This window comes from Kribbella yunnanensis (assembly GCF_039529655.1).
GTDB classification, from domain to species: Bacteria; Actinomycetota; Actinomycetes; order Propionibacteriales; family Kribbellaceae; genus Kribbella; species Kribbella yunnanensis.
Genome location: NZ_BAAANF010000028.1, coordinates 1 through 57,671, shown reverse-complemented (window position 1 = coordinate 57,671; position 57,671 = coordinate 1). Strand labels below are relative to the sequence as shown.

Here is a 57,671-nt window from a genome sequence, read left to right as displayed (position 1 = left end):
CCGGCGCGATCCGGCGGGCGAGCTCGACCACCGCCGCCATCCCGGGCGCCGCGATCCCCTGCCCGCGGTACTCCGGATCCACCCAGACCCCCTGGATCTGGCAGACGCCAGTGCCCACCGACCCGACCTCGGCCTTGAACACCACCCGGCCGTCCTCGATCCGCGCGAATGCCCGCCCGGCGCGGATCAGCTCGGCCACCCGGGACCGGTAGAAGGTCCCGTCCGGTCCGGTCTGCGGCGGTACGCCGACTTCTTCGGTGTACATGGCGACACAGGCCGGGTACAGGATCGGCAGCTCGACCGGCTCGACCGCACGGACAAGCGGGTCAGCGGAGACCGTCGGCGGACCGTCGATGACCATGAACGGCTGGTCGCCGCGCACCTCGCGGGCCGGACCCCAGTGCGGTTCGAGCGCGGTCCACAGCTGGTCGACCGCGCGCGCCGGTCCGAGGATCTGGAAGCAGTTGCGGCCACGACGCAGCGCGTACGCCGCGAATGCGCGCAACGCGGCGTCGTCGGCGCCGACCGGAACCATGTTCCCGCCGGCGTGACACAGCGCCTCGAGCACGCCCTTGTCGACGTACCCCCAGACCTCCGCACCGCGCCGCGGGTCCAGTCCGGACGCCTGCACGAGACTGTCGACGAACACGTTGACGACCGGGTCACGGGCGATCACCGCGCGCGCCGCCGCGAGGTCACGAGGACCGAGAACCCGTACGCCCACGCGCAGAACCTAGCGGATGACCCGGCGCCCCGTGACACTCAAGGGCACTTAAGGGGCGTGTCCGGCCGCCGCTGCGTCGTGCTCGGCCGCGATCCGGCGCAGCGGTGAGGTCCACGCCACGATCACGCCGATGCAGCTCGCCAGGCCGACCAGCACCATGCCCGTCCGGATGCCGAGCTCGTTGCCGAGCAGACCGCCGACCATCGCACCCAGCGTCCAGCCGACACCCCAGGACAGCATCCGGCCGGCTGTGTTCACCCGGCCGAGCAGGTGCTCCGGTGTGACCTGCTGGCGGTAGGAGACCGCGTTGACGATCACCAGCACGTACGACGAACCCCAGAGCAGCAACGCTAATGCGGCCACCACCCAGCCAGGCGACAGTGGCGTGAGCACTCCGATCACCGCGGACGCCGGGAGTGCGTAGAGCGTGATTGCGGCCGGCGCCCGTCGTTTCAGCAGCCGTGGCAGCGCGAGTGCGGCGATCAGCCCACCGATCCCCCAGGTCCCCCACACCAGTCCGAACCGGAGTCCAGACGTACCGACGTGCAGCACGCGGTCGCACCAGACGACGATCAGCGCCATGAAGCCGCCGCCCGCGAAGGACTGCAGACTGCCGACGATCGTCATCGTCCGGACACCAGGGTGGCGGACCAGATAGACGATGCCTTCAGCGATATCGCCCAGTACGACGCGCGGCCGCAACGGCGGCTGCCCTTCCCTCGACTCCGACAGCGCTCGGATGATCCCGCGCACAGCCAGTGCGGACGCCACGAAGCTCAGAGCGTCCAGAGCGAGCAGTCCGGCCGGATTGACGACCGCCAGCGCCAGTCCGGTCAGTGGTGGCACGAACAGCTCGATCAGACTGGACGCGGACCACACTGCGGAGTTCGCCTGGGCCACTCGGCCCCGGCCGACCAGCACTGGCAGCGCACCGAAGTTGGCACCGTCGAAGAAGGTATAGACCGCCTGTACGACGAACGCGACCACCAGCACCTGCGCAACAGTCAGTACGCCGAGCAGTTGCGCCAACGGCACCGAGCCGATCAGTACGGCGTTCACCAGGTCGGCCGACACCATCACGCGGCGCCGGTTCCAGCGGTCGGCCAGTGCACCGGCGAACAGCCCGGTCAGCAGGTACGGCGCTGCCTCGAGCGCCGTCACCGCAGCTGTCAGAACTGTCGACCCGCTCAGCCGATAGACCAGCACCGGCAACGCAATCGCCGTCACCATCGACCCGGTCGTCGACAACGCCCGTGCGGCGAAGTACCGCCGGAAGTCCGAATCGTCCCGCAACCGCGGCGGCGGTGTCACAGCGCGAGTCTCATCCACTTCAGTTCGTCCCCGAGGTCCCGAGTCGGCGTTCTGAGCGGCTCCCCGAACCCGTACGCCTCATAGAAGCCGATCGCCTTCGTGTTGTCGACCAGTACATCGAGCAGGAGTTCCGACGTACCCGCCGGCAGTGCGGCCACGGCAGCGTCGAGCAACGCCTTACCCACTCCCCTCCCCTGCTGGTCCGGGAGCACGTACAGCTTCCACATCACCCAGAAGCCCTCCTCCTGCCCCAGACCAACCATGCCGACCGGTACGTCGTTTTCGAGCGCCACCAAGGTGATTCCGGTCCGGATACCACGCTCGACTACCTCAGGCGACCACCACTGCGCCAGCCCGTCGGTGATGAACTCCGGGGAGGCCAGGCCGGCGTACGCGACCGGCCAGGTCGTCAGCCCGATCTGCCGCACCGCATCGACGTCCTCAGGCACAGCCCGCCGTACGGCGATCACCCGTGCACCACCACTGTCTGATCGTCCGGATCGGTGATCTCGAGTACGTCGCCGACCTGGGTGACCTGGTGACCGGCCTCGGCCAACCGCCGCCGTACGAGGTCCAGGTCCTCGCTCGTGGTGAGCTCCAACCGGATGCCGTCGCCGAACCGCGCCAGCGCATCGAGACCGACCACCGCCAGGAACCCGCGCCAGGCTGTCTCCTCCTGGGCGTCCAGTTGCGGTGTGACCAGCCAGCGCTCGTCGGGACGCGTCTCGTTCAGCCTGTAGCCGTAGAGATCGTCACTGCGCTCGTCGATGTGGATGTGCACACCGTCCGGACCGGCCACCCGCAGCACCCGCCCATAGGCCTCGTCCCAGATCACTGCGTCCGTGTACCCGGCCTGCTCGAACTGCTCCTTCAGCCGATCGACATCCGCTGCCTCGAACGACAGTGAGGTCTGTCCGGGCTGACCACCGGTCGAGCTGGTCGCCGCACTGTGCAGCGCGACCATCCCGCGCCCGGCCAGCATGTCCACCCAGTCGCTGCTCCGCGCGGTCTCGATCCGCGCCTGCAACCCGAGCGTCTCCAGGAACGCCCGCATCTCCTGCACCCGATCCGTGAACCGCAACGGCCGAACCACCACGTCACTCATCCGCGTGCCTCCCCATGCTTGTCGAGGTACTCCGCCAGCGCCTGCTCGACGAGCGCCGACAGGCTTGCGCCGTCGTCGATCGCCTTGTGTTTGACCCGCCGCACCAGACCCGGCGGCAGGTACACGTTGAACTGCACCTTCTTGTCGCTGTCACCACTCATGGCTATATTGCTAGCATCCTAGAGAGCTACTGGTCAACGGGTGACGACGCGGAGGTAGGTGGTGTCGCGGGTGTGCAGGGTGATCGGCAGGACGACATTGCGAGGTGCAGCGGAGGTGGTGGCGAGGAGGTCTACCGCAATGCGGCCGAGGTCGTGGACCGGGAGGGAGGCGGCAGCGACAGTGAGCGGGAGGACGCTGGCCGGGCCGGCGTCGTCCATGCCGGCGAGCTCGATGTCGCCGGGGACCTCGTAGCCGAGGTCGGCGAGTTCGCGGGCGGCGGTGGTGACGATGAAACCGTCGGAGCAGAGCAGAACCGTCGGAGGCTCGGGCTGACTGAGCAGTGCGCTCAGGCGGGCCTTACGTGCCTCAGGTGCGAGGAACTGGTGGGTGCTGAGCGCAGTCAGGTCCGGCCGGGCTTGCAGACCGTGTGCGCGGAGCGCTTGCTGGTGGCCGCTGAGGCGGTCGCGCACACTCGTGCAGTCGACCTCTCCCCACAGCGTCGCCATCCGCTGGTGCCCAAGACCGATCAGGTACGACGTCAACTCGTACCCGACCGCGAATTGGTCAGCCAGCACCGCGTCGGTCGGCACATCGGGTTGGTACCGGTCGATCAGCACAACCGGCAGCGCCAGGTCCCGCAGTACCTGGGACGACCCCTCAACCGGGTACAGCGCGATCCCGGTCACGCCACTGGCCACCGCTCGCCGCAGTGCGCGCTCTTGCAGTTCCAGCGAGCCCTTGCTGTCGTAGAGCACCAGCTCGAACCCCAGCTCATCACACCGCGACTCGACGCCGGTGATGATGCCCTCCTTCACCGGCCCCTGCCCGTGAATCACCAGCGCGACCGCACGCCGCCGTACCGGCTCCGGCGCTCGCTCACGCACACGCTCCGCCACGAAGGTGCCGCGCCCCTGCTGCCGGACCAGCACCCCGTCGGCGACCAGATCGTTCAGTGCGCGGATCGCGGTCGTCGTACTGACGCCGTACCGCTCGCAGACCTCGCGCTGGGTGATGAACGGCCGGTCCGGGGTGTGACCGCCCTGGGCGATCAGGGCGAGGAGCTCCCGCTTGACCTGCTCATACCTCGGGAGCATTTGCACCACCCTCGAATCGGTTGCCGCGTTAATGCATTAAATCCTACGGTCGGATCATGCGACTGCTCGCGACCGCCCTCACCGCCGCCCTGCTGGCCACCGGACTCCACGGCACGGCCACCGCTGCCCCGGCAGCAATCACCGCCACGAACCTGACCGCCGACTTCTCGGTCGACAAGGGATCCGGGTACGCCGAGGTGTTCGGCTCCGGGATCAATGTTCCGGCCCTGACCGACACCGCCAAGATCGATACCCTGCACCAGACTGGCACCCGGTTCATCCGCGGTGACGCCTACCTGCAGCAGATCCTGCCGCGCAACACCTCGATCGACGCCTACCTGGCCAGTCTCGGGACCGCGGGCAGCGTGTCCGACCCGAACACCTGGGACTGGAGCAAGTACGCCTGGGTCGACGAGCACCACAAGCGCGGGACCAAGACGATCCTGATCCTCAGCTACTCGATCGACTGGCTCGGCTACAACGGCAGCGACTTCAGCCCGCCTCGCGGCGACCGGGGGTTCCAGGTCTACGAGGACGTGATCAAGAAGATCTACCAGCGGTTCCGCGGCAAGGTCGACCTGATCGAGGTCTGGAACGAACCCGACCTGCCGGGATTCCTCCAGCTGGGCGGATCACCGTGGGGAGACAGCCAGAACGACCGGATGGCGGCGTACAGCCAGATCTACCAGCACGCGTACGCCGCCGTGCGCAGCGTCGACACCGAGATCCCGATCGGCGGACCGACTTCCTCCAACCCGGGCCAAGGGCTGGCGTGGGTCGACAAACTGCTGGCCGATCCGGCACTCAAGAGCAAGTTCGACTTCCTCAGCTACCACGAGTACAACCCCTACACCGACAACCGCGGTGAGGCCGTCGACTCCTTCCGGCAGCACGCGGCCGCGCAGGGCCGGCCGAACATCCCGGTCTACGTGACCGAGTGGAACTACTCCGCCGCGTACGAGCGCGTCCCGATGAACGCGAGCGACGCGCGGAACCTCAGCTACTCGGCGCTGCGAATGACCAACCTCTACAACCAGCGCGCGAACGGCGCGAACGTCTTCGCCGACAACGACGAGGCGATCGAACCGAACTTCTTCGGTGTCCACAGCAACGGCATGCTCCCCGCCCGAGCCCGCGCGTACCAGTTGCTGTCCCGCGACCTCGGCCTCGGCGACGGCGTCAGCAAACTCCGCCAGGTGTCCGCTCCCCCGAACAACTCCACCGGCTTCGGCGCAGCCACCACTGCAAGCGGCGACAACGTCAGCTGGGTCGTCAACGACACCGCTCAACCACTCACGGTCGACCTGCAACTGAAGGGGCTACCTAACGGTTCAACCGTCGCCAACCTCTTCGAGGCCAGTCCGAACCAGAACCCGGTGACGCCGAAGTCCGCCGTCAACCTCACCATCACCGGCGGCGCGACGAGCGTGGCGCTGACAGTTCCGCCGTACTCGGTCAGTGGTGTCCGGCTCGGAACCAATGCCCTGGGCAACAATCTCGCTCGGTCCGCGGCAGCCACCGCGTCGAGCGTCAGCAAGGCCGATCCCGGACTGGTCGCGGCCAACGTCCTCGACGGAACGGTCGGCGTACACGGCATCGGCGAATGGGCGTCGGACCAGGAGCTGAGCCCGAACCTCACGCTCACCTGGCCTTCGGCGCAGACGATCGGCCGAGTCGTCCTTTTCGACCGCGCGAACCCAACCGATCTGGTGAGGTCCGGCAGACTCGTCTTCAGCGACGGCAGCGTCGTACCGATCCCGGAGCTGCCGAACAGCGGCCTGGCCAAGGACATCACGTTCGCACCCCGCAGTACGACGTCCGTCCGGCTCGAACTCACCGGCGCCGGCCTGAACGTCGGCCTGTCCGAGATCCAGGTGTACGACGGCGCTGACGTCGCCCGCGAAGGCACGATCACGGCCAGCAGCGGGTCGCCGTACAACGCGATCGACAGCCGCCCATCGTCCGAGTGGACCTCGACCGAGACCGACCCGTGGGTCCGGATCGACTGGGTCAACACCCACCAGCTCGACCGCATCGTGCTCAACGACCGCGCCGACCTGGCCAGCAACATCACCGGCGGCACCCTGACGTTCAGCGACGGAACCAGCCTCGCCGTCACCGGCATCCCGGCCGACGGTTCGGCCAAGGTCGTGAGTTTCCCGGCCAAGTCCGTGACGTGGGCCAAGTTCACCGCGACTGGCGTCGGCACCAACGTCGGCCTGTCCCAGCTCCGCACGCTCTCGGCCCCGAACCTCGCCTCCAGCGCCGCCGCGACCGCATCATCGACGTACCGCAACGATCCCGCGTACGCCGCCTCGGCCGCGACCGACGGCGTGGTCAACCAATGGTTCGCCGGCGAATGGGGATCGAACGGCGAGGTCAACCCGAAGCTCACGCTGACGTGGTCAGTGCCGCAACGCCTCAGCCAGGTGATCCTGTTCGACCGCAGCAACCTCGAGGACCAAACCCGCGGCGGCACCCTCACCTTCAGCGACGGCAGCAAGATCTCCCTCTCCGGCCTCGACAACGCCGGCACCGGCCTGGTCGTCAACTTCCCCGCCCGCACCACCACCTCCGTCCTCTTCGAAACCGTCGGCGGCCAAGGCCTCAACAACGGACTGGCCGAGATCCAAGCCTTCGCCGCCAACGACACCCGCCGCCTCGAATCCGTCGACGAACCCGGCAAGTTCTGGCGGCACCGCAACGGCCTCGCCCGCATCGACCTCCCCGGCCAGCCCGAGGCCGACTTCGACTTCCGCATCGTCGCCGGCCTCGCCGACCGCGACGCCATCAGCTTCCAGTCCGTCAACTACCCCGGCGACTACCTCCGGCACGCCGACGGCCTCCTCCGCCTGAATGCCTACAGCAACCAACCTCTCTACCGAGCCGACGCCACCTTCCACCCCAACGGCCGCACCTTCGCCTCCCACAACTACCCGACGCACTCCATCCACCACACCCCCGACGACCAACTGCAGATCGCCCCGGGAACCACACCTGCCGCGGAGTTCACCATTCGCTGACCCGAGTTTCGATCCTGCTCGAATGGTCCAGAGGTGCCTTCGAACAGGGTCGAACAGGTTGTCGAAGCTGCTGGTCAATCGTTGGAATACCAGGGCCCACGTCCGTCAGTTATGAAGAGAGCACCCATGCCCAGTGCCCTTTCGCCCCGGCGCCAGTCCTGGCGCCGGTCCGGCCGGATAGCGATCACCACCACGGTCGCCTCCGCCCTGATCGCCACCCTCTGGGGTCCTGCCGCCAACGCGGCACCCCTCAAGGACGACCCTGCTTGGAAGCCCAAGAAGGAGAAGTCCGTCCCCACCAAACCCTTCAAGGCCATCCCCAAGGCCGCCGACCCGGCCGAGGCCGCAGCGGCCAAGCCGGTGCAGAACAAGGTGACCTGGCCCAAGGCCGGTACCGCCGAGGTCGCCGTACCGGCTGCGCCGTCGGCGTGGAGCGCGGCCCTGGCCGGCGGGCGTCAGGCAGGCACCAAGACCCAGGCCGGCACGCTGCCGATCTGGATCGGCTCGGCCCCGGCGTCGACCGCCAAGGCCGCCGCTGCCGACGTGACCCCGGCCAAGGTGAAGGTCGATCTCACTCGCCGCGGCACCGACGGTCTGCAGCTCAAGCTCAACCGCACCGACGGTGTCGCCAAGAGCGGCAAGGTCTCCCTGCAGCTGCGCTACGAGGACTTCCGGGACGCCTTCGGTGGCGACTGGGCCCAGCGCCTGCGGGTGATCGACCAGCGAACCGGTCGCCCGATCGCCGTACAGAACAACGGAAACGGCAACCTCACTGCTGAGGTCCCGGTTGGCGCGGAGGCCTCGACCTTCACAGTCGCAGCCGCTGCTGCCGGCGGCACCGGCAACTTCGGCGCCTCGCAGCTGGCCCCGACCGCCACCTGGCAGGTCGGCGGCTCCTCCGGCGACTTCGCCTGGCAGTACCCGATGAACGTCCCACCGAGCAACGGCGGCCCCACCCCCAAGCTGAGCCTGGACTACAGCTCCGGCGGCGTCGACGGCCGCACCTCAGCCACCAACAACCAGCCCTCGTGGGGTGGCCAGGGATTCGAGTTGCAGCCCGGCGGTTCGATCGAGCAGCGCTTCGCCTCCTGTGCGTCCAAGACCGAAAGCACCGGGAACAACGGCACGAAGGCCACCGGTGACATGTGCTGGGCGGGCGAGAACGCCACCTTTACGCTCAACGGTAAAGGCGGCGAGCTCGTCCGGGACGACGTCACGAAGACCTGGCACCCGCGTGCCGATGACGGCTCGGTGATCGAGAAGCTGAACGGCGCCGACAACGGCGACGACGGCCGCACCGACGCCGAGAAGGGCGAGTACTGGCGGCTCACCACCAAGGACGGCACCAAGTACTACTTCGGTCTCAACAAGTTGCCTGGTGCAACCACCCAGCGGACGAACTCCGGTTTCACCATGCCGGTCTTCGGCAACCACTCGGGCGAGCAGTGCTTCACGGCCGGCAACTTCGCGGCGTCCTGGTGCCAGCAGGTCTACAAGTGGAACCTGGACTACGTCGTGGACCGCCAGGGCAACACGATGAGCCTGTTCTACGACACCGAGACCAACTACTACGGCCGCAACCAGACCGAGACCGCGCCGACGGCGTACACCCGTGGCGGCAACATCCGCAGCATTGAATACGGCCAGCGCGACGGTGCGACGTTCAGCACCCCGGCCGTCGGGAAGGTTGAGTTCACCACCACCGAGCGCTGCCGCGACGGCAGCGGCTGCTCCGCGCCCGACGACTACCCCGACACGCCACTGGACCAGCGCTGCATCGGCGTGAACGGCGCGCCCCCGACCAAGTGCGACAAGACCAACCCCTCCTTCTTCACCACGAAGAAGCTCTCCAAGGTCAGCACCTACGTTTACCGCGGCTCCGGCTTCGACCTGGTCAGCAGCTGGAACCTGCGCCACACATTCCCGGAAAACGGTGACAACACCAAGCCCGGCCTCTGGCTGGAAGCCATCACATACGCCGGTCACGTCGGCAACACCGGCGGAATCGCCATCCCCGAAGTGAACCTCGACGGCATCCAGCTCGCCAACCGCGTCGACGAAGTCGGCGACAACCTGCCGAAGATGAACTGGTGGCGCGTCAACCGCGTCTCCTACGGCACCGGCGGCGAACTCGCCATCGACTACCACCCGACCGACTGCAAGCCCGGCGACGTACCACCGGCCGACACCAACGGACGCCGCTGCCACCCGATGAAATGGACGCCCCCGGGCTCCACCACCGAGCGCCAGGACTGGTTCCACAAGTACGTCGTCAAGGCGGTCACGGAGACCGACCGAGTGTCCGGCAACGAGCCGATGGTCACCACCGTCGAGTACCCCGGTGCGCCAGCTTGGCGGCACGACGACGAGGACGGCCTGGTCGAGATCGGCCAGAAGACCTGGTCGCAATGGCGCGGCTACGACCGCACCATCGTCCGCAAAGGCAACGTCGGCGGCCCGCAAACCGTCACCGAGAACCGCTTCTTCCGCGGCATGGACGGCGACAAACTCGCCGCCGGCGGCGTCAAGGACGTCAAGGTCGAAGACTCCACCGGCGCCAAGGTCGAGGACCAGCCACCGCTGTCCGGGCAGCCGTTGGAGACCCGGACGTTCAACGGCACCGAAGAGATCCAGCGCACGATCAACGACCAGTGGATCTCCGCGCCGACCTCCACCCGGGTGAAGTCGTGGGCGACCGTCAGCGCCTTCCAGGTCCAGCAGGGCGGCAACCGCCAGACCGAGCAGCTGACCGGCGGCGGCGAGCGCAAGAGTCAGGCGTTCAACACCTACGACGCCGACGGCGTACTGGTCAGCAAGACCGATCTGAAAGACCTGAGCACGACCGCCGACGACACCTGCACCAGCTACGAATACACGACCAACCCGGCCGCCGGCATCAGCGAGATCCCGAAGCGGGAGCTGCAGGTCGGTGTCGCCTGTGGCAAGCCTTACACCAAAGAGCAGGTGATCAACGACAACCGCACCTACTACGACGGTGCCACCTCGCTGACCGCCGCTCCGATCCGCGGCAACGCCACCAAGACCGAGCGCCTCTCCGGCTTCGCGGCCGACGGCACTCCGCAGTACCAGGTCACCGGCACCACCAAGTACGACGACCTGGGCCGCGCGGTCGAGATGACCAACCCCAAGAACGAGACCAGCACCGTCACCTACACCCCGGCCGGTCCGGGCCCGGTGACCAAGGTCGAGTCCACCAAGCCGAACGGCCAGCAGAGCGTCGTCGAGCTCGAGCCGGCCTGGGGCCAGCAAGTGGCCACGACCGATGAGGCGGGCAAGCGGACCGAGGCGATCTACGACCCGCTGGGCCGCACCACCAAGGTCTGGTACCCCGGCCGCACCGGCGCCGTGACGGCGAAGTTCGCCGCCGCAGGAGCCAACGAGGCCGGCCTGGCCGCCGCAGCCGACAACGCCGCGGTCGCGGATGTCTCGTACACCTACGGGATCCACGCCAACGACCCGCTGACCGTCACCACGACCACGCTGCAGGCCGATGGCAGCACCGAGGCCGCGATCCAGATCTACGACGGCCTGATGCGGCCGCGCCAGTCCAAGTCCTCCGGAAAGTCCGGCGGCTCGATCGTCAACGACGTCAAGTACGACAGCCGCGGCCTCGAGGTGAAGCAGAACGGGCCGTTCTACACCGACACCCCGGTCAGCGAGACGATCCTGACACCGGTGGAAGAGGAACTGCCCACCCAGAAGGTCACGCTGTACGACCTGGCCGGCCGGCCCACCACCGAGCAGGTCAAGTCCTTCAACCAGGTCCTCTGGGAGACCAAGCACACCTACTCCGGCGACAGCGAGACCGTCGACCCGCCCACCGGTGAAACCCCGATCACCCGGATCACCGACGTCCAGGGCCGGCTGGTCGAACTGCGCCAGTACACCGGCGACTCGGCCGGCGGCAGCTACGACAAGACGACCTACACCTACGACGCGCGCGGCCAGCTCGGAGTCATCACCGACCCGGCCGGAAACAAGTGGGGTTACGAGTACGACGCGCTGGGCCGGAAGGTCAAGGAGACCGACCCGGACAAGGGCGCCACGACCTACACCTACGACCAGCTGGACCGGGTGGCCACCAAGACGGACTCCCGCGGCCAGACCCAGGCGTACGAGTACGACTCAACCGGCCGGACGACCGCCGTCCGTGACGGCTCGGCCACCGGTCCGAAGCGGGCCGAGTTCGTGTACGACACCCTGCTGGCCGGCATGCCGACCTCATCCACCCGCTACGACAAGGACGGCAACGCCTACATCAATCGCGTCCTCGGCTACGACGCTCGTGGCCGGGCCACCGGCAACGAGTACGTGATCCCCGCCAACGAAGGCAAGCTGGCCGGCACCTACAAGTTCGAGAGCACCTATCGCGAGGACGGCCAGTTGGCCACCGAGACGGTGCCGGGCGTCGGTGGGCTGCCGGGCGAGACGCTCACCTACGGCTACAACGCGCAGGACCAGCAGACCACACTGGGTTCCGGCACGACCTCGTACGTGCGTGGTACGACGTACACCTCGTTCGGTGAGGCCGAGTCGATCACGATGGGCTCGACCAACGGCAAATGGGTCTCGATCGGTTACAGCTACGAGGACGGCACCCGCCGGCTCTCGAAGGTGACCACCGAGCGGGAGATGTCGCCGAGCCTGGTGTCCGAGGTCGAGTACCTCTACGACGACTCGGGGAACATCAAGCAGGTCAACGATCGGCCGTCCTCGCTCACTGGCGAGCAGACCGATACGCAGTGCTTCAGCTACGACTACCTGCGCCGGATGACCGGCGCCTGGACTCCGAAGCCGGGCGAGGACAACACGTCGGGCGACTGCGGTGCCGCACCGACGGCCGCGAACCTCGGCGGACCCGCGCCGTACTGGCACAGCTGGACCTTCGACAAGGTCGGCAACCGTAAGACCGAGACCAAGACCTCGGCCGGTGGATCCACCACGGCGACCTACAACTACCCGGCGGCCGGCACAGCCCAGCCGCATGCGGTACAGAGTGTCGTCACGACCGGTACCGGCATGCCGGCCGGGGGCCGCACGGACAACTACACCTACAACCAGAACGGCGACCGGCTCACCCGCTCCAGCGGTGGCACCACGGAGAACTACACGTGGAACACCGAGGGCGACCTGGAGAAGGTCACCAAGAACGGCCAGGAGACGTCGTACCTGTACGACGCCAACGGCACGCGGCTGATCCGCCGGGACAACACCGGTACGACGCTTTACCTCGGCGACACCGAACTCCTGCTCAAGCCGGGAGCGGCATCTGCCGAAGGCACCCGGTACTACGACCTGGGCAGCAAGACCGTCGCTGTCCGCGTGCAGGACAAGGTCAGCTGGCTCGGCGCCGACCACCACGGGACGTCGACCACGGCGATCGCCGACAACGCCACCCAGACGATCCAGCGCCGCCGCGAAGACCCGTACGGCAACCAGCGCGGCACCGCACCGGCGAGCTGGCCGGGGCAGCGCGGTTTCGTCGGCGGCACCAACGACGCGTCCACCGGTCTGGTGCACCTGGGCGCCCGGGAGTACGACCCGACGATCGGAAAGTTCATCTCGATCGATCCGCAGCTGAACGGCGAGGATCCGCAGACGCTGAACGGGTACATCTACAGCAACAACAACCCGATCACCTTCTCCGACCCCGACGGTCTGTCCTGGTTCAGCAGCATCGTCGAGAGCATCAAGACGGTCGCGACCACCGTCACCAACCGGGTGGTGGAGACGGTCAAGGAGACCATCAACGTCACCTCGACCGTGGTCAACTGGGTCAAGGACGCCGCGACCCAGACCTTCGAAGCCGTCAAGTACGCCGTCACCCATCCGGTCGAAGTCCTCAAGAAGGTCGAGAAGACCATCAAGACCGTGGTCAAGACCGCGGTCAAGGTGGCGGTCAAGGTCGCGAAGAAGGTCAACGAGATCCGCAAGGATCCGGTCGGCTCCTTGAAGAAGGCGGCCGCCGCCGTGGTCAAGACGGCCAAGGCCGTTGCCCACACGGTCAAGGCCGTGGCGGTGAAGGCGGCGAAGTGGGTCTACGAGAACCGCGCTATGATCCTGCAGGTCGTCGCCGAGATCGCGATCACGGTGGCCATCGGCGCGGTCACCGGTGGCGTCGGGGCCCTCGCCTTCCGCGGTGCGATGACCGCGGTCCGGCTGGCGTCGAGCGTCAAGCGGATCGAGAGCGTGGCCAAGAACATCGAGATGGCCACCAACAAGTTCCACTCGGCCCGCTCGCTGATCCGCGCGTCCAAGGAACCGGGGCCGATGCACAACTTCCCGGAGTCCTTCGACGACGTGATCTTCGCCAAGGGCACGCGTACGGTGAAGCCCGACTTCTACAACAAGCCGAAAGCAGGACTGAGCAATGACTCGATCATGTACAAGCTCCCCGGCACGGTGAACGGCAAGGCCGGCCACTACGAGATCGCCACCCGGCCGACCGTCAGCGGGCGCTCCGAACTGATCTGGCATCGCTTCTTCAACCCGACGAGGAGCAAGTGATCGGGCCGGGGCGGGTCTTCCCCGCCGCCTACGAGGCCGCGGTGACGGACTATCCGGCGGCCGGCGTCGTCGATCACGAGTTCGTCGACGGGCGGGACGGCCGCAGCGTGGTCGTCGTCATCGAGCCCTCGGAAGGCACCTCCTGGACCGGCGCGTTCGGCGGCGGCGAGCCGCTGACGCGACGGGCGGTCTCGGGCCTGTACCCGACACCGAGCCCCGTGCGGCTGTGCGTCGTCGACCGCGGAACGGCCTTCCTGGTCGACGTTCTGGTCCCCGAACGGTCCGAGCGGGTGCCCACGGACGATCCGGTGATGAGTGTGGAGACCGCCGTCGGCGAGCGCCTGCTCCTGCTGGTCGGCCGCTGGACGATCACGGCGATCGGCCCGGACGGCGTCGCCTGGACCTCACCCCGGATCGCGATGGACGGACTGCGCGTCGACGAGATCGAGGGCGGTCTGCTCCGGGGCGTGGCGGACCCGGGCGACGAGGAGCCGCGCGACTTCGCGGTCGACCTCCGGACCGCGGCAGTCACCGGCGGCGCCGGAGTCGAGTAGTCCCGGCCACGACGGAGGAGACGGGAGCCGTCTCCTCCGTCATCCGCGGATCGGGCCTCGTTTCGAGCTGACTCGAAACGATGTCCGGTCCGCTGTCAGCGTGTGAAGGTGAGCTGGGCCCGACGCGGTTGCCTCGGCTCGCCTGTTTCCGTGAGGTCTTCACAGTGAGGTGATCGCAAGATGCGATGGGGAGCACTGACGGCGGGACTCGCCGCTGCTGGGTTGTTGTTGCCGTCGGCAGTGATTCCGGCCGATGAGGCCGTAGCGGCGCAGGACGGGCCGCTGACCCAGGACGTTGCACCGAAGGCGGAGGACCTGTCGCCGTCCGGCAAGGCGGCGAAAGCGGCTCGGGAGACCGGGCGCCGGGTCGAGGTACCGCAGTTGCGGTCCGAGACCGGGGAGCTGTACATGAACCCGGACGGGACCAAGACGATGGTCCAGCACGCGTTGCCGGTGCGGGTGCGGCAGGCGGACAAGTGGGTCGCCCCGGATGCGACGCTGGTCAAGGGCGCCGACGGGAGCATCCGGCCGAAGGCGGCGATGACGCCGATCGTGTTGTCGGGTGGGGGCTCGAAACACCTGCTGACGATCGGGAAGCGCGGCCGGCAGATCAAGCTCGGCTGGCCGGGCGTCTTGCCGGAACCGCGGCTGGCGGGCGACACCGCGACGTACGCCGAGGTGCTGCCCGGCGTGGATCTGCGGATCGTTGCCGGGGTCGCCGACTTCCAGCACCTGCTGGTGGTGAAGAACCGCGCGGCGGCCGCGAACCCGGCCTTGAAGACTCTGCGTTACCCGATGAGCTCGGACGGCCTCAAGCTGTCGGTCCGCAAGGACGGTACGACGATCGGCCGGGGCCCGAAGGGTGAGACCGTGTACACCGCTCCCCCGCCGACCATGTGGGACGCCACCGGGAAGCGGGTCGCCGTCGGGATCAAGCTGGCCGGGTCGGCGATCGTGCTGACGCCGGACCAGAAGCTGCTCGCCGACCCGAAGACCAGGTTTCCGGTGCTGATCGACCCGGACCTCAACGGCAAGCCGGTCAACTGGCTGCACGTCAGCACGCTGATGTCGGGCAGTGACCAGGGCTGGACCTACGACCGCGACGACGAAGGCGCCAAGATGGGCCGGATCTACGGCTATCCCACTGAACAGAAGTACCGGTCGATGTTCCTGCTGAACACGACCGACCAAGGCAAGACGATCGCCGGCAGCCAGATCATCAGCGCGACGTTCGGCATCACCATCAACAAGTCGCCGGACGGGACCAAGCGACCGGTGCACCTGTGGTGGCTGAACGATCTGCACACCACCGATGTCGTGAACTGGGGCAATCAGGAGGGCTACTGGCGCGAGCATGTCGCCAGCGGCGAGGGTGAGGCCTATCCCTGGTCCGAGGACAACCTGATCGAGATGGGCGGCGAACGGACCCGGCAGATCCTCCAGGAGGTCGCGGACGCCCGCCGGCCAACCGTCTCCTTCGGCCTGCGAGCCGCGGATGAGCGGGACCAGAACCAGTGGAAGAAGTTCCACCCCTGGAGCGCGTACATCTCGGTCACCTACAACACCGCGCCGCGGATGCCGAAGGACTTCAACTTCGTCCGTCCCCGGCCCTGCGGCACCCAGGCGAACCCGACGGCGATCTCGAGCATCCCGCCGCAGTTCGCCGCGATCGCGAACGACCCCGACGCCGGCGACAACGTGACCACCAAGCTGCAGATCTTCGACGCGGCCGGCACCGAGGCGTACTCCTCCGACGTCGGCCCGACGGTCAGCGGCGCCGCGTTCTCGTGGCCGGAGATCCCGGCCGGCAAGCTCGCGGCCAACACGCCGTACAAGTACGTCGCGACCACCCGGGACGGACGTGCCAGTGGGCCGACGACGCCGGACTGCTGGCTGATCATCGACACGGTCCGCCCGGCCTCGGCGGTCATCCAGTCCACCGACTTCCCGAACGGTGAGCTCGGTCTTCCGACGCGCACCGCCGGCAAGGTCACGTTCAAGCGCGGCAACGCCGCCGACACCGATGTGGCGGAGTTCCTGTTCGGCTACGCGCAGGACAAGATGACGATGCGCGTGAAGGCCGGCAGCGACGGCACCGCCACGATTCCGGCCACGCTCTTCAAGGATCCGATCACCCAGACGGCCAAGGCGACCTTGTTCGTCAAGGCCGTCGACCGGGCCAACAACCTCAGCGAGCGCTTCACGCAGTACAGCCTGCGGGCCCGCACCGATGCCGAGCCGCCGGAGAGCCATGTCCGCAACGACGTCAACGGTGACGGCCGCGCCGACATCACCTCGGTGGTCGACCAGGGCTTCGGCCGCACCTCGGTCTGGAACTTCGTCTCGAAGGCCGACGACACCTTCCACTCCGGCTACATCGGCTGGGACGCCCGCGAGGGCAGTGGTTTCAACCTCTACCGCACCCGGCCGGTGCAGGGCGATCTGGACGGCAACGGGAAGACCGACCTCGCGCTGTTCCGCGAGGGCGCCGGGCGGCAGATCTACCTGTACAAGCTGACCTCCGACGGTAACCGGTACGACGCACCGCCGGCCCTGTGGAACAGCGGGCCGAACGGCTGGCCGCTGAGCACGGCCCGGATGATCGGCGGTGACGTCGACGCCGACGGCAAGGACGACATCGTCGTCCAGAACGCCGGCAGCGACAACTGGAGCGCGCTCGTGTTCCGGGGCGCCGACAACTTCGCGACCCCGACGACCTGGGCCACCTCCGTGGCCGGCAACCCCTGGTCGGCCAGCGCCCCGCTGCTGGCGGACATCGACGGTGACAACAAGCTGGACCTGGTCAGCGTGCGGAATCTGAACGGGTGCCGCACGACGGTCGACATGTACAAGTCGACCGGCACCAGCTTCGCCGCTGCCCAGACCATCTACGACTCCGGCGCCGGCAACCTCTGCTGGGAGAAGGGCCGCCCGGCGGTCGCCGACACCAACGGGGACGGCAAGGACGACCTTGTCCTGCTCTACGAGTACGGGAAGGTCGGCACGCAGACCGATACCGGTCTGACGGTACTGCGTTCGAGCGGAACCGCCCTCACCGCGAGCAGCTGGTGGCGCAAGACCGTCGACCTCGACCTTGCGAAGGCGACCTTGACCACCGGCGACTACAACAAGGACCAGCTGGACGACGTCGCCATCATGTACTCCGGTGGTACGGCCCCGGTCGACCGGCAGGTGTTCAGCTTCCGGTCCAGCGGTACGGCGTTCGCCGACCAGGTGATGGGATGGCAGGGCGAGGTCGGCGCGGTGGCCGGACCGAAGTTCGACATCGAGCGCCGTACCTATGAACTGGTGAACCGCAACAGCGGTAAGTGCCTGAACGTGTCGGGCGCAAGCGTCGAGAACGAGGCCAAGTACGTCCAGTACAAGTGCCTGCCGGTCGATCTCAACGCCCGGTTCCAGATCGCGCAGATCGCCGGCACCGATCAGTACGCACTGAAGCCGATGCACACCGCGGTGGGCGAGGGCCCGCTGAAATGTGCGGACCTCGGCGGCTGGAGCATGGAGGACGGCGGCGAGCTGATCCAGTGGCCGTGTGGCAACGGGAACGGCGAAGCGACCGCGAACCAGCAATTCAAGCTCACCTACGTCGACGGCGCCAGCTACGACACAGTGATCCAGCTGAAGGTTGCGCACAGCGGCAAGTGCCTGTCGATCATCGACGCTTCACCGGCCGACCTCGCGCCGGTGAAGCAGGAGACCTGCGGCCAGGGATCGAACCAGCAGTGGATCCTGCGCCCGTCGTACAACGCCACCCCGCTGGGCGAGAATCTCACCGCCAAGTACCGGACCTCGGCGGCCACCAATGCCGCGGGGGTGCTCGACGTCGAGAACTGCCAGACCGAGGACGGTGCCAACGTCCGGATCTGGGACGACGTCGCAGGGAGCGCGTGCGAGTCGTGGAAGCTCGAGAGTCTCGGTGACGACCTGTACAAGATCGTCGACGGGAACACGGCGAAGGTGCTCGACCTCGAGGGCTGCTCGAAGCTGCCGGCCGCCAACGTGACGCTCTGGACGAGCAACGAGTCGGAGTGTCAGTTGTGGCGGATCGAGCCGACTCCGGGCGGTACCTACAGCGTCATCCAGGCCGGCACCGGGCTGTCGATGGATGTTGCCGGATGCAACCGTACGACGCACGCCGAGGTCATCACGTGGTTCTACCACGGCGGGCCGTGCCAGCGCTGGACCTTCCAGAAGCGCTAGTCGAAAGTTTGGGTTAGTCGCTGTGGCGGGTGCGGTAGTTGCCGACCTTGTGGCGATTACCGCACCGCTGCATCGAGCACCAGCGGCGGTTGCCGGGACGTGAGGTGTCATAGAACATCAGGGCACAGTTGCTGCCCTGGCACATCCGTAGGCGGGAGACGCGGTCACTCCCGATGATCTCGATCAGGTCCTGGGCGGCTGCGCCCAGGACCTGTCGCGTTGTGATGGGGGTCTGCCAGCGGATGGCGCCATGCTCGTCCAGCTCGGGGCGCGGCGTGTCCCCTACCGTGGCGTTGAGGTAGTCGCGGTCCGCCGCTGTCAGACCTCGGGCGGTGATTCCGGGGACTTGCTTCGCGTCGGGGATCAGACCCGGTACGACGTGCCACAGCATCGTGCGGAATTCCTTCAGGCGGGTGAGATCTGCTTTGGTGATCCGCACGTCTTCCGCCGTGAAGGGCAGGTCGGCAGTCAGGTACGACTCGGCCAGCCAGGCCGCGGCGTCCTCGGGTGTGTGCAGTTGCTCGTAGCGGTCCCACGGTGCTGGGCCGCCGCTGAGGATCAGCTCGATGGCGAAACTGCCCGGGTCGAAGGTGTGGCTGACACCGTCCGAGCCGGTCAGACGTCTTGCCCCTGGCTTCATGTAACCACTATAGTCGGTGTCGCACACCGGTATAACCAGTTACAGCTTTGAGGAGACGTCATGACCGTCACCGAAACCCTGCTCGAGCTCGAAGACCAGCTGTGGCGCGCGAACCGCGAAGGCGACGGATCCTTCTACGCGCACTGGCTCCGCGACGACGCGCTCGCGGTCAGCAAGTACGGCATCATCGACAAGGCCGCCGCCGTACCGGGGATCCAGGCGAACCACAATCCGTACCTGAAGACCCCGCGCACCGACGAGAAGGTGATCGTCGTCGACGACACCACGGCGATCGTCACCTACCGCGTCGAGGTGACCGTGCTGGTCGACGGCGCCGAAATGGTGTTCCCGTCGTACGCGAGCAGTGTGTGGAACAACGGATCCGGCGAGTGGCGGGTCGTGTTCCACCAGCAGACGGCTCTTTAGACCCTCGCGAGTAGGGCGTCGTCGAGTTCCTTGAGGAGTTTGGCCTTGGGGCGGGCGCCGACGACTGCCCAGATCGGCCGGCCGTGGTGGAAGAGCATCATGGTCGGCAATGCCATTACGCGGTAGTTCGCGGAGATCACCGGGTTCTCGTCGGCGTTGATCTTCACCACCGTCAGCTGATCGTTGCGCTCGGCACCGACCTGCGTGAGGATCGGCAGCAACTGGTGGCAGGGTCCGCACCACTGCGCCCAGAATTCCACCAGTACTGGCTTGTCCGCCCGCAGTACCAGCTCGTCGAAGGTGGTCTCGTCGACCTCTTGCAGATCACTCATCGTTGGTTCGTCCTCCAGCTCTCGGCATCGGTCAGGAGACCGGTCAGCTTGCCTCGCAACTCGGTGAGCTCGGCAATCCGCCGATCCACCTCGGCGATCCGGATCCGGTACGCCGTCAGCGACGCCGGGCACACGTCGGCCCGGTCGTTGCCGGCGCGCAGGCACTCGATGAACGGGTACGTCTGCTCCGCAGTCAGCCCAAGACTCAGCAACGCCTTCACCTCGCGCACGATCACCACGTCCTCGGCGTCGTACGCGCGGTACCCGTTGGACTCCCGGCGCGGCTTCAGCAGTCCCTGTGACTCGTAGTACCGCACCGCCTTCACCGTCACGCCGGCCGCTGCCGCCAGATCCCCGATCCGCATCCCGCCTCCTCGTGCTCCCACGCTAAACCTTGCCCCCAGGGTCAAGGTCAAGTCTGCCGTACCCGGAGCACCGTCACTGTCTTCGACCTGCGTCGAACGGGTTGCCGGTTGCGATGTGAATCGTTGGAATGGCAGCGCCCACTCATCTCGCCGAGAGGACGCACGCATGCGCCTCCCCCGCCCGAGCTCGAAGCGCGCCCGGCACACGACCCGGATCGCGCTCTCGACGACCACTGCCCTCGCGCTGCTCGCGACCGTCTGGGGGCCTGCTGCCCAAGCGGCCCCGGTACGCGACGACCCGGCGTGGAAGCCCACCAAGCAGAAGCCCGTCCCCACCAAGCCGTTCACACCGATCCCGAAGCCGGCAGACCCAGCCGAAGCCGCGGCTGCGAAGGCGCGCCCGGCGAAGGTGAGTTGGCCGACCGACGGTGCGGCCGACCTGGCTCTTCCGGCACCGAAGTCCGGCACGCAGGCCCAGCTGGCCGGCAGCCTGGCCGCCGGTCCCAAGGTACGGGCCGGCACGCTGCCGATCTGGGTCGGTACGCCGGCCGCCCAGTCGGCGGCCGCGGCCACCGCGGTCGCCGCGAGTACGCCGAGCAAGGTACACGTCGGCCTCAGCCGCCGCGGCACCGACAGCCTGGACCTGAAGGTGAACCGCGCCGACGGTATCGCCAAGAGCGGCAAGGTCTCCCTGCAGCTGCGCTACGAGGACTTCCGGGACGCCTTCGGTGGCGACTGGGCCCAGCGGCTGCGAGTGATCGACCAGCGAACCGGTCGCCCGATCGCCGTACAGAACAACGGGAACGGCAACCTGACTGCTGACGTCCCGGTCGGCACCAAGGCTTCCACGTTCACCGTCCAGGCCGCCGCCGCCGGCGGCACCGGCAACTTCGGCGCCTCGCAACTCGCCCCGACCGCCACCTGGCAGGTCGGCGGCTCCTCCGGCGACTTCGCCTGGCAGTACCCGATGAACGTCCCACCGAGCAACGGCGGCCCCACCCCCAAGCTGAGCCTGGACTACAGCTCCGGCGGCGTCGACGGCCGCACCTCAGCCACCAACAACCAGCCCTCCTGGGGCGGGCAAGGCTTCGACCTACAGCCCGGCGGATCCATCGAGCAGCGCTTCGCGTCCTGCGCCTCGAAAACCGAGCAGTCCGGCAACAACGGCACCAAGATCACCGGCGACATGTGCTGGGCGGGCGAGAACGCCACGTTCACGCTGAACGGCAAGGGCGGTGAACTGGTCCGGGACGACACCACCAAGACCTGGCACCCGCGCGCCGACGACGGCTCGGTGATCGAGAAGCTCAACGGCGCCGACAACGGCGACGACGGCCGCACCGACGCCGAGAAAGGCGAGTACTGGCGGCTCACCACCAAGGACGGCACCAAGTACTACTTCGGTCTCAACAAGTTGCCCGGCGCAACCACCCAGCGCACCAACTCCGGCTGGACCGTCCCGGTCTACGGCAACCACTCCGGCGAACAGTGCTTCACGGCCGGCAACTTCGCCGCATCGTCGTGCCAGCAGATCTACAAGTGGAACCTCGACTACGTCGTCGACAGGCAAGGCAACACGATGAGCCTGTTCTACGACACCGAGACCAACTACTACGGCAAGAACCAGACCGCCACCGACGTGGCGCCGTACATCCGTGGCGGCAACATCCGCACGATCGAGTACGGCCAGCGCGACGGTGCCACCTTCAGCACCCCTGCGGTCGGCAAGGTCGAGTTCACCACCACCGAACGCTGCCGCGACGGCAGCAGCTGCTCCGCGCCCGACGACTACCCCGACACGCCACTCGACCAGCGCTGCATGGGACCGAACAACACCAAGCCGGACAAGTGCGAGAACAAGCACAACGCCAGCTTCTTCACCACCAAGAAGCTGAGCAAGGTCAGCACCTATGTCTACCGCGGCTCCGGCTTCGACCTGGTCAGCAGCTGGAACCTGCGTCACAGCTTCCCGGAGAACGGTGACAACACCAAGCCGGGTCTGTGGCTGGAAGCCATCACGTACGCCGGTCACGTCGGCAACGCCGGCGGCATCGCGATCCCCGAGGTGAACCTCGACGGCATCCAGCTCGCCAACCGGGTCGACGAGGTCGGCGACAACCTGCCGAAGATGAACTGGTGGCGCGTCAACCGCGTCTCCTACGGCACCGGCGGCGAACTCGCCATCGACTACTACGGAACCGACTGCAAGCCGGGTGACGTACCACCGGCCGACACCAACGGCCGTCGCTGCCACCCGATGAAGTGGACGCCTCCGGGCTCGACCACCGAGCGCCAGGACTGGTTCCACAAGTACGTCGTCAAGTCCGTGATCGAAACGGATCGCATCTCGGGCAACGAGCCGACCGTCACCACCGTGGAGTACCCGGGCGCACCCGCGTGGCGGCACGACGACGAGGACGGCCTGGTCGAGATCGGCCAGAAGACCTGGTCCCAGTGGCGCGGCTACGACCGCACCATCGTCCGCAAAGGCAACACCGGCGGCCCCCAAACCGTCACCGAGAACCGCTTCTTCCGCGGCATGGACGGCGACAAACTCGCCGCCGGCGGCGTGAAAGACGTCAAGGTCGAAGACTCCACCGGCGCCAAGGTCGAGGACCAAGCGCCGCTGTCGGGTCAGCCGCTCGAGACGCGCACCTTCAACGGCACCCAAGAGGTCCAGCGCACCATCAACGACCAGTGGGTCTCCGGCGCAACCTCGACCCGGGTCCGCTCGTGGGCCACGGTCAGCGCCTTCCAGGTCGAGCAGGGTGGTAACCGGCAGACCGAGCAGCTGGCCGGTGGCGGTGAGCGCAAGAGTCAGGCGTTCAACACTTACGACGCTGACGGCGTACTGAAGAGCAAGACAGATCTCAACGACCTGAGTACGACCGCCGACGACAGTTGCACGAGTTTCGAGTACACCTCGAACCCGGGCGCGGGGATCAGCGAAGTTCCCAAGCGGGAGCTCACCGTCGCAGTTGCCTGTGGCAAGCCGTACACCAAAGAGCAGGTGATCGAGGACAACCGGACCTACTACGACGACGCGTCGTCACTGGACGCTGCACCGACCAAGGCCAACGTGACGAAGTCCGAGCGGCTCTCGGGTTTCGCGGCCGACGGCACTCCGCAGTACCAGGTCGCCGGTCTGACGAAGTACGACGCCCTCGGTCGCGCGACCGAGATGACGAACCCGAAGGGTGAGACCAGCAAGGTCACCTACACCCCGGCCGGTCCGGGCCCGGTGACGAGTGTCGAGTCGACCAAGCCCAATGGCCAGACAACCGTCGTCGAACTCGAGCCGGCCTGGGGCCAGCAAGTGGCTACCACGGACGAGGCCGGGAAGCGGACCGAGGCGATCTACGACCCGCTCGGCCGCACCACCAAGGTCTGGTACCCCGGCCGCACCGGCGCCGTGACGGCGAAGGCCGCCAAGGCCGGCAGCAACGTCGCCGGACTGTCCGCGGCTGCGGACAACGCCGCCGTACCGGACGTCTCCTACAGCTACGGCATCTTCGACAACTCACCGCTGACAGTGACCACCACCACGCTGCAGACCGACGGCAGCACCGACGCGGAGGTCCAGATCTACGACGGTCTGATGCGTCCGCGCCAGAGCAAGGAGTCGCTGCGCACCGGCGGGACCGTCGTCAGCGACGTCAAGTACGACAGCCGCGGCCTGGAGGTCAAGGAGAACGGGCCGTACTACCAGGACACCCCGGTGACGGAGAAGCTGGTCACCCCGGTCGAGGAGGAGCTACCCACTCAGAAGCTCACTCTGTACGACTTGGCCGGACGACCGACCACCGAGCAGGTCAAATCTTTCAACCGGGTGCTCTGGGAGACCAAGCACACCTACTCCGGCGACAGCGAGACCGTCGACCCGCCCAGCGGCGAGACCCCGATCACCCGGATCACCGACGTCCAGGGCCGCCTGCTCGAAATGCGCCAGTACACGGGCGACTCGGCGACGGGCGCCTACGACAAGACGACGTACGGGTACAACCAGCGTGGCCAGCTGGCCGAGGTCACCGACCCGGCCGGGAACAAGTGGGGCTACGAGTACGACGTCCGCGGCCGCAAGATCAAGGAGGTCGACCCGGACAAGGGCACCACCACGTACGCCTACGACGACGTCGACAAGGTCAGCACCCAGACCGACAGTCGCGGGCAGACGCTCGCCTTCGAGTACGACGTGCTCGGCCGGACGACCGCCGTCCGCGAGGGCTCGGCCACCGGGCCGAAGCGGGCCGAGTTCGTGTTCGACACGCTGCTCGCCGGGATGCCGACGTCGTCCACTCGCTACGACAAGGACGGCAACGCCTACACCAACCGGATCACCGGCTACGACGCCCGCGGGCGGGCCACCGGCAACGAGTACGTGATCCCGGCGAACGAGGGCAAGCTGGCCGGCACGTACAAGTTCAGCAGCACCTATCGCGACGACGGCCAGCTCGACACCGAAACCCTGCCGGGTGTCGGTGGACTGCCGGGCGAGACACTCACCTACGGCTACAACGGCAAGGACCAGCCGACCACGCTGGCGTCCGGGAGCACGTCGTACGTGCGTGGAACGACGTACACCGCCTTCGGTGAGGCCGAGTCGATCACGATGGGCTCGACCAACGGCAAGTGGACGTCGATCGGTTACAGCTACGAGGAAGGCACCCGCCGGCTCTCGAAGGTGACCACCGAGCGGGAGATGTCGCCGAGCCTGGTCTCCGAGGTGGAGTACGGGTACGACGACTCGGGCAACATCAAGCAGGTTGTCGACCGGCCGTCTTCGCTGAGCGGAGAGCAGACCGACACCCAGTGCTTCAGCTACGACTACTTGCGCCGGATGACCGGTGCTTGGACTCCGAAGCCGGGCGAGGACAACGCACCGGGCGACTGCAGCACGGCTCCGAGCGCCGCCGCACTTGGCGGGCCCGCGCCGTACTGGCACAGCTGGACCTTCGACAAGGTCGGCAACCGCAAGACCGAGACCAAGACCTCGGCCGCGGGTTCGACGACCGCGACGTACAACTACCCCGCTGCCGGCCAGGCCAGGCCGCACGCGGTGCAGAGCGTCGTCACCACCGGAACCGGCATGCCGGCCGGGGGCCGCACCGACACCTATACCTACAACGAGGCCGGTGACCGGACGGCGCGGTCCGTCGGCGGGGTCGGCGAGACGTACACCTGGAACTTCGAGGACGACCTGGAGAAGGTCACCAAGAACGGCCAGGACACGTCTTTCCTGTACGACGCCAACGGTGAACGGCTGATCCGGCGCGACAACACCGGTACGACGCTCTACCTCGGCGACACCGAACTCCTGCTCAAGCCCGGCGCGACCGAGGCCGAAGGAACGCGGCACTACGAGTTCGGCGGCAAGACCGTGGCGGTGCGGACCAAGGGCCAGCTGTACTGGCTCGGCGCCGACCACCACGGAACGTCGACCACGGCGATCGCCGACAACGCGACCCAGACCGTCCAGCGCCGGCGCGAAGACCCGTACGGCAACCAGCGCGGCACCGCACCGGCGAGCTGGCCCGGCCAGCGTGGCTTCGTCGGCGGCACCAACGACCCGACGACCGGACTCGTGCATCTCGGTGCCCGGGAGTACGACCCGACCATCGGCAAGTTCATCTCCGTCGACCCGCAACTCGACAACACCGATCCGCAGTCGCTGAACGCCTACGTGTACGGGAACAACAACCCGATCACGTTCAGCGACCCCGACGGGATGTCCTGGTTCAGCAGCATCGTCGAGAGCATCAAGACCGTCGCGACCACCGTGACGAACCGGGTGGTGGAGACCGTCAAGGAGACGGTCAACGTCGCCTCGACGGTGGTCAACTGGGTCAAGGACACCGCGACCCAGACCTTCGAAGCGATCAAGTACGTCGTCACGCACCCGGTCGAAGTCATCAAGAAGATCGAGAAGACCGTCAAGACCGTGGTGAAGACCGCGATCAAGGTGGCGGTCAAGGTCGCCAAGAAGGTCAACGAGATCCGCAAGGACCCGATCGGGTCGATCAAGAAGGCCGCCAAGGCGGTGGTCAAAACAGCGGTCGCGGTGGCCCACGGGGTCAAGGCCGCGGCGGTGAAGGCGGCCAAGTGGGTCTACGAGAACCGCAAGATGATCCTCCAGGTCGTCGCCGAGATCGCCATCACGGTCGCCCTGACGGCCGTCACCGGTGGTATCGCCGGAGCCGCGATGCTGGCGGTTCGCGGGGTGATGATGGCCGGCCGGGTCGCGTCGGCGGCGAAACGGCTCAGCACGGTCGTGAAGGGTGTCGGGCAAGCCATCCAGAAGGCCAACGCGAACCGGAAGCTCGAGCGGATCTTCGACAAACCCAGCCGGATCCTCGACAAGGATCCCGCGAAGATCAAGTCGGTCGTGGAGAAGTCCGGCAACTTCCGCACCGGAACGCTCGGCCGGGGCAGCGCCCGCGGACGCGGCTTCAAGGCCCAGGAGGTCAACGACGCCGGCAACCTGACCGGACGTAACCTCCAGTGGCATCCCGGCGGAGGGCATCATGGACCCAACCCGTACTGGAAGGTCTCCAGCGGCAAGGGCACCGAGCGCATCGGCCACGATCTCACGAACATCTAAGGACGCACGATGACCGACAACTCGCGACAACTGATCGCCTTGCTGCGAGCGGTGGCCCGGCTGGCGCTGCCCGCAGCAGATCAGGAGGCCTATCTCGCGGGGATCGGAGTAGGTGACCTCGCCGACGAGCTCGCGCTCGAGGTCGAGGACGCACCACAACTGGGAGTTCAGCTCGGCCTCACGCAGGCCGAGCTGGACCTCCTGACCGCGATCGACCAGCTCCTCGATCAGATGTCCGGACCCGGCAACGAAAAGCTGTGGCGCGGACCGGCCCTGCACACCGACGAACGCTGGGCACAGGTTCGTCAGCTAGCTCGCCAGTTCCTCTTCCTGCAAGGACAATGACCTCGCACCGCGACCCGGCCCCCCACTCGGAGGCCGGGTCGCGCCACGCCCACAATCACCACGTCCTCGGCACCTTCCGCGCCGCCGACCTTCCACCCGGCGGCCATGTGCTCGAGCGCGTCGCCGTTCGTGGCGTGTTGTTCGACGGGCCTCGGTTGTTGCTCCTCGCATCGCGGCACGGCGACTTCAAGTTCCCCGGCGGTGGGGTCGAAGCGGGCGAGTCACTCAGCGAGGCGCTGGTCCGCGAGTTCGGTGAGGAGTGCGGGTACGCCGGGGTCGTGGTTGGCGCCGAGTTGGGGACGACCCGGGAAGAGGTGCCGGCGGAGGAGGCGGCGTACGACGTGTTCGGTATGACCTCGCACTACTTCGCGTGCTCCGGCGGAGAGACGGTGGGCGCGCAGCAACTGGAAGAGTACGAGGCGGAACTGGAGCTCGTGCCGCGTTGGGTGTCGGTGACCGATGCGTTGGCCGCCAACCGCGCAGTGCTGGCGAGTGGTGTCGGCGTGATGCGCTGGCTGGTGCGGGAGACCGCCGTACTCAGCTGGCTTGCCGGACGAACTCGGTGACCCACTCCCCCAGGGCCTTCGCGCTGGTGTCGACGAGGGTCGGCCAGTCGAGGGCGGCGTCGTCGGCGGCGTCCGAGACGTGCTTGACAACCTTCACCGGTACGCCGAACTCGCGGCAGGCGTAGACGACGCCGTACGCCTCCATGTCGACCAGATGCGCCTGCTCCGCGAGCCTCGCCCGTACGGCGGGGTCGGCCACGAACACGTCGCCCGAGGCGAGCACCGTCCCGTCGCCGCCCTCGACGGGCAACTCGTCTTGCGGGTCCAACCCGATCGCGCGGATCGCATCGACATTCAGGTCGTGGTTAATGACCGTGCTCGGCAGGTAGATCCCCGACAGCCCGTCGCGCAGCGCGCCCGTCGTACCGACGTTCAGCACCACCAGGTCCGAAGTATCGCGCGAGGCCAGCATCCGAGCCGTCGCCACCGCGGCCGGCGTCTTCCCGGCGCCGGTGATCAGCACCGGCAACCCCTCAGGCACATACCGCGCCTCACCCCGAACAGCACTCACCACGACATAGTCAGTCACGCCGACAGGCTATCCACTGCGCGCCGCACGCGCCTTTCCACGAGCCGATTGAGATCTCTGCCACCGCCGTACCTCCAGCCGTGCTCCGGCGGCCCGAACTCCCAGTCGACCTCATCAAGCAAATCGATGAGCCGCTTGGCCCGCTCGACGTCCCAGGGCCCGCCGTCGCCCGTCGGCAGGTCATCCGGGGTATTCGCCAGCACGTCCATGGGCTGGTCCTATCCGACCGTGACGGTTGGTTCGCCGGACTCAGTCGTCTCGCCCATTTCTTCGGCGATGCGGAGGGCTTCTTCGATCAGGGTCTCGACGATCTTGGACTCGGGGACGGTCTTGATGACCTCGCCCTTGACGAAGATCTGGCCCTTGCCGTTGCCGGAGGCGACGCCGAGGTCGGCTTCGCGGGCTTCGCCGGGGCCGTTGACGACGCAGCCCATGACGGCGACGCGGAGCGGGACCTCCATACCTTCGAGGCCGGCGGTGACCTGCTCGGCCAGGGTGTAGACGTCGACCTGGGCGCGGCCGCAGGAGGGGCAGGAGACGATCTCGAGTTTGCGCTCGCGCAGGTTCAGTGACTGCAGGATCTGCAGGCCGACCTTGACCTCCTCGACCGGCGGGGCCGAGAGCGAGACGCGGATGGTGTCGCCGATGCCCTTGGAGAGCAGGGCGCCGAAGGCGGTGGCGGACTTGATGGTGCCCTGGAAGGCGGGGCCGGCCTCGGTGACGCCGAGGTGCAGGGGCCAGTCGCCGCGCTCGGAGAGCAGCTCGTAGGCGCGGACCATGATGACCGGGTCGTTGTGCTTGACGGAGATCTTGAAGTCGTGGAAGCCGTGCTCCTCGAACAGCGACGCCTCCCAGACCGCGGACTCGACCAGCGCCTCGGGGGTGGCCTTGCCGTACTTCTTCAGCAGCCGCGGGTCCAGCGAACCGGCGTTGACGCCGATCCGGATCGAGGTGCCGTGGTCCTTGGCGGCGGCCGCGATCTCCTTGACCTGGTCGTCGAACTTGCGGATGTTGCCCGGGTTCACCCGGACCGCCGCACAGCCGGCCTCGATCGCGGCGAACACGTACTTCGGCTGGAAGTGGATGTCGGCGATGACCGGGATCTGCGAGTGCTGGGCGATCTCCGGCAGTGCGTCGGCGTCGTCCTGTGACGGGCAGGCGACCCGGACGATGTCACAGCCGGCCGCGGTCAGCTCCGCGATCTGCTGCAGGGTGGTGTTGACGTCGGAGGTCAGCGTCGTGGTCATCGACTGCACCGAGACCGGCGCGTCGCCGCCGACCAGCACCTTGCCCACCTTGATCTGGCGGGTCTTACGGCGCGGGGCCAGGACGGGCGGCGGCAGCGCGGGCATGCCCAGGGAGATGCTCATGATTCCTTACTCGGTTGAGGGTCAGCCGTTGAACAGACGGATCGGGTTCACGATGTCGGCGATGACGAGCAGCACACCCATCACCGTGATCACGCTCGCCATCACGTACGCGATCGGGAGCAGTTTGGCGACGTCGACGTACCCGGGGTCGGGGCGGCCGAACAGCCTCGCGAAGCCGCGCCGGATGCCTTCCCAGATCGCGCCGATCATGTGGCCGCCGTCGAGCGGCAGCAGCGGGATGAAGTTGAACAGGGCCAGGAAGAGGTTCAGCGAGGCCAGCAGCGAGATCAGGAAGGCGATCCGCTCACCACCGGTCAGGGACTGGTTCGACGCGATCTCGCCGGCCACCCGGCTGGCGCCGACGACGCTCATCGGGCTGTTCTCGTCGCGCTCACCGCCGACGATCGACTTCGCGACACCGACCAGCTTCTGCGGGAAGTTGCCGATCGCCTTCACCGTGGCGACGGTCAGCTCACCCATCTTGTCGACCACGAACGCCGGGCCCTGCCGCTCCAGCTTCATCTCCGGGGAGACGCCGAGGAAGCCGACCGAGACGAACTTGGCCGACCCGGCCTCCTTCGGGACCTGGTTCACGATCGTGTTGGTGCGCAGGGTCTGCTGCGCACCGTTGCGCTCGACAACGATCGTCGCGGGCTTGTCGGTGTTCGCGCGGATCAGCGGGGTGAGCTGGTCCCAGGTGGAGATCTGGGTGCCGTTGAACGACACGATCCGGTCCCCGACCTGGAAGCCCGCGGTCTTGGCCGGCGACACCGTGTCGGCGTCGGTGCACTTGCGGTCAACGCTGGCCTGGCTCGCCGGGATCACGCAGTCGGTGACCGTGGACACGGTCGTCTGCGCGACATTGGCGCCGTACAGCATGAAGAGACCGCCGAACAGGACGAACGCGATCGCGACGTTGACCAGCGGGCCGGACGCCATCACGATCAGCTTCTGCCACCACGGCTTCTGGTAGAAGAGCCGGCCGTTGTCGGCCGGGTCGATCGTCTCGTACTCCGCGTTGCGCGCGTTCTCGGCGATCGACTGGATCGGGCCGGTGCTTGCCTTCCGCACCTTGCCCGGGTCCTGCCCCTTGGCCGGCGGCAGCATGCCGATGATCCGGACGAAACCACCGGCCGGGATCGCCTTGAAGCCGTACTCGGTCTCACCGCGCTTGGTCGACCAGACCGTCCGGCCGAAGCCGACGAAGAACTGGGTGACCTTCATCCCGAACGCCTTGGCCGGGAGCATGTGGCCCATCTCGTGCAGAGCCACCGAGACGATGATCCCGAGGGCGAACACCACGATGCCGAGGATCGTGAGCAGTGCGGTCATGCGTTCGTGGTCTCCTGGCTCTCGTTTCCGAGTACGGCGGTGATCTCGCGAGCCCGCGTCCGCGCCCAGGCATCAGCGGCCAGGACGTCGTCGACGGACAGCTCCTCGTACGAGGGTACGTCGTGATCGGTCAGCACCCGGGCCACTGTGTCGACGATCGCCAGGAACGGCAGCCGACCGTCCCGGAACGCCTGCACGCAGACCTCGTTCGCCGCGTTGAACACGGCGGGAGCGGTACCGCCGCGGGTCCCGGCCTCGCGGGCCAGGCCGACGGCCGGGAAGGCCTCGTCGTCCAGCGGGAGGAACTGCCAGCTGCTCGCCGTGGACCAGTCCCACGGCGGCGACGCGTCCGCTATCCGGTCGGGCCACCCTAGACCGAGCGCGATCGGCAGCGTCATGGTCGGCGGCGAGACCTGCGCGATCGTCGAGCCGTCGTGGAACTCGACCATCGAGTGCACCGCCTGCTGCGGGTGTACGACGACCTCCACGCGCTCCATCGGGATTCCGAAGAGCAGGTGCGCCTCGATCAGCTCGAGCCCCTTGTTGACCAGCGTCGCGGAGTTGATCGTGACGACCGGCCCCATCGCGAAGTTCGGGTGGGCAAGCGCTTGCTCCACGGTGACCTCGGCGAGCTCACTGCGCTTGCGGCCGAGGAACGGCCCGCCGCTCGCGGTCAGCAGGAGCTTGCGGACCTCGTCAGGCGCGCCACCGCGCAGGCACTGCGCGATCGCGCTGTGCTCGGAGTCGACCGGCACGATCTGGCCGGGCTTCACGCGCCGGGTGACCACCGGACCGCCGATGACGAGCGACTCCTTGTTCGCCAGGGCGAGCGTGTTGCCCGCGTCGAGCGCGGCGAGCGTCGGGTGCAGACCGACTGAACCGGTGATGCCATTCAGTACGACGTCGCACGGGGTCGCGGCCAGTTCGCTCGACGCATCCGGACCGGTGATGATCTTCGGGATCCGGAACTCGCCCTGGGCGTAGCCCTGTCGTTGCGCCTCGGCGTAGAACGCCAGCTGCAGATCCTGCGCCACCGTGGCCTTGGCGACGGCAACCACCTCGACCCCGAATGCCAGTGCCTGCTCGGCCAGCAGCCCGACGTTGTCCCCGCCAGCCGACAGCCCGAGCACCCGGAACCGGTCGCGATTGCGCCCGATGAGCTCAAGAGCTTGGGTGCCGATCGAACCGGTCGAGCCGAGGATGACGACGGTGCGCGGATTCACGTCGCCATTGTCCCAGGTGGCCACCCGAGGTGACGACCCCGGTGTAACTGGTGACCCCGGACTATCGGACCGCGACTCCGGTACGGCGTACCGTTGGTGCATGAGTCTGGAGCAGCCGCCGCCCAGCCAACGGGCCTCTGACAACGACCGGGAGCGGGCAGCCGCCGTACTGCAGGAAGCACACACCGACGGCCGCCTCGACTTCCAGGAGCTGGACGAGCGGCTGACCCAGGTCTACTCCGCCAAGACCCAGCTCGAACTGCGTGACGCGACAGCTGATCTGGTCCCGGTCCGGGACACCGCCAAGCCGGCCGAGGTGATGATCCGCGCCACCCACAGCGCACAGAAGCGCGAGGGCGCCTGGCAGGTCCCGGAGCGCGTGGCCGCCGAGCTGGTGCACTCTTCGGCCCGTCTCGACTTCACCGATGCCACCGTCCACTGGCGTGAGGTGACTGTCACTGCGAACCTCACGCACAGCTCGATCACGATGATCGTGCCGGTCGGCTGGTCCGTCACTCTGGACGACGTCGAGCTCCACGGTGGCTCCGCTTCGAACAAGACGGCTCCGGCCGGACCGAACGGCGTACATCTGATTGTGAAGGGCGCTGCGCGGTACAGCTCGATGACCGTCCGGCACCCGCGCAAACGCCGCTGGTGGTGGCCCTGGTACCGGAAGTGAGATAAACCTCCCTTCACTGTGGTCTGGTTAGGGCTAGCGTTTGGCCATGACCGTTTCGCTGGATCTCGTTGACGTCGACTCGCTGCTGACTTCGGAGGAGGTCGATGTCCGGGCGGCTGCGCGGCGTTATGCGGATGAGCGGTTGCGGCCTTCGCTACCGGAGTGGTTCGAGAGCGCGTCGATCCCGGCGCGGGAGTTGGCCAAGGAGCTCGGCTCGCTCGGGTTCCTGGGGATGCACCTGACCGGGTATGGGTGTGCGGGGCTGGGCCCGGTTGCCTACGGACTGGCCTGTCTGGAGATCGAGGCTGCGGACTCGGGCATGCGGTCGCTCGTGTCGGTGCAGGGGTCGCTGGCGATGTACGCGATCTGGAAGTACGGCAGCGCGGAGCAGAAGGACGAGTGGCTGCCCCGGATGTCTGCGGGTGAGGCGATCGGGTGCTTCGGGCTGACCGAGCCCGACTTCGGTTCGAACCCCGGTGGGATGCGGACGAACGCGCGGCGCGACGGTGACGACTGGGTGCTGAACGGTTCGAAGATGTGGATCACCAACGGGTCAGTGGCTGACGTGGCGGTGGTGTGGGCGCGGACCGACGAGGGTGTACGCGGTTTCGTCGTACCGACTGCCACACCGGGTTTCTCCGCGCCGGAGATCAAGCTGAAGATGTCGCTGCGCGCGTCGGTCACGTCGGAGCTCGTGCTGGAGGACGTGCGGTTGCCGGCTTCCGCCGTACTGCCTGAGGCGCAAGGACTGTCAGGTCCGTTGGGCTGTTTGAACGAGGCACGCTTCGGCATCATCTTCGGTGCGATGGGCGCGGCCCGGGACTGTCTGGAGACGGCGATCGCGTACGCCGGTGAGCGGACTGTGTTCGACAAGCCGCTGGCCGGCTACCAGATCACGCAGTCCAAGATCGCCGACATGGCAGTCGAGCTGAACAAGGGCATCCTGCTCGCCGTCCACCTCGGCCGACTGAAGGAGAAAGGCACCCTGCGGCCCGAGCAGGTCAGTGTCGGCAAGCTGAACAACACCCGCGAGGCCATCGCCATCGCCCGCGAGTGCCGCACCATCCTGGCCGCCAACGGCATCAGCGGCGAGTACCCGATCATGCGGCACGCCAACAACCTGGAGTCCGTCCTCACCTACGAGGGCACCTCCGAGATCCACCAGCTGGTCATCGGCCAGGCCCTGACCGGCCAGAACGCGTTCCGCTGACGTGCTCGCCGAACCGGCGATCGACCGCACGGCGCTGCTTAGTGCGATCAAGACGTCGTACGGCGTCTCGGGCGAGCTGACGTTCATCCCACTCGGCTGGGGCTCGGTCTGCTACCGCCTGGGCGACGACTACTTCGTCAAACTGTGGGTCGACGCCGAGAGCGCGACCAACGCGCACATCCGCTTTCCACTGGTCAAACAGCTGCACGAGTCCGGCTTCCGCGTCCCGTACGCCGTTCCGACCGGTAGTGGTGCGCTCTCGATCACCATCCCCGATGGCATCGTCGCGCTCTTCCCCCTCCTGCCAGGACGGTCGCCCCGCGACTGGTCCGTGCCGATGCTCCACCAGCTCGGCCAGGTGCTGGCGCGGCTGCACGCTGTGGTGCCGACTGTCGCCCTCCCGCGTGAGGAGTTCGCCGTACCGCATGAGATCCAGCGTGAACGGCTCCTGCAGTTGCAGAGCGCAGTACGCCGTTTGCCGCAGCAGATGGTGGTTTGTCACACCGACCTGCACGGCGGGAACCTGCTGGTGGACGACTCCGGCCAGCTGAGCCTGCTCGACTGGGAGGGCGCACGACTGGCTCCCCCGGAGTGCGAACTGGCCCTCCTGCTGCAGGCCGAGCAGCCTGTCGACTCCCGCGCGCTCAAGCATGTGCTGGAGACCTATCCGGCCGATGTGCCGCTACACCTCGACCAGTTCGCATTCTTCCTGCTGCGCCGGTACGTCGCGGACTACTCGGCCAGGGCTTGGCGTTTGGGGCAACCCGGACTGACGGCCGCAGACGAGGCTGAGGCGCGCGAGGGGATGGCCACCTGGGGCTCATTACAGTGGGAGGCGCTGGACCGAACCCTGGACCTCGTGGGAGACGCCCTGCGCATGCGTCAGTGACGCCTTGGGTACAGGGAGTGAAATCCATTACTCCACGTCACGGGGCTCAGGAGTTCCGAGAGGAGTCAGGCATGCGAATCGGAGTAGGAATCACCCTCGTCACCATCGGCGCCATCATTGCGTTCGCTGTCCGCGACACATCGGACAGCCTGAACCTGCAGGCCCTCGGCATCATCATCATGCTGGCCGGCGCCGCCGGTATCTGGCTGTCCTACCGCCTCGCGAACCCCCGCAACCGCGACGAAGCCACCATGCTCAAACCCAACGTCGAAAAGCAGTACAGCGTCGCCCCACACGACAAGGTCGCCGAAACAACCATCGACGTAACCCCCACCCACCTCCGCGAGGATCACAACTGACAGGCCGGTTTAAGGCTGGGTGAAGGAGTGGGGGGATGGTGGGGTGATGGACCGGAATCGGGAGTTGCTGGAGCGGTTGTGGCCGGCGGGTGGGCAGTTGGCGTTGTCGGCGGAGGCTGAGCACGAGATGCGGGCCGAGGACTACGTGCTGGAGATGCCGCAGTCCGGGGAGCGGATCGTGGGGCGGGACCGGATGCGGGCGATGCAGGGCGAGTATCCGAATCCGCCGTCGATCGAGGTACTGCGGATCACCGGGGCGGGTGACCACTTCGTCGTACTGGGGCGGTCGGACTACGGCGGCGACATCTACTACGTGGCGAACGTCGTGGAGTTCGGCGACGGGCGGATCGTGCGCGAGACGCGGATCTACGGCGCGCCGTTCGAAGCGCCTGCCTGGCGGGCGAAGTACGCCGACTGAATCGTGCACGGTCGGGCGGCCGATCGGGCATGTCTTCGCTGCGCACCGGATCCGCCGCGGCACGCATGGTCAACTGGAAAGAAACCTTCCAGTTGTCGGAGGCAAGCATGTGTGCGGTCCTGGTGGTTTCACCTCATCTCGACGATGCAGTACTGAGCGCTGGCGCGACGATTGCCGCGCTCACCGGACAGGGCGTGGACGTCACCGTCTGCACGGTGTTCGCCGGTGCGGCGACGCCGCCGTACTCGGAGTTCGCGCGGCAGTTCCACGCCATGTGTGGGCTCGGCGACGATGCGGTGGCGCGGCGACGGCAAGAGGATCTCGAGGCCACAGAGATCCTGGGGGCGCGGTCGCTGCATCTGCCGTTCCTGGACTCGATCTACCGCCAGGACGAGATCGGATCGTTTGCCGCCTTGTTCGAAGCGCCGACGGATGCCGTGCTGGTCGAACAGATCGCTCAGGCCATTCACAAGTCCTTCGGTGATGAGTGGCCGGCTGAGCTGTGGACCTGCGCGGCCTTTGGCGATCACGTCGACCATCGGATCACCAGGGAGGCGGTTGCCCGCGTGGCGCGCGAGCACAACCTGAAGCTCGTGCTGTGGGAGGACTTCCCTTACGCAGCAGGGCAGGCGTACTCCGCGGATGGCCAGCCAGCGACCGTGCCGGCTGTCACCCCGGCACACCTGCAGCAGAAGCTGGAGGCCGTCGCGCGTTACCCGTCGCAGCTCGCCATGCTCTACGACCCGGAGCGGGACTGGCGCGACGGCATGGAGCTGGACTGGCGCTCAGAGCTGCTAAACCACGCAGCCGAACGCGGCGGCTCCGAACTGCTCTGGCAAGCCGCTACTTCGCAACCTCAGTAGCCCGCGACTCCCGTACGACGGTCACCCGGATCTGCCCCGGATACGTCAGCTCCTCCTCGACCTGCTTGGCGATATCGCGCGCCATCACCTGCGCCGCGATGTCGTCAACCGCATCCGGCACCACCATCACGCGGATCTCGCGACCGGCCTGCATCGCGAACACCTTCTCGACCCCGTCATGGTGCATCGCGATCTCCTCGAGCCGCTCGAGCCGCTGCACGTACGCCTCCAGCGACTCGCGACGCGCACCCGGACGACCGCCGCTGACCGCGTCCGCGGCCTGGGTCAGCACAGCCTCGACCGTCCGGACCTCAACCTCGTTGTGGTGCGCCTCGATGCAGTGCACAACGTCATCGCTCTCGCCCCACTTGCGAGCCAGGTCGGCACCGACGATCGCGTGACTGCCCTCGGACTCGTGCGTGAGCGCCTTGCCGATGTCGTGCAGGAACGCACCGCGCTTGCACAGCTTCGGATCCAGCCCGAGCTCGGCCGCCATCATCCCGGCGATGTGCGCGGACTCGATCAGGTGCTTCAGCACGTTCTGCCCGTACGACGTCCGGTAGCGCAGCAGACCCATCGTCCGGATCAGCTCCGGGTGCAGGTCGGTGATCCCGACCTCGGCCATCGCGTCCTCGGCGGCCCGCTCGCACAGCTCGGCGACCTCACCCTTGCTGCGCTCGTAGATCTCCTCGATCCGACTCGGGTGGATGCGCCCGTCCAGTACCAGCGAATCCAGCGTCAGCCGCGCCGTCTCCCGCCGTACCGGGTCGAAGCAGGACAGCAGCACGGCCTCAGGGGTGTCGTCGATGATCAGGTTCACACCGGTGGTCTGCTCGAACGAGCGGATGTTCCGCCCCTCACGGCCGATGATCCGCCCCTTCATGTCGTCACTGGGCAGGTGCACGACGGACACGACCGACTCACTCGTCTGCTCACTCGCCAGCCGCTGGACGGCTCCGGTGATGATCTTGCGCGCCTTCGTCTCACCCTCGTCCAGCGCCTGCCGCTCGATATCGCGGACAATCGAGTGCGCGTGCCGCTTCGCCTCCGCCTCGATCGACGCGACCAGCTCGGCCCGGGCCTGCTCGGTGGTCAGGTTCGCAACGCCTTCGAGAATGCGGCGGCGCTCGTCCTCGAGATCTTTGATCTCCGCCTTGCGCTGGTCGAGCTCGGCCAGTTGCGTGGCCAGCTCGCTCTGCCGCTCCTCACTCTGCCGGTGCTGCTCGTCGAGCCGCTCCTCGCGCTCGGTCAGCCGGTGATCACGCCGCTCCATCTCCAGGCGCTGCTCGCGCAGGTCGTCGCGGATCGACTGAGCCTCCGCCTCGGCCTCACGCCGTACGTCGGACGCCCGCTGCTCCGCATCCCGCCGTACCTCCGAGGCCCGATCCTCCGCGGCGCGGCGAATCTCCTCGGCACGCTGCTCAGAGGTTTCCGCCCGCACCCGCAGTACGGCGGCCTCCTCCTCGGCCTGGCGCTTGATCAGCTCAGCCTGCGACTTCGCGCCACTCGTGATCGTCGAGGCCTCGAGCTGCGCATTCGCCAGCGCGGCCGTGTTGTCAGCAGCCTTCCGGCGCGACAACGTCAAGCCGATCCAGGCCAGCAGGCCGGCGATCACCAGCCCGACCACGGTCAGGCCGATCACGGTCGGCCCGGCGGAGCTCGCCAATGCCACGAGTGCCATCGGCCTCTCCCCTCGTCGAGTCACGCACCAGGCGGGACTGTGTCAGTCGGTCGAAGGGGTCACTCGCTGTCACCGGGTACGGCGATATCGCCTCCAGGTGACGGGGGGCATCGTCACCTGGATCGTCCGAGCACCGGCAATACCTCTTGCCGTCGTTTCGCTCAGCTCGGGAGAACTGTCAGCTCGCTATAACCGCCACCGTCAGGTGGAGTGATCCCTTCGTCTTCCCGAGGCTAGGCGTGCCCCATCACCCGGTCAAGACGGACACTCAGGCACGCCCCGACCGCATCCGCGACCCATTCGCGTCAACAGACCAGCCACCCAACTGGTCCAGCACCGTCACCCAGCCACGAAGTCCCGAACCACCCCAGCAACCGTCACCACAAACGCACTCACAGCAACCAGCCGTGGGGGTACGCCGCAACCGCGGCGCACCCCAGTCGGCGGTCCGTTCCGGTTACTCGCGCGGTCCCGGCAGGCCGCCGGTCGCCGTGCCGCCGGTCTCGGCGCCTTCAGCCGACGAACCGGCTGAGGCTGCATCGGACGGTTCGGGGGCGTCGCCGCCGACGGTCCAGCCTTCGGGTTCTACCGCCGCAGCGTCTTCCTCGGCGCCGGCCGCGTCTTCTTCCGCGCCGGCCTCATCCGCTGCCGCACCGGCAGCGTCCTCTTCGGTGCCGGCCGCATCTTCCGCCGCGCCGGCTGCGTCGTCTGCTGTGGCGGTTGCCTCGTCGGTGGATTCGCCGTTCTGCTTGTCGACGAATGAGCCGACCTTTTCCTGTACCGCGTCGACCTTGTCCGCGTACTTCCCGCCGGTCTGCTGGTCGATCAGATCACCGGCTTTCGTGACGCCGGCCTTGATCTTGTCCGGGTTCTGCTTGACGACGTTCCGGAGCCAGTTCTTCGCCTGTTCCTGGAATTCGTTCATTGCACCCTCCGCGGTGTGTCAGGGGCGGATCGACGGAAAATCCCCAGCGTACGGACCCGGCAAAACACCGGGCCTACTTCGGATAACACACCGTTGCAACCGACCCGTCAACGCCCCTCGCCGCTCACACCGCCACGGATTCGGCCGCCAGCGCGCGGCTGGTCGGCGTCGCCCGGTCCAGATAGTCCGCCGGCCGCCCCTCGAACAGCACCGTCCCGCCGTGCCGGCCGGGCCCGGGACCGAGGTCGATCAGCCAGTCCGCCCGCCGGATCACCTCCAGATTGTGCTCGACGACGACCACGCTGTGACCGTGCCCGACCAGCCGGTCCAGCACACCCTGCAGCGTCTCGATGTCGTCCAGGTGCAGCCCGGTCGTCGGCTCGTCCAGCACGTACGTCGTCCGTCCCTCGGCGACCCGCAGTTCCTTCGCAATCTTCACCCGCTGGCATTCACCACCGGAGAGCGTGTTCAGCGACTGCCCGAGCCGTAAATACCCCAAACCGACCGCAGCCAGTTGCTGCAGCCCACGAGCGATGCCTGCATCAGGCAACTCGGTGATCGCCTGCTCAATCGTCAGGTCGTCCACATCCGCGATCGAATACCCGTTCACCTGATAAACAAGGGATTCCGGCGAGAATCGCCGCCCACCACAGACCGGGCACACCACCTCCTGCCCTTCCATAAATGCCAGGTCGGTATGCAGCACCCCAAGCCCTCGGCACTCCGGACACGCGCCTGCCGAATTCGCACTGAACATCGCCACCGGTACGTCGTTGCTCTGGGCAAACAACTTCCGAATGGCCGGCGCGATCCCGGTATAGGTGACCGGCGTCGACCGCCGGCTTGTCCCGACCGCCTTCTGGTCGATCACCACCGCGTCGTGCTGCGCCACCAACTCGGCCGCCAAACTCGACTTCCCCGAACCCGCGACCCCGGTCAGCACCGTCATCACCCCAGCCGGGATCCGCACCGTCACGTCCCGCAGGTTGTTCCGTACGGCGTTCGCAACCACCAGCTCGCCGACAGGCCGCCGTACGGCGTCGTCCCCAGCCCAACCTGGTCGCCGCAGCGCGCGCCCGGTCGGCGTCTCAGCCGCCCGCAGATCGTCGTACGAGCCCTGGAACACCACCCGACCACCCGCAGCACCGGCTCCCGGTCCAACCTCGATGATCTGGTCGGCGTGCCGCATCACCGCGGGATCATGCTCCACCACGAGCACGCTGTTGCCGCTGTCGCGCAGTTGCTCGAGCAGGGCGATCATCGACTCTACGTCGGTCGGATGCAGACCCACGGTCGGCTCGTCGACGACGTACGTCAGCTCGGTCAGACTCGACCCGAGCTGCTTCACGGTCTTGATCCGCTGCGACTCGCCGCCCGACAGACTCGTCGTCGCCCGCGCGAGTGCGAGGTAGCCGAGCCCGATGGTGACCATCGCCTGCAGCCGCGCCGTCAGCGCCGACACCACCGGTACGACGGCCGGCTCGTCGATTTCGCTCACGAACTCCAGCAGTTCGGTGATCTCCCCGCGGGCCAGCTCACCGATCGTACGGCCTCGGATGGTCGCGGTCCGCGCGGGTTTCGCGAGTCGATCCCCGTCGCACTCCGGGCAGGTGTCCGAGCGGGTGAACTTCTGGATCGCCGCCTGCTTGCGCTCCGACAGGTTGTCCGCGGTGTGCAGATAAATGCGCTCGAACCGCTCGACGACGCCCTCGTAGTCCTTCGGCGGTTTGCGGCCGAGTTCGGCGGCTGCGCTGCCACCGAACAGGAGTGCCTCACGCTCACCCTCCGACCAGTCGTGCAGCGGGGTGTCGATGGCGAACGAACCGATGTCGGCGTACTGCGAGTACCAGTACTTGCCCGGGCCGAAGCCGGGTAGCCGAATCGCGCCCTCGGCCAGCGACTTGTCGAGGTCCAGGAATCGGTCGACCGCACTCACGACGACCTCGCCGAGGCCGGAACATACCGGGCACATCCCGCTGGGGTCGTTGAACGAGAACCGGTTCGACTCACCGACGTACGGGTCACTGAGCCGCGAGAACAACAGCCGCAGGTACGTCCACGCGTCGGTGACCGTGCCGACGGTCGATCGCGCGTTGCCGCCGATCCGGCGCTGGTCGATCACGATCACCGGCGTCAGGCCGTCGATGTGTTCGACCTCCGGGCGCGCCCACTTCGGCAGCCGGTTCCGCGCGAACGGCGGGAAGGTCTCGTTCAGCTGGAATCCCGCCTCGGCGGCGATCGTGTCGAACACCAGCGACGACTTCCCCGACCCTGAGCGGCCGACGAACACGACCAACTGATTGCGCGGTACGTCGAGGTCGAGGTTGGCGAGGTTGTTCGTCCGGGCCTGGCGAAGCGTGATGGCTCTCATGCATATGACGCTACGATCAGATGTGGTCGGATTCTGGCCGCATTTTTTGTCATCATGGACTTTATGGCCGATGTCACCGCCCGGATGCTCGCGTTGCTGTCGACGCTGCAGTCCGGGCGCTCGTTCAGCGGCGACGAACTGGTTCAGCGGCTCGGGGTCAGCCCGCGCACGCTGCGGCGGGACGTCGACCGGCTGCGCGGCTACGGCTATCCCGTGCAGACCCAGCCCGGGCCCGGCGGCTTCTACCGGCTGACCGCAGGGCGGACGATGCCGCCGCTCGTCCTGGACGACGACGAGGCGGTGGCGACGCTGCTCGCACTGGCTTCGCTGGGCTCGGTCGGCTCGGCGGCGGAAGGTGGGATCGATGATGCGGCCACGCGGGCGTACGGGAAGGTCGATCAGTTCCTGCCGGCTCGGCTCCGGTCGCGGGCGGTTGCGGTTCGGGCCAGCGTGGAGACGAGTCATCAGGACGCGCCGAGTGTCCCGGCGGACCAACTCGGCGACCTAGCTGAAGCCATCGGTCTCCAGCAGGAAATCTCCTTCGCCTACCGCAGCGTCGGCGGCCCGCAGTCCGCCCGCCGAGTCGAGCCCTACCGTCAGATCCACCACCTGCTCCGTTGGTACCTGCTGGCCTGGGACCTGGACCGCGACGACTGGCGCGTCTTCCGCGTCGACCGCATCAGCGACCTACGCCGCCACACGACGCACTACACGGCCCGCGCCCTCCCCGCAGACTCAGCCACCGCCTACCTTCGCGCGGGTCTGCACAAGACGAAGCACCCGATCCGGCTGGTGATCGACGCGCCGGCGGACGCCGTAGTCGACGCCTTCAAGTACCAAGATGCCGAGATCCAGGCCACCACTCCGACCACCACCGAAGTCACCGTCGCCCTGGACACCTGGCACTGGCTGCTCCTCCCATTGGCCTTTCTCGACACCGACTACCGCATCCTCGATGCCCCACCAGCCTTCCTCGCCGGCTATCAGTCCTTCGCGCGGCGTCTTCGGGCCGCGATCACGTCCTGAGCCTGCGCCGCCGGCGCGAACACCAGCCACCCATCAAGCAACGCCTCGCGCAACACGGCCTCCGGCACCAGCTCCAGCTCAATCAGTACGGCGGCGTAGTTGTCGAAATGCGGAATCGTGAAGAAGCCGTCGCCCGCTCGCGCAGTCAGCACCGCCTCCTTCTCGCCGAGGTCCTCGACCCGGATCGCGAGTATCGACTCATCCGGCGGAGTCTCGTCGCCGAAGCGCTTCAGATCCGCCTTGCTGAACGGGCGTTCCCACGCATACGCCTTACCGCCGACAGTCCAGGTGCGCGTCCCGTGCCGAGTCTTCTCCTCGGTCCCCGGCAGCTCCGCCACCAGCCGCTCCACATCCTGCAGGGTCGCCATCACTCCACCTCGATCCCGGACGAATCCAGTAGCGGGAACTCCTCGTGCGATGCATCGAGCTCCTGCTTGATGATGCTCATCGCCATCCCGCCCGGATACCCCTTGCGGGCCAGCATCCCGAGCAACCGCCGCATCGCCACCTGCCGGTCCAGCGAACGCATCGACCGCAGCTTCTTCCGCACCAGCGCGCGAGCTGTCTCCTCCTCCTGCTCCGGATCCAGCTCCTCCAACGCATCTCGCGACAACTCGTCATCCACCCCCCGCCGCCGCAACTCCTGCGCCAGCGCCCGCTTCCCCAGCCCACGTCCCCGATGCCGCGACTCCACCCATGCCGTCGCGAACGCCGCGTCGTCGATCAACCCAACCTCAGTGAACCGATCCAAAACCTCGTCAGCCACCTCATCCGCAATCCCCCGCTCCGCCAGCACATCCGCCAGCTCCGCCCGAGTCCGCGGCTGCCCCGACAACTTGTCCAGCAAAATCCCCCGAGCCACCTGCCCCGGATCCGCCCCGTCCGGCACCGCCGAGTCCCCCAACTCGTCCGCCGCATCCCGCCGCCGACGCCCACTCCCCGCGGGCCCCCGAGACGCCAACCCGCGCCTCTTACCCCGTCCCCCGGAATCAGCACCCAATCTCCCGCCAGTCTCACCAGACCGACCAGCCCCACCCAACTCACCAGCCCTGCCAGCCCCGCCAGCCCCACTAGCTACATCAGCCCCGTTACGCCCGCCAGCCCCACCAGCCTCGTTACGCCCGGCAGCCCCATTACGCCTGTTAGCCTCACCAGCCCCGTGGGTCCCAGTAGCCCCGCTAGCCTCACTAGCCCCGCTGGCTCCACCGACACCTCTGACCCCACTGGCACCTCTGGCCCCATTGGCATCACGGCTCTCCGCAGCACCACCACGCCGAGCGTTTTTGCCGCCCTTGCGCCCTCCCGGAGACCCGCCACCACCCCAACCACCGCCGCCACGCGATGCCTCGACCGATCCACCAGCCTCCGCATCGTCACCACTCTGACGCGCAGTAAGCCAACTACGCCTCTCCGGCTCAACCCCCTCAGCCTCAGCCTCGCCGTCCGGCAGTCGCGCGTCCTCAGCCCTCGCCTTGGCTTGGGAGGTAGCCGAGCGCGCAGCACCTCGCCCACTTCGCGGTGCACCTTCTCGAGGGCTCTCAGGATCTGCCAACCCACTCGACTCCGCAGCAGCGCCTGGCGCCGTCTCCGGTCCCGCCGACTGATCCGCTCCCCACACATCCACCACAGCATCCCGCGAGGTCCGCCCAGCCACACCAGCCCGCCCACGGCGTACCGCTGGAATCTCCGGAGCCTCCGGCGCCACAGCCGCTTCGGGAGCGCACGCATCCACCTCGGCGTCGGCTGCGCTCGCAGCAGGCTCAACTACCTCGGGCCCACCAGACGCACCTAGCCCGACCCCCCACACCCCAGCATCCGGCTCCACGTTCCCCCGGTCCGGCTTACGCACCTTCGGCGGACGCGCAACAGCTACCCCGTCACCCCACGGATCGAAGGTCTCACCAGCAACACCGTCCTGCTGCGAACCTTCATCCTCCGACTCGCCATCCCCAGCAAACGCCTTCGCGTCAGCCCAGTAGTCAGCCCCCACACTCCGCCGAATCCCCGTACTCGGCCGCCGCCCACTCCCCGGGTCATCCCCCGCAAAGTCCTCGTCCAACTCCCCCCAAGGATCAACCACCCGACCACCCGCCCGGCCTCCGCTGTCCCGGCGTCCGCCCTCCCGCCGACCACCCTCACCGTCGCCTCGGCCCCCGCCCTCATCTGGGCCACCACTCCCGACACCGCCACGGTTGTCGGCCACGCCACCGTTCCCCGCCACGCCGCTAGTTCCGGCCACGCCGCTGGTTGCAGCACCAGCTCCGTTCCCACCTCGGCCGCCACTCCCGGCTCCCCTGGGGTTCACAGCTCCGGCGGGGTTGACTGCTCCGCCACCGGGAATCGCGCCCGGCACCTGATCGCGCCGACCGCGTCCACCTGAACCATGCCCGCGGCCGGACTCGCCTGCGGACCCGGCAGCCGCCGTACCGCCACCGCTCGACGCACGCGCACCAGCGCGACCGGTCGAGCCCACTGTTCCCGCCGACGTGGCGGCGGCAGCGCCGTCTCGCGATGGATCAGCGGCTTCCGCGCGACCGCGGTCGGCGGAGGGCTTACTCACCTGGGCGTCGAGGGCTGCCGTGCCGCGGGCCAGGAGTTGGCGGGCGTAGGCGAGGCGCTCTTCGTGGGGTAGAGACAGCGCCGCGGGGGCAGGCTCTTCGGCAGGTGAGTGCCGAGGAGCGCCGCCGCCCGCGGTGGGTCGATCAGAAGTCGACATCGACCTCGGCAGCCTTGGCCTTGTCGTCGGCCGGCTGGTCCAGGGTCGGACCGATGCCCATCTTCTCCTTGATCTTCTTCTCCAGCTCGTTGGCCAGGTCGGGGTTGTCGCGCAGGAAGTTCCGCGCGTTCTCCCGGCCCTGACCGAGCTGGTCGCTCTCGTAGGTGAACCATGCGCCGGCCTTGCGGACGAAGCCCTGGTCGACACCGAGGTCGAGCAGACTGCCCTCACGGCTGATGCCCTGGCCGTAGATGATGTCGAACTCGGCCTGCTTGAACGGCGGGGCCACCTTGTTCTTCACGACCTTGACCCGGGTCCGGTTACCGACCACGTCGGTGCCGTCCTTGAGCGACTCGATCCGGCGCACGTCCAGCCGCACGGATGCGTAGAACTTCAGCGCCTTACCACCGGTGGTGGTCTCCGGGGAGCCGAACATCACGCCGATCTTCTCGCGCAGCTGGTTGATGAAGATCGCGGTCGTGTTCGTCCCGCTGACCGCACCGGTCATCTTCCGCAGCGCCTGGCTCATCAGCCGGGCCTGCAGACCGACGTGGCTGTCACCCATCTCGCCCTCGATCTCGGCGCGCGGCACCAGCGCGGCCACCGAGTCGATCACGACGATGTCGATCGCGCCGGAGCGGACCAGCATGTCGGCGATCTCCAGCGCCTGCTCACCGGAGTCCGGCTGCGAGACCAGCAGGGCGTCGGTGTCGACCCCCAGCTTGCGCGCGTAGTCCGGGTCGAGGGCGTGCTCGGCGTCGATGAAGGCCGCGATCCCGCCGGCCCGTTGCGCGTTCGCCACCGCGTGCAGGGCGACCGTCGTCTTACCGGAGGATTCCGGGCCGTAGATCTCCACCACGCGACCACGCGGCAGACCGCCGATCCCGAGCGCGATGTCGAGCGCGATCGAACCGGTCGGGATGACCTCGATCGGCGGCCGGTTCTGCTCGCCGAGCCGCATCACCGAACCCTTGCCGCACGCGCGCTCGATCTGCGTCAGCGCGGTCGCAAGCGCCTTCTCGCGGTCGGCTTCCTTGCGCTCCGCGCTCGCTGTTGCACCAGCCATCTGACTGCCACCTGACCTATCTCGTAAGTGGGACGGACTACCCAGCCGCCCGAAGGATTCCGTGTGCCAGAGAAGATATTCGGCGCCACGGACAGTTTTCGCCGCCACCACGAATCTGTGGACAACCTGGCTGCCCGCCGCCCTTCCCGGGAGCACAAACTATCCCGAACACGTGTTCGAATCACAAACTGACACGCCGAAGCCTCCCCCGGCAACTGAACTGGCCCGCCGACTCCCTACTCTTGCGGGCGTGACCGAGCGCCCGGACGTCCCCGATTCCGCCGTCGTCCTCGCCCTCAGCCGGGTCGAGTTCGGCATCGACTCCGTCCTCGACGCGCTCCGCACCCAGGACCCGTTCGGCATCCGCAGCCTGCTCACCGAGTACTCCGCGCAGGAGCGCCCCAACCTGGCCGAGAAGGGCCTGATCCTGGCGATCGACCGGCTGCTGCAGATGAAGGTCCCCGGTCACGCCGAGTGGCCGACGCTGCCGCTGGCCAAGCGCTGCGACTGGTGGGTGGAGCGCCTCGGCGGCTTCGCGGCCGTGGTCGCGGGTCTGCCGCGGATCAGTGGCGCCGCGGCCGACCGGCTCCCGATCAAGGACACCCTCGGCGCGTCCGTCCAGGCGATGGTGATCGGCGCGGTCTGCCGCGAGTACGGCGTCGACGCGCATGCCGACCGAGTGGCGGTCATCGCCCGGGTCCTCACCGACCGCCCGATCACCCCCGACGACGTCCTCCAGTACGACGACCCGACCGCCGCGGGCCAGGATGTCGCGAAGCAACTGGGCTTCGGCGACGATTCCGAGGAGGCCGGACTGCGCAAGGGCGTCCGGCTGGTCTGGCGGATCAGCAAGCTGCTCGCCGGGCTCGGGGAGGTCTTCGAGGAGCGGCCGCGCGGCAGTCTCGGTGCCCGGTTCATCGGCAAGCTGCCCGGGGTCGGCGTGGTCGGCGGATTCTTCGACGAGCGCAAGGGCATCCGCAAAGCGGCGTACGAGGCTGCGGACCTGCTCACCACCGGGACGTTCCGGATCAAGCCTGTCTGATCGACCCTGGACTCCGCGGCTGGGATGATCGGCCCCATGAATGCGATCTCCATCGTGCGCCCGGACGAGACCTGGCCGGCCCAGTTCGAGAAGACCGCACAGGCGGTCCGGGTGATCCTCGGTGACCTCGCGCAGCGGATCGACCACATCGGCTCGACGTCGGTGCCTGGCTTGCCGGCCAAGGACATCCTCGACATGCAGGTGACGGTCGCGGCGGAGTCCGAGCTGGACGACGTGGTCGAGCGGATGGTCGCCGAGACCTGGGACTTCCGTCCCGGCGCCAAGCGGGACCATCCCGTGCCCGGACTGCCCGAGGACGAGCACCACTGGATCAAGCGCCTCGTGGTGGAACCGATGTACCGCCGCCGGGTGAATCTGCACATCCGCGTGGCCGGTCGCGCCAACCAGCGCTATGCCTTGCTGTTCCGCGACTACCTGCGCAGTCACCCCGACACAGCCCAGGCGTACGGCGAGTTCAAGCGCCGCGCGGCCGCCTTGCCGTTCGACAACATCGGCGACTACGCGGACCTGAAGGACCCGGTCTGCGACCTGATCTATCTGCCGGCCGAGGAGTGGGCCACCCGCACCGGCTGGACTGTCTGAGCGCTCAGCGCTCGCTGGGCGGCAGTTGCAGGTGGGCCCACACGGCCCGCCAGACGGTCTTGGCCGCCTCGCCCTCCGCGAGGGCCTCGACGACCGTGCGGCCCTCCAGCTCCTCGACGACCTGGGTCTCGGCCCAGGTCCGTGCGTACGCGGGACCGAGGTGATGGTCCATCCGCGCCCAGAACTCCGTCAGTCTCATGCCGGCCCGTTGTTGTCCTTCGGAGGTTGCTGTCCCCAGCCGCCCTGCTGCGGCGGCTGCTGCTGTCCCTGCTGCGGCGGTCCCTGCGGGGGCGGCGGTCCCCACTGCCCAGGCTGCGGCTGCCCCGGGTACTGCGGCTGTCCGGGCTGCGGCCCCGGGTACGGCGCGGGCCCGCCCGGCTGCCCCTGTCCCGGCTGACCACCGTACGGGCCTGGTCCCTGACCCGGCTGGGGTCCCGGCTGACCGCCGTACGGCCCTGGCTGGCCCTGACCCGGCTGACCGCCGTACTGGCCGGGCTGTCCGTATTGCCCCGGGCCCTGTGGCGGGTACTGCTGACCGGGCCCGTAGCCCGGCTGGCCGCCGTACTGCGGTCCCCACTGGCCCTGCTGCGGCTGGCCCGGATACTGCCCCGGGTACTGCCCGTAGCCCTGCTGGGCCTTCGCTTTGCGGCTGCGCAGCAAGAAGAACGCGACACCACCACCGGCCAGCAGTAACAGCACCACGATGAGCACGATCGCCCAGACCGGGAACCCACCGCCGGCCTTCGAGGTCAGCGAGATGTTGCCCAGCTTGTCGAGGCTGTCGTACGTCGCCGTCCGGCCGTCGACCCGGGCACCGTTGTCGTGCTCGAGGATCTTGCCCGGCATGGTGATCTTGAAGTTCACCTGCGGCTGCTGCCCACCGCCCGCGAGCGAGCTCAGGTCGGGCGCCTTGACGGTGACGATGATCTTGCCGTCCACCTTGCGGAAGCCGACGCCGTCACCGCTCGACTGGCCCATCTTCTCGAACGGAACGCTCTCGAACGTGCACTTCTCGCCGATGAACTGGTCGTCGTCGAGCGGCTGGCAGTCGACACCGTCCGTGGTCAGCTGCTTGATGCTGGTGCCGATCCGCTCCCGGATCTTGTCCAGCGACTGGCCACTCGCCTCCAGCAGCTGTTTGTCGATGCCGATCTGCATGGTTCCGGAGACGGTCTCGTCCGATCCGACCTTGAAGTCGGCATCGAGCTTCGCGCACCCGGTCAGGGCGAACAGACAGGCCACGACGATCGCGGCGCGGAGGCGGTTCTTCATGATGACGATCATTCCAGACCGCGCCGACAACCTTCACATCGGACGAGTGCCGATCCGGGACGGGGAAGGTGTCGAAAACTGTCGGAGGCACCCGGCAAGATGGTCGTCGTGAAGAAGACCAGCGCGTTGAGCCGGTTCTCGCCCGCGACCCGGGCGTGGTTCGGCGACGTCTTCGAGGCGGCCACCCCGGCCCAGCTCGAGGCGTGGGACGCGATCACCGCGGGCCGGGACGCGCTGGTGGTCGCCCCGACGGGCTCGGGCAAGACCCTGGCCGCCTTCCTCTGGGCGCTCGACCGGCTGGCGACGAATCCGCCGCCGGAGGATCCGAAGCTGCGCTGCCGGGTGCTCTACGTGTCGCCGCTGAAGGCGCTGGCCGTCGACGTCGAGCGCAACCTGCGGGCGCCGCTGATCGGGATCCGGGAGACCGCCCGGCGACTCGGCGAGGCACCGATCGACGTCGAGGTCGCAGTGCGGTCCGGCGACACCCCGGCAGCCGACCGGCGACGCTTCGCCACCCGGCCTTCCGACGTACTGATCACCACCCCCGAGTCATTGTTCCTGCTGCTCACCTCGCAGGCGCGCGAGTCGTTGCGCGGTGTCGACACCATCATCGTCGACGAGGTGCACGCGGTCGCCGGGACGAAGCGCGGTGCCCACCTCGCGCTGACCCTCGAGCGGCTCGACGCGCTGCTGCCGAAGCCGGCGCAGCGGATCGGGTTGTCGGCGACGGTCCGGCCGGTCGAGGAGGTGGCACGATTCCTCGGCGGCGAGCGACCGGTGACTGTGGTCCAGCCGAAGTTCACCAAGCAATGGGATCTCAGTGTCGTGGTGCCGGTCGAGGACATGGCCGAGCTGGCGAGCACCGAACTGGAGACCTCCGGTTCGGCCGCCGGGCCACCGCAGCACGCCTCGATCTGGCCGCATGTCGAGGAGCAGGTCTTCAACCTGATCGAGCAGCACAGCTCGACCATCGTCTTCGCGAACTCACGCCGTCTCGCCGAGCGCCTGACTGCCAGGCTCAACGAGATCGCCGCCGAGCGCGCCGAGCTCGAGCTGGCGCAGGAGGGTTCACCGGCGCAGGTGATGGCTCAGTCCGGCGCCTCGCTGGCTGCGCCGCCGTTGATCGCCAAGTCGCACCACGGCTCGGTCAGCAAGGAGCAACGCGCGCTGATCGAGGCGGATCTGAAGTCCGGCCGATTGCCTTGTGTGGTGGCGACGAGCAGCCTCGAGCTCGGCATCGACATGGGCGCGGTCGACCTCGTCGTACAGGTCGAGGCGCCGCCTTCGGTTGCGAGCGGTCTGCAGCGGGTCGGTCGCGCCGGCCACCAGGTCGGCGCGGTGTCGCGCGGCGTGCTGTTCCCGAAGTTCCGCGGTGATCTGATCGACACCGCGGTCGTCGTGCAGCGGATGCGGGACGGGCTGATCGAGAGTCTGCACATTCCCGCCAATCCGCTGGATGTGCTGGCCCAGCAGATCGTGTCGATCGTTGCCCTCGACACCATCGACGTCGACGAGCTCTTCGCTTTGGTACGACGCTGTGCCCCGTTCGCGACGTTGCCCCGTTCGGCGTACGACGGGGTGCTCGACATGTTGTCGGGCCGCTACCCGTCGGACGAGTTCGCCGAGCTGCGGCCGCGGATCGTGTTCGACCGGGTGAGCGGGGAGATCTCCGGCCGTCCGGGTGCACAACGGCTCGCGGTGACCAGCGGCGGCACGATCCCGGATCGAGGACTCTTCGGCGTCTTCCTGGTCGGCGAGTCGACCAATCACCGCGTCGGCGAGTTGGACGAGGAGATGGTGTACGAGTCGCGGGTCGGCGACGTCTTCACCCTCGGCGCATCGAGTTGGCGGATCGAGGACATCACCCACGACCGCGTGCTGGTCTCCCCCGCGCCAGGCCAGCCCGGGCGGTTGCCGTTCTGGAAGGGTGACGCCGTCGGCAGACCGGCTGAGCTCGGTGCGGCGACAGGCGCCTTCGTGCGGAAGATGGCTTCGCTGCCGGCCGCCAAGGCAGTCGAGCGGGCGCGCTCCGCAGGCCTGGACGAGTATGCAGCGAACAACCTCGTTTCCTACCTGGCCGAGCAGCGTGAGGCGACGAGTCGGGTGCCAGACGACGTGACGATTCTCGTGGAGCGTTTCCGCGATGAGCTCGGCGACTGGCGCGTCTGCATCCACTCGCCGTACGGCGGACAGGTGCACGGCCCGTGGGCCTTGGCGATCGCAGCGCGCTTGCGCGAGCGGTACGGGATGGACGCGCAGTCGGTGTCCGGCGACGACGGAATCGTGCTGCGGTTGCCGGAGACCGACGAGGCGCCACCCGGTGCCGACCTGGTGCTGTTCGATCCGGCCGAGATCGAGGACCTGATCACCACCGAGGTCGGTGGATCGGCACTGTTCGCAGCGCGGTTCCGCGAGTGTGCTGCACGAGCCCTGCTACTCCCCCGGCGGAATCCGGGGCGCCGGTCACCGCTGTGGCAGCAGCGTCAGCGCTCTGCGCAACTGCTCAGCGTCGCCAGCAAGTACGGCTCCTTCCCGATCGTGCTCGAGACCCTGCGTGAGGTTCTGCAGGACGTCTATGACTTGCCTGCCTTGAAGGACCTGCTGACCGGTATCAGCGAGCGTCGCATCTCGGTCGTCGAGGTGGAGACCTCCGAGGCGTCACCGTTCGCGAAGTCGCTGCTGTTCGGGTACGTCGGCGCCTTCATGTACGAGGGCGACACACCGCTGGCAGAGAAGCGAGCGGCCGCGCTGTCACTGGATCAGAGCCTGCTCTCCGAGCTGCTCGGGCGCACCGAGCTGCGGGAGTTGCTCGACGCCGAGGTCGTATTGCGGACCGAGGCTGAGCTGCAGCGCCTCGCCGAGGACCGGCGTGCACGTGATGCTGAAGGGCTCTTCGACGTACTGCGTCTGGTCGGCCCACTGTCGGTGTCCGAGGCCTCGCAGCGTTGCGTCGAGGACGCGGATGCCGAGTCCTGGTTGACCGATCTGGCCGCGGCCCGCCGAGTCGTCCGGGTGCGGATCGCCGGTGAACACCGCTGGGCGGTGGTCGAAGATGTGGCACGGCTGCGCGACGCCCTCGGCGTACCGCTGCCGCCCGGGATCGCGGAGGCGCACGCCGAGCCAGTCGCCGATCCGCTCGGCGATCTCGTCTCTCGGTATGCGCGGACGCACGGTCCGTTCCGGGCCATCGATCTGGCGACTCATCTCGGCATCGGCGTTGCGGTGGTCAGTGACGCGTTGCGCCGGCTGGCCGCGGCCGGCCGGGTCGTCGAGGGTGAGTTCTTGCCTGGCGGCATTGCGATGGAGTGGTGTGACAGCGAGATTCTCCGGCTGCTGCGCCGTCGGTCGCTCGCCGCGCTGCGCAAGGAGGTCGAGCCGGTCGACCCGTCGGCGCTGGCCCGCTTCCTGCCGGCCTGGCAGGGAATCACGAGCAGCCGAGGCCGTGGGTACGACGTACTGCTCGGAGCCGTTGAGCAGTTGGCCGGATGCGCCGTACCGGCGTCGGCGCTGGAGTCGATCGTGCTGCCGTCGCGGGTGCCCGGATATCAGCCGTCGATGCTGGATGAGCTGACCGCGACCGGTGAAGTGGTGTGGGCAGGTTCGGGGTCGTTGCCCGGGACTGATGGCTGGGTGTCGTTGCATCTGGCCGACAACTGCGATCTGACCTTGCCCGACCCGGACCCATCGTTCGAGATCGGTGACACTCATCAGGCTGTCCTCGATGCGCTGGCCGGTGGAGGCGCATTCTTCTTCCGCCAACTCAGTGATGCAGTGGGTACGGCGCACGGAGTGGTGGACGACGAGACGCTGGTGACGGTGCTGTGGGATCTGGTCTGGGCAGGGCATCTGTCCAACGACACGCTGACGCCGGTGCGCTCACTGGTCGGCGGCGGTCGGGGTAGTCATCGCACCCGCCGGGCAACGCCGCGTGCGCGACCAGGACGCCCGCTGCGGCCCGGTCGGCCGGCGATGCCCGCACGCAGCGGTCCGCCGACTGCCGGCGGGCGCTGGTCGTTGCTTCCGGCCCGCAACGAGGACACGACCCGCCGGGCCCATGCGGCTGCCGAGACTTTGCTCGACCGCTACGGCATCGTCACTCGGGGCTCGGTGATCACCGAGCGGACTCCGGGCGGCTTTGCGGCTGTGTACAAGGTGCTGAGTGCGTTCGAGGAGTCCGGGCGATGCCGCCGCGGGTACTTCGTGGCCGGCCTGGGAGCTGCGCAGTTCGCGCTGCCGGGCGCGGTCGACCGACTACGAGCGCTGGCTGAGCTGCCGGGTTCGTTCGGTGGTGGCGCTGGACGCGGCCGGCGCGACGAGGAGCCAGCCACGCGGGCCGTAGTACTGGCAGCATCCGATCCGGCGAACCCCTACGGGGCGGCGCTCCCCTGGCCCGAGCGTGAAGGCGCCAGCGGGCATCGGCCGGGACGCAAGGCCGGCGCCCTGATCATCATGGTCGACGGGCGACTCATCGTGTACGTCGAGCGCGGCGGGCGGACCGTGCTGAGCTTCACCGAGGACGTCGACCTGTTGCAGCCCGCCGTTGACGCACTGGCGCTGTCGATCCGAGACGGTCAACTGGGGAAGCTCAGCGTCGAGACGGCGGATGGCGAGCAGGTTCGCCATACGGCGTTCGGAGACGCCTTGGCCAAGGCCGGCTTCCACGCCACTCCACGCGGACTCCGGCTCCGTGCCTGAGGGCGACACCGTCTGGCGGGCCTGCAAACGTCTCGATCAGGCCCTCGGCGGTCAGGAGCTGATCGGAACCGACTTCCGGGTCCCAACACTCGCCACGACCGACCTCAGCGGCCGCACAGTGATCGAGGTAGTTGCTCGCGGCAAGCACCTCCTGATGCGGCTGTCCGGCGGACTGACTGTCCACAGCCACTTCCGGATGGACGGCAGCTGGCACCTCTACCGCCCGGGCGAGCAGTGGCGTGGCGGGCCCACCCACCAAGTGCGCGCGGTGCTCGAGACCGCTCCCTGGACAGCCGTGGGCTACCGCCTCCCCGTGCTCGACCTGGTCGCCACAGACGCGGAAGCCACCGTCGTCGGTCACCTCGGCCCCGACCTGCTCTCCCCCGGCTTCGACCGAGACCAGGCAATCGCAAAGCTGCAGGCCGAGCCTGATCGCACCATCGGCGAAGCGCTCCTCGATCAGCGCTGTATCGCAGGCATGGGAACCGTGTACCGAGCCGAGACCCTGTTCCTCGCAGGCGTGTCGCCGTTCCTGGCCGTCTCCGAGGTCCCGAACCTCGGCAAGATCGTGGACCTCGCCCGCCGCCTGATGCTGGCCAACCGAGAGAACCCTCTCCAGGTGACCACCGGCATCTCGCGGCGCGGTCAGCACCACTGGGCCTACGGCCGCGCCGGGCAACCCTGCCGAAGGTGCCGAACCCACATCCAAACCGCAATGCAAGGCCCGTCTCCCGACCGCCTGCGAGTCGTCTACTGGTGCCCACACTGCCAACCGGAAAGAACCACGGGTTGACCTGAGGACACACCCTTCGCAGGTCAAAGCCCAGGTACGTCCACGGGCGATGGCCGCCCGGTCGCGACGCCGACCGGGCGAAGTCCCGGTAGACCGGGCACACCTTCGTCAAGTCAGATGGGGTGGCGTAGCTGATCGGTGGTCGTGGTGATGTCGGCGGCCCGTTCGGCCAGTGTGGGGTGGCTGTGCTGGAGTCTGGCTCCGGCGTCGGCCAGTGGCGTGAGCAGGGTCGCGGTGTCGCTCTCGCCGAGGGCGTGGAAGACGCGGTCGACGGCTTCTTGGGTGGCGGGGTCGAGGCCGTCGAGGGCGGTGATCTGAGCGGCGAGCCGGCGCACCCGGGCGGCGTTGGTGCGGGCCCATTCGTTGACGGCGCGATCGCCGGCGCGGCGGTCGCGGGCTGCCTGCACACGCTCTTCGCCGGTCAGGCCGACCGGGTCGGCGGCATGCGGGTTGAGCCGCAGGTAGCGGCGCTCGGCGGCCTGGCGGCTGGCAACGCCCAGGGTCGGCGCAATCGCGGCCCAGCTTGCTCCGCGGGCCCGGGCGGCTCCGATCAGCAGTGGTTCCCAGGCTGCGAGCCGGTCCTGCACGGCCCGCAACCCGGCCAAAGCAGTCAGCACATCAGTCGTACTGGCGGCGGTGTCCGGCCGCCCGGCCGGCGCGATGTCTTCCTGGGGTGCGACCTGGCGGACGGTTTCCTCGACCGCAGCGATCGCAGCACTCGCCGAGGCCTCCGCACCGCCGGGGGTGTTGGTGGCTGTCACAGTCACCTCCTCTCACCTTCTGTCAGCGATTCGCTGACATTTCTTCTTGTCATCGTTTCGATGACATGTTACAACAGCAGCGCGTATTGACGCCAGTTGGATCAGCACATTCAGGAGGTGTAGGACGATGTTGATGCGCACCGACCCGTTCCGGGAGTTGGACCGGTTCGCCCAGCAGTTCTTCGGTAGCCAGGCACCGGGCACGTGGTCACGGCCGACCCCGATGCCGATGGATGCCTACCGCCAGGGCGAGCACTATGTCGTTTCGTTCGACCTGCCCGGGGTCTCGCCGGAGGCGATCGATCTGGACGTGGAGCGCAACGTGCTCACAGTGAAGGCCGAGCGCCGGCCGCTCAAGCTCGGTGACGGTGTGGAGATGCAGGTGGCCGAGCGTCCGCTCGGGGTGTTCTCCCGGCAGCTGTTCCTGGGCGACACCCTGGACGCCGACCGGATCGAGGCTAGCTACGAGGGTGGCGTACTGACGCTCAAGATTCCGATCGCGGAGAAGGCCAAGCCGCGCAAGATCGCGATCAGCGCCGCTGACGGCGGCGACCGCAAGCAGATCGACGCCTGACCCGGGCGAACCACACACCGCACGGGTGTGATGTGCAGTGTGTTGTCGATGAGGTGAGATCGATGACGGCGACCAACCAGCAGCAGACGCTCGTCGAAGCCGAGGTCTTCCTTGACCTGGTGCTGGGCGACGACGATCTGCTCCGTGCCGAGTTCGACGCGCTGATCGCTGGTTGCTGGGGGTCGCCGTCCGAGCCTCCGCGCCGCAACCCGTCGCCACCCGGCGGCGGGTGGGCCGGGCGGCCACCGCACCGGTGGCCGCCATGGGACCGGTCCCTGCTCACCGAGAGAGTCCCGGCGCGGCGACCTTACAGCAGGGAGCGCGGCCCTCCGACGTGAAGGCGAGGACGCTCCGCTCTGATGACCCCGATGTGGCTCGTGGCAACGAAAGCCCGGTTGGGAGGTGGTAGCCCGAACCCGATCGAACTCCTTGCCCCGGTGACGCGGCTGCCCGCGCTGACACACCCTCGCGGCGGGCCGCCGCATCACCACAGCTCCCCTGCCCCGCCGTCTACATCGTCGACCCCTACACGTCCGACGAGTTCTTGTCATGACCGCGCCATCGCTCGACCCGTACGCGATCCTGGGCGTCACCGTCGAGGCCTCCGACGATGACGCCGACCGGCGCCTGCAGGAACTCCTCAACGCCGACGCCACCCTGCGCGACCCGATCCGCCGCGCCGCCAGCACCAGGAGGAAACCACGATGGCATCCGTTGACGACATCGAGACCTACAGCGAGAACGGCGTCTGGAAGACCCGCTGGCGCAACAGCACCGCCCCCTTCGCCACCGGCGGCGGAAAGCAGCGCCAAGTCAGCCAAGGCGCAACCGTCGCGCAGTGGCACGGCGTCGACCACGTCATCATCAACCCCGACGGCACCCTCGCCGAACGCAACTCCTACCGCTACCGCCGCGAAGCCCACGCCACCGGCATCTAGAAGGTCCGTGCGACGGCCGACCGTGTGGGCAAGTTGAGCTGGCAATCAGCCCACAAGCAGCCCACTAAATCCCTTAAAAATAAGGCGTTCCAGCCTCGAAAACTGTCGGTGCCCATGTCTAAGCTCTTAGGTATGGAGACGTTGGCGTTGCCCCCGGTGTGGTCGCAGAGCGGCAGCGAACTGCTGTCCACTCTCGACCGCCTCCAGGCCGCCGCCACCCTCCTCAAAACCTACGAACTCCAAATCCTGGGCCGCCTGAACGAAATGGGCACAGCCAAGGAACTCGGCGCCCGTGACACTGTCGAACTGGTCTCGGAACGCTACCTTCGCGACCCGGTCGAG

General features: G+C 67.9%; 47 protein-coding genes and 1 pseudogene (1 of these 48 running past the window's edge). 23 read left to right on the top strand and 25 right to left on the bottom strand.

Annotated elements, in window-relative coordinates:
- The 6 genes in view from ABD231_RS38940 to ABD231_RS38915 are tightly spaced (at most 48 nt apart) and all read right to left on the bottom strand, a layout consistent with a single transcriptional unit that may run on beyond the window.
- A protein-coding gene (locus ABD231_RS38940) for a GNAT family N-acetyltransferase (RefSeq protein WP_344164368.1) crosses the window boundary here: on the bottom strand, positions 1 to 724 show its 5' portion. Its footprint begins 101 nt before the window's first position; the window shows 724 of its 825 coding nt (coding positions 1-724); it begins with the start codon at positions 722 to 724; the stop codon falls past the left edge of the window.
- 48 nt (positions 725 to 772) lie between these two features.
- Positions 773 to 2,035, bottom strand: coding sequence for an MFS transporter (locus ABD231_RS38935; protein WP_344164365.1), 1,263 nt, complete (start codon positions 2,033 to 2,035; stop codon positions 773 to 775).
- On the bottom strand, positions 2,032 to 2,505 hold the full coding sequence (locus ABD231_RS38930) for a GNAT family N-acetyltransferase (protein WP_344164362.1): 474 nt from the start codon (positions 2,503 to 2,505) through the stop codon (positions 2,032 to 2,034). Before ABD231_RS38930 ends, ABD231_RS38935 begins: the two co-directional genes overlap by 4 nt.
- The gene (locus tag ABD231_RS38925; RefSeq protein ID WP_344164359.1) at positions 2,502 to 3,140 is read right to left on the bottom strand and encodes a VOC family protein; all 639 of its coding nucleotides are present in this window, start codon (positions 3,138 to 3,140) and stop codon (positions 2,502 to 2,504) included. The genes ABD231_RS38930 and ABD231_RS38925 overlap by 4 nt, the downstream gene beginning before the upstream one ends.
- Positions 3,137 to 3,301, bottom strand: a complete 165-nt coding sequence (locus ABD231_RS38920; RefSeq protein WP_344164356.1) for a ribbon-helix-helix domain-containing protein — start codon at positions 3,299 to 3,301, stop codon at positions 3,137 to 3,139. The genes ABD231_RS38925 and ABD231_RS38920 overlap by 4 nt, the downstream gene beginning before the upstream one ends.
- A gap of 33 nt (positions 3,302 to 3,334) precedes the next feature.
- Entirely contained in the window at positions 3,335 to 4,396 is a 1,062-nt protein-coding gene (locus tag ABD231_RS38915; RefSeq protein ID WP_344164353.1) for a LacI family DNA-binding transcriptional regulator, read from the bottom strand.
- A gap of 56 nt (positions 4,397 to 4,452) precedes the next feature.
- Between ABD231_RS38915 and ABD231_RS38910 the strand changes: the two genes are divergently transcribed.
- The 4 genes from ABD231_RS38910 (at position 4,453) to ABD231_RS38895 (ending at position 18,722) form a co-directional block, all read left to right on the top strand.
- The gene (locus ABD231_RS38910; protein WP_344164350.1) at positions 4,453 to 7,419 is read left to right on the top strand and encodes a DUF7402 domain-containing protein; all 2,967 of its coding nucleotides are present in this window, start codon (positions 4,453 to 4,455) and stop codon (positions 7,417 to 7,419) included.
- A 126-nt stretch (positions 7,420 to 7,545) separates the two neighbouring features.
- On the top strand, positions 7,546 to 13,947 hold the full coding sequence (locus tag ABD231_RS38905; RefSeq protein ID WP_344164348.1) for an RHS repeat domain-containing protein: 6,402 nt from the start codon (positions 7,546 to 7,548) through the stop codon (positions 13,945 to 13,947).
- A complete protein-coding gene (locus ABD231_RS38900; RefSeq protein WP_344164345.1) occupies positions 13,944 to 14,501 on the top strand; it encodes a hypothetical protein in 558 nt (185 codons plus the stop codon). The genes ABD231_RS38905 and ABD231_RS38900 overlap by 4 nt, the downstream gene beginning before the upstream one ends.
- A gap of 180 nt (positions 14,502 to 14,681) precedes the next feature.
- Positions 14,682 to 18,722 (top strand): RICIN domain-containing protein, encoded by a 4,041-nt coding sequence (locus ABD231_RS38895; protein ID WP_344164342.1) that lies wholly within the window; start codon positions 14,682 to 14,684, stop codon positions 18,720 to 18,722.
- Between the two features lie 13 nt (positions 18,723 to 18,735).
- Here ABD231_RS38895 and ABD231_RS38890 read toward each other — a convergent pair whose 3' ends face one another.
- Positions 18,736 to 19,362 (bottom strand): CGNR zinc finger domain-containing protein, encoded by a 627-nt coding sequence (locus tag ABD231_RS38890; protein ID WP_344164339.1) that lies wholly within the window; start codon positions 19,360 to 19,362, stop codon positions 18,736 to 18,738.
- A 60-nt stretch (positions 19,363 to 19,422) separates the two neighbouring features.
- Here ABD231_RS38890 and ABD231_RS38885 point away from each other — a divergent pair, with 60 nt between their 5' ends.
- The gene (locus ABD231_RS38885; protein WP_344164336.1) at positions 19,423 to 19,788 is read left to right on the top strand and encodes a nuclear transport factor 2 family protein; all 366 of its coding nucleotides are present in this window, start codon (positions 19,423 to 19,425) and stop codon (positions 19,786 to 19,788) included.
- Here the strand turns inward: ABD231_RS38885 and trxA are convergent.
- Both trxA and ABD231_RS38875 read right to left on the bottom strand, forming a co-directional pair.
- Entirely contained in the window at positions 19,785 to 20,120 is a 336-nt protein-coding gene (gene trxA, locus ABD231_RS38880) for a thioredoxin (protein WP_344164333.1), read from the bottom strand. The genes ABD231_RS38885 and trxA overlap by 4 nt on opposite strands.
- A complete protein-coding gene (locus tag ABD231_RS38875; protein WP_344164330.1) occupies positions 20,117 to 20,485 on the bottom strand; it encodes a MerR family transcriptional regulator in 369 nt (122 codons plus the stop codon). Before ABD231_RS38875 ends, trxA begins: the two co-directional genes overlap by 4 nt.
- A 166-nt stretch (positions 20,486 to 20,651) precedes the next feature.
- Between ABD231_RS38875 and ABD231_RS38870 the strand changes: the two genes are divergently transcribed.
- The 3 genes from ABD231_RS38870 to ABD231_RS38860 are packed head-to-tail and all read left to right on the top strand — an operon-like array spanning position 20,652 to position 27,994.
- On the top strand, positions 20,652 to 27,083 hold the full coding sequence (locus ABD231_RS38870; RefSeq protein WP_344164327.1) for an RHS repeat domain-containing protein: 6,432 nt from the start codon (positions 20,652 to 20,654) through the stop codon (positions 27,081 to 27,083).
- Between the two features lie 9 nt (positions 27,084 to 27,092).
- Positions 27,093 to 27,428, top strand: coding sequence for a hypothetical protein (locus tag ABD231_RS38865; RefSeq protein ID WP_344164325.1), 336 nt, complete (start codon positions 27,093 to 27,095; stop codon positions 27,426 to 27,428).
- Entirely contained in the window at positions 27,425 to 27,994 is a 570-nt protein-coding gene (locus ABD231_RS38860; RefSeq protein WP_344164322.1) for an NUDIX domain-containing protein, read from the top strand. Before ABD231_RS38865 ends, ABD231_RS38860 begins: the two co-directional genes overlap by 4 nt.
- On the opposite strand, the gene ABD231_RS38855 is transcribed toward ABD231_RS38860, so the two are convergent.
- The 5 genes from ABD231_RS38855 to dxr are packed head-to-tail and all read right to left on the bottom strand — an operon-like array spanning position 27,966 to position 32,448.
- Complete coding sequence (locus ABD231_RS38855) at positions 27,966 to 28,523, bottom strand: nucleosidase (protein ID WP_344164319.1); 558 nt, start codon at positions 28,521 to 28,523, stop codon at positions 27,966 to 27,968. The genes ABD231_RS38860 and ABD231_RS38855 overlap by 29 nt on opposite strands.
- Complete coding sequence (locus ABD231_RS38850; protein ID WP_344164316.1) at positions 28,520 to 28,732, bottom strand: hypothetical protein; 213 nt, start codon at positions 28,730 to 28,732, stop codon at positions 28,520 to 28,522. Before ABD231_RS38850 ends, ABD231_RS38855 begins: the two co-directional genes overlap by 4 nt.
- Positions 28,733 to 28,741: 9 nt before the next feature.
- Positions 28,742 to 29,893: a flavodoxin-dependent (E)-4-hydroxy-3-methylbut-2-enyl-diphosphate synthase gene (gene ispG, locus ABD231_RS38845; protein ID WP_344164313.1), complete on the bottom strand. Its 1,152-nt coding sequence runs from the start codon at positions 29,891 to 29,893 to the stop codon at positions 28,742 to 28,744.
- Between the two features lie 21 nt (positions 29,894 to 29,914).
- Positions 29,915 to 31,225: a M50 family metallopeptidase gene (locus ABD231_RS38840; RefSeq protein WP_344164310.1), complete on the bottom strand. Its 1,311-nt coding sequence runs from the start codon at positions 31,223 to 31,225 to the stop codon at positions 29,915 to 29,917.
- A complete protein-coding gene (gene dxr / locus ABD231_RS38835) occupies positions 31,222 to 32,448 on the bottom strand; it encodes a 1-deoxy-D-xylulose-5-phosphate reductoisomerase (protein WP_344164307.1) in 1,227 nt (408 codons plus the stop codon). Before dxr ends, ABD231_RS38840 begins: the two co-directional genes overlap by 4 nt.
- A gap of 100 nt (positions 32,449 to 32,548) precedes the next feature.
- On the opposite strand from dxr, the gene ABD231_RS38830 reads away from it, so the two are divergent.
- The 6 genes from ABD231_RS38830 to ABD231_RS38805 all read left to right on the top strand — a co-directional run bounded on the left by ABD231_RS38830 (position 32,549) and on the right by ABD231_RS38805 (position 36,866).
- A complete protein-coding gene (locus tag ABD231_RS38830) occupies positions 32,549 to 33,127 on the top strand; it encodes a DUF1707 SHOCT-like domain-containing protein (protein ID WP_344164305.1) in 579 nt (192 codons plus the stop codon).
- Between the two features lie 46 nt (positions 33,128 to 33,173).
- Positions 33,174 to 34,337 carry an acyl-CoA dehydrogenase family protein gene (locus ABD231_RS38825; protein ID WP_344164302.1) on the top strand — a complete coding sequence of 388 codons (1,164 nt, stop codon included), beginning with the start codon at positions 33,174 to 33,176 and terminating at the stop codon, positions 34,335 to 34,337.
- Position 34,338: 1 nt separating this feature from the next.
- Positions 34,339 to 35,226, top strand: coding sequence for a phosphotransferase enzyme family protein (locus ABD231_RS38820; RefSeq protein ID WP_344164299.1), 888 nt, complete (start codon positions 34,339 to 34,341; stop codon positions 35,224 to 35,226).
- Positions 35,227 to 35,297: 71 nt separating this feature from the next.
- Positions 35,298 to 35,585 carry a DUF6458 family protein gene (locus ABD231_RS38815; RefSeq protein ID WP_344164296.1) on the top strand — a complete coding sequence of 96 codons (288 nt, stop codon included), beginning with the start codon at positions 35,298 to 35,300 and terminating at the stop codon, positions 35,583 to 35,585.
- Positions 35,586 to 35,631: 46 nt separating this feature from the next.
- Positions 35,632 to 36,003, top strand: a complete 372-nt coding sequence (locus tag ABD231_RS38810; RefSeq protein ID WP_344164293.1) for a nuclear transport factor 2 family protein — start codon at positions 35,632 to 35,634, stop codon at positions 36,001 to 36,003.
- A 29-nt stretch (positions 36,004 to 36,032) separates the two neighbouring features.
- Entirely contained in the window at positions 36,033 to 36,866 is an 834-nt protein-coding gene (locus tag ABD231_RS38805) for a PIG-L deacetylase family protein (RefSeq protein ID WP_344164290.1), read from the top strand.
- On the opposite strand, the gene rny is transcribed toward ABD231_RS38805, so the two are convergent.
- The 3 genes from rny to ABD231_RS38790 all read right to left on the bottom strand — a co-directional run bounded on the left by rny (position 36,847) and on the right by ABD231_RS38790 (position 41,843).
- Complete coding sequence (gene rny, locus ABD231_RS38800; RefSeq protein ID WP_344164287.1) at positions 36,847 to 38,547, bottom strand: ribonuclease Y; 1,701 nt, start codon at positions 38,545 to 38,547, stop codon at positions 36,847 to 36,849. The two genes, ABD231_RS38805 and rny, sit on opposite strands and share 20 nt — an antisense overlap.
- Before the next feature lie 457 nt (positions 38,548 to 39,004).
- A complete protein-coding gene (locus tag ABD231_RS38795) occupies positions 39,005 to 39,472 on the bottom strand; it encodes an antitoxin (RefSeq protein WP_344164284.1) in 468 nt (155 codons plus the stop codon).
- Positions 39,473 to 39,596: 124 nt separating this feature from the next.
- Entirely contained in the window at positions 39,597 to 41,843 is a 2,247-nt protein-coding gene (locus tag ABD231_RS38790) for an ATP-binding cassette domain-containing protein (RefSeq protein WP_344164281.1), read from the bottom strand.
- Between the two features lie 63 nt (positions 41,844 to 41,906).
- On the opposite strand from ABD231_RS38790, the gene ABD231_RS38785 reads away from it, so the two are divergent.
- On the top strand, positions 41,907 to 42,869 hold the full coding sequence (locus ABD231_RS38785; protein ID WP_344164278.1) for a helix-turn-helix transcriptional regulator: 963 nt from the start codon (positions 41,907 to 41,909) through the stop codon (positions 42,867 to 42,869).
- Here the strand turns inward: ABD231_RS38785 and ABD231_RS38780 are convergent.
- From ABD231_RS38780 to recA, 4 genes are all read right to left on the bottom strand, one after another.
- Positions 42,827 to 43,237: a hypothetical protein gene (locus tag ABD231_RS38780; protein ID WP_344164275.1), complete on the bottom strand. Its 411-nt coding sequence runs from the start codon at positions 43,235 to 43,237 to the stop codon at positions 42,827 to 42,829. The two genes, ABD231_RS38785 and ABD231_RS38780, sit on opposite strands and share 43 nt — an antisense overlap.
- On the bottom strand, positions 43,237 to 43,758 hold the full coding sequence (locus ABD231_RS38775) for a regulatory protein RecX (protein ID WP_344164273.1): 522 nt from the start codon (positions 43,756 to 43,758) through the stop codon (positions 43,237 to 43,239). Before ABD231_RS38775 ends, ABD231_RS38780 begins: the two co-directional genes overlap by 1 nt.
- Positions 43,759 to 45,170: 1,412 nt before the next feature.
- Positions 45,171 to 45,314, bottom strand: a complete 144-nt coding sequence (locus ABD231_RS38770) for a hypothetical protein (protein WP_344164270.1) — start codon at positions 45,312 to 45,314, stop codon at positions 45,171 to 45,173.
- A 257-nt stretch (positions 45,315 to 45,571) separates the two neighbouring features.
- Complete coding sequence (recA, locus tag ABD231_RS38765) at positions 45,572 to 46,651, bottom strand: recombinase RecA (protein ID WP_344164267.1); 1,080 nt, start codon at positions 46,649 to 46,651, stop codon at positions 45,572 to 45,574.
- A gap of 250 nt (positions 46,652 to 46,901) precedes the next feature.
- Here recA and ABD231_RS38760 point away from each other — a divergent pair, with 250 nt between their 5' ends.
- Positions 46,902 to 47,693, top strand: a complete 792-nt coding sequence (locus tag ABD231_RS38760) for a hypothetical protein (RefSeq protein WP_344164264.1) — start codon at positions 46,902 to 46,904, stop codon at positions 47,691 to 47,693.
- 36 nt (positions 47,694 to 47,729) lie between these two features.
- Positions 47,730 to 48,296, top strand: a complete 567-nt coding sequence (locus tag ABD231_RS38755; RefSeq protein WP_344164261.1) for a GrpB family protein — start codon at positions 47,730 to 47,732, stop codon at positions 48,294 to 48,296.
- A 4-nt stretch (positions 48,297 to 48,300) separates the two neighbouring features.
- Here ABD231_RS38755 and ABD231_RS38750 read toward each other — a convergent pair whose 3' ends face one another.
- Together ABD231_RS38750 and ABD231_RS38745 are read right to left on the bottom strand one after the other, a co-directional pair.
- A complete protein-coding gene (locus ABD231_RS38750) occupies positions 48,301 to 48,495 on the bottom strand; it encodes a DUF3046 domain-containing protein (protein WP_344164258.1) in 195 nt (64 codons plus the stop codon).
- Positions 48,492 to 49,568: an LppM family (lipo)protein gene (locus tag ABD231_RS38745; RefSeq protein WP_344164255.1), complete on the bottom strand. Its 1,077-nt coding sequence runs from the start codon at positions 49,566 to 49,568 to the stop codon at positions 48,492 to 48,494. Before ABD231_RS38745 ends, ABD231_RS38750 begins: the two co-directional genes overlap by 4 nt.
- A 99-nt stretch (positions 49,569 to 49,667) precedes the next feature.
- Here ABD231_RS38745 and ABD231_RS38740 point away from each other — a divergent pair, with 99 nt between their 5' ends.
- Positions 49,668 to 54,263 (top strand): ATP-dependent helicase, encoded by a 4,596-nt coding sequence (locus ABD231_RS38740; RefSeq protein ID WP_344164252.1) that lies wholly within the window; start codon positions 49,668 to 49,670, stop codon positions 54,261 to 54,263.
- Positions 54,256 to 55,056: an Fpg/Nei family DNA glycosylase gene (locus tag ABD231_RS38735; RefSeq protein ID WP_344164249.1), complete on the top strand. Its 801-nt coding sequence runs from the start codon at positions 54,256 to 54,258 to the stop codon at positions 55,054 to 55,056. The genes ABD231_RS38740 and ABD231_RS38735 overlap by 8 nt, the downstream gene beginning before the upstream one ends.
- 113 nt (positions 55,057 to 55,169) lie before the next feature.
- Here the strand turns inward: ABD231_RS38735 and ABD231_RS38730 are convergent, their stop codons facing one another.
- Positions 55,170 to 55,823 (bottom strand): hypothetical protein, encoded by a 654-nt coding sequence (locus tag ABD231_RS38730; protein WP_344164246.1) that lies wholly within the window; start codon positions 55,821 to 55,823, stop codon positions 55,170 to 55,172.
- 121 nt (positions 55,824 to 55,944) lie between these two features.
- Between ABD231_RS38730 and ABD231_RS38725 the strand changes: the two genes are divergently transcribed.
- Both ABD231_RS38725 and ABD231_RS38720 read left to right on the top strand, forming a co-directional pair.
- Positions 55,945 to 56,391, top strand: a complete 447-nt coding sequence (locus ABD231_RS38725; RefSeq protein WP_344164243.1) for an Hsp20/alpha crystallin family protein — start codon at positions 55,945 to 55,947, stop codon at positions 56,389 to 56,391.
- 62 nt (positions 56,392 to 56,453) lie between these two features.
- Positions 56,454 to 56,729 carry a hypothetical protein gene (locus tag ABD231_RS38720; RefSeq protein WP_344164240.1) on the top strand — a complete coding sequence of 92 codons (276 nt, stop codon included), beginning with the start codon at positions 56,454 to 56,456 and terminating at the stop codon, positions 56,727 to 56,729.
- Positions 56,730 to 56,916: 187 nt separating this feature from the next.
- Here the strand turns inward: ABD231_RS38720 and ABD231_RS38715 are convergent, their stop codons facing one another.
- On the bottom strand, positions 56,917 to 57,102 hold the full coding sequence (locus ABD231_RS38715; RefSeq protein WP_344164237.1) for a hypothetical protein: 186 nt from the start codon (positions 57,100 to 57,102) through the stop codon (positions 56,917 to 56,919).
- Between ABD231_RS38715 and ABD231_RS38710 the strand changes: the two genes are divergently transcribed.
- Positions 57,096 to 57,329, top strand: a complete 234-nt coding sequence (locus ABD231_RS38710; protein ID WP_344164234.1) for a hypothetical protein — start codon at positions 57,096 to 57,098, stop codon at positions 57,327 to 57,329. The two genes, ABD231_RS38715 and ABD231_RS38710, sit on opposite strands and share 7 nt — an antisense overlap.
- A 132-nt stretch (positions 57,330 to 57,461) precedes the next feature.
- A pseudogene (locus ABD231_RS38705) lies at positions 57,462 to 57,671 on the top strand (hypothetical protein); the annotation flags it as partial.

Bases quoted from the DNA above. Each gene is read 5' to 3' on its own strand.
- trxA (WP_344164333.1), bottom strand. From the start codon at position 20,120: ATGAGTGATCTGCAAGAGGTCGACGAGACCACCTTCGACGAGCTGGTA.
- ABD231_RS38875 (WP_344164330.1), bottom strand. From the start codon at position 20,485: ATGCGGATCGGGGATCTGGCGGCAGCGGCCGGCGTGACGGTGAAGGCG.
- ABD231_RS38790 (WP_344164281.1), bottom strand. From the start codon at position 41,843: ATGAGAGCCATCACGCTTCGCCAGGCCCGGACGAACAACCTCGCCAAC.
- ABD231_RS38830 (WP_344164305.1), top strand. From the start codon at position 32,549: ATGAGTCTGGAGCAGCCGCCGCCCAGCCAACGGGCCTCTGACAACGAC.
- ABD231_RS38920 (WP_344164356.1), bottom strand. From the start codon at position 3,301: ATGAGTGGTGACAGCGACAAGAAGGTGCAGTTCAACGTGTACCTGCCG.
- ABD231_RS38755 (WP_344164261.1), top strand. From the start codon at position 47,730: ATGAATGCGATCTCCATCGTGCGCCCGGACGAGACCTGGCCGGCCCAG.
- ABD231_RS38860 (WP_344164322.1), top strand. From the start codon at position 27,425: ATGACCTCGCACCGCGACCCGGCCCCCCACTCGGAGGCCGGGTCGCGC.
- ABD231_RS38805 (WP_344164290.1), top strand. From the start codon at position 36,033: ATGTCTTCGCTGCGCACCGGATCCGCCGCGGCACGCATGGTCAACTGG.
- ispG (WP_344164313.1), bottom strand. From the start codon at position 29,893: ATGAGCATCTCCCTGGGCATGCCCGCGCTGCCGCCGCCCGTCCTGGCC.
- ABD231_RS38740 (WP_344164252.1), top strand. From the start codon at position 49,668: ATGGTCGTCGTGAAGAAGACCAGCGCGTTGAGCCGGTTCTCGCCCGCG.
- ABD231_RS38720 (WP_344164240.1), top strand. From the start codon at position 56,454: ATGACGGCGACCAACCAGCAGCAGACGCTCGTCGAAGCCGAGGTCTTC.
- ABD231_RS38840 (WP_344164310.1), bottom strand. From the start codon at position 31,225: ATGACCGCACTGCTCACGATCCTCGGCATCGTGGTGTTCGCCCTCGGG.
- ABD231_RS38925 (WP_344164359.1), bottom strand. From the start codon at position 3,140: ATGAGTGACGTGGTGGTTCGGCCGTTGCGGTTCACGGATCGGGTGCAG.
- ABD231_RS38850 (WP_344164316.1), bottom strand. From the start codon at position 28,732: ATGGACGTGCTGGCGAATACCCCGGATGACCTGCCGACGGGCGACGGC.
- ABD231_RS38905 (WP_344164348.1), top strand. From the start codon at position 7,546: ATGCCCAGTGCCCTTTCGCCCCGGCGCCAGTCCTGGCGCCGGTCCGGC.
- ABD231_RS38870 (WP_344164327.1), top strand. From the start codon at position 20,652: ATGCGCCTCCCCCGCCCGAGCTCGAAGCGCGCCCGGCACACGACCCGG.
- ABD231_RS38815 (WP_344164296.1), top strand. From the start codon at position 35,298: ATGCGAATCGGAGTAGGAATCACCCTCGTCACCATCGGCGCCATCATT.
- ABD231_RS38895 (WP_344164342.1), top strand. From the start codon at position 14,682: ATGCGATGGGGAGCACTGACGGCGGGACTCGCCGCTGCTGGGTTGTTG.
- ABD231_RS38890 (WP_344164339.1), bottom strand. From the start codon at position 19,362: ATGAAGCCAGGGGCAAGACGTCTGACCGGCTCGGACGGTGTCAGCCAC.
- rny (WP_344164287.1), bottom strand. From the start codon at position 38,547: ATGGCACTCGTGGCATTGGCGAGCTCCGCCGGGCCGACCGTGATCGGC.
- ABD231_RS38780 (WP_344164275.1), bottom strand. From the start codon at position 43,237: ATGGCGACCCTGCAGGATGTGGAGCGGCTGGTGGCGGAGCTGCCGGGG.
- ABD231_RS38785 (WP_344164278.1), top strand. From the start codon at position 41,907: ATGGCCGATGTCACCGCCCGGATGCTCGCGTTGCTGTCGACGCTGCAG.
- ABD231_RS38810 (WP_344164293.1), top strand. From the start codon at position 35,632: ATGGACCGGAATCGGGAGTTGCTGGAGCGGTTGTGGCCGGCGGGTGGG.
- ABD231_RS38745 (WP_344164255.1), bottom strand. From the start codon at position 49,568: ATGAAGAACCGCCTCCGCGCCGCGATCGTCGTGGCCTGTCTGTTCGCC.
- ABD231_RS38915 (WP_344164353.1), bottom strand. From the start codon at position 4,396: ATGCTCCCGAGGTATGAGCAGGTCAAGCGGGAGCTCCTCGCCCTGATC.
- ABD231_RS38750 (WP_344164258.1), bottom strand. From the start codon at position 48,495: ATGAGACTGACGGAGTTCTGGGCGCGGATGGACCATCACCTCGGTCCC.
- ABD231_RS38725 (WP_344164243.1), top strand. From the start codon at position 55,945: ATGTTGATGCGCACCGACCCGTTCCGGGAGTTGGACCGGTTCGCCCAG.
- ABD231_RS38885 (WP_344164336.1), top strand. From the start codon at position 19,423: ATGACCGTCACCGAAACCCTGCTCGAGCTCGAAGACCAGCTGTGGCGC.
- ABD231_RS38910 (WP_344164350.1), top strand. From the start codon at position 4,453: ATGCGACTGCTCGCGACCGCCCTCACCGCCGCCCTGCTGGCCACCGGA.
- ABD231_RS38865 (WP_344164325.1), top strand. From the start codon at position 27,093: ATGACCGACAACTCGCGACAACTGATCGCCTTGCTGCGAGCGGTGGCC.
- recA (WP_344164267.1), bottom strand. From the start codon at position 46,651: ATGGCTGGTGCAACAGCGAGCGCGGAGCGCAAGGAAGCCGACCGCGAG.
- ABD231_RS38710 (WP_344164234.1), top strand. From the start codon at position 57,096: ATGGCATCCGTTGACGACATCGAGACCTACAGCGAGAACGGCGTCTGG.
- ABD231_RS38825 (WP_344164302.1), top strand. From the start codon at position 33,174: ATGACCGTTTCGCTGGATCTCGTTGACGTCGACTCGCTGCTGACTTCG.
- ABD231_RS38795 (WP_344164284.1), bottom strand. From the start codon at position 39,472: ATGAACGAATTCCAGGAACAGGCGAAGAACTGGCTCCGGAACGTCGTC.
- ABD231_RS38715 (WP_344164237.1), bottom strand. From the start codon at position 57,102: ATGCCATCGTGGTTTCCTCCTGGTGCTGGCGGCGCGGCGGATCGGGTC.